Here is a 56,659-nt window from a genome sequence, read left to right as displayed (position 1 = left end):
AGGTCGAACTGATAAAGCAGATCGTTTTGCCGATACATCTGGCCCGCGGCGCCGCCGGGCATTTCTTCGGGCGCGAAATATTTTTGCAGATAAAGAAAATGACCGGTGCTGGCGTCCTCCACGCCGCCTTCGGGCAAGTCGTCGGGAAACCATGCCGACACACCGGGAAACCAACGTTGCTGTTGCCAGTTCAGCATCGTGTCGCTGTAAAGGGCCATGTGATCGTTGAGCTGATACGCAAGCTTCAACATGCCGTCCAGATTGCGCAGTTGATTGCTATACGTCGTATAGCCATTCAGATTGTTCGAACCGCAATAATTGCCAGGCGGATTGGGCATCTTGCTCGGTACCAGCATCGTGCTGCCGCCGAACAGTTGCGTCGCGCAGCCGTTCGGTGGCGAAAGATAGCCCTGCGGATTGCCGGTGAAGTTGGCGGCATCGCCAAAATCGACGATGGCCGCTTGCGTGTTCGGTTGCGATCCGATTGGATTCGGAGCGACATTCGCCGCTGATGGCCGCTGATAAAGCCAGATCGGCGACGCGTTGTCGAACTCCAGCGCACCGAGCACATTCCATTTTCCAAAATCGTTTCCGTACACACCGCTGATGCGTTGATTTGCGCCGCCGCCGTCGGAATAACCGCCGGCTTGCACGGTCATTTCGCTGCCATGCCAGTGCGACTTGGTCACGATATTGATCACGCCACCGATGGCCTGCGAACCGTAGATCGATGACGCGCCGCCCGGCATCACATCGATATGGTCGACGATGGCGATGGGGAAATTGGAAATGCTGGTGAAATTGATGGTGCCGTTGTACAGCCGCCCGAAATCGGCGATGGGCTTTCCATCCAGCAGAATCAAGGTGAATTGCGGGCTCAATCCGAACAGGCTGACGGTTTGCGCGCCTTGCGTGAAGGAGCCGGCTGCTTGCGGTCCTTGCACCGATCCGGTGGCAAGCACGGAGTTGCGCAAGACGTCGGCGAGATTGTCGAAGCCGCGCGCGCGGATATCGGCGGCGGTAATCGTGTAGGTCGGTGTTGCGGTCTGAATATCCGCGTTGCCGATCAATGAACCGCTGACGGTAACGCCACTAAGCGCCCTGGGTTTTTCGTCGATAACGATAGACGTCGACTTCGACGGCAGCGCGGGAAGATCGGTCGTACGCGCCAGCACAAACGTGGATGCATCGATCGCTTTCCACGTCAGCCCCGTCCCGACCAGCAACCGTTGCAACGCATCGGCGGGCGTAAATTGCCCGGACACGCCGAGCGTGGTTTTTCCTGCGACCAATTCAGGTGCGTAAACGATCTGGATATCGCGTTGCGCGGCGAAGATATCCAACGCATTGCGTAAATTGCCGGCGCCGATCGCATACGTGCGTGTGATGGCCGCCGGTTCATCGGCAAAGGCGCAAGGTGATGCGAAGACGGCGCTCGCTCCGTAAAGCCCGAGGCTCAACGGGAATGCTTGGACGACGGCGCAGCGAAGCAGCGATGCCGAAAACTCGGCATGCTTCACGATGCGCGGCCAACCGATCCGCCACATCCCTCTCCGGCCATTCCAGCGCATTCGTATCTTCAGCCTCCTCGTCCTATCCCCCTCAAGGACACACACCTGCTCGCATGCCAGCGAGCGATTCGATGATAGGGCAAGGCAGGCCAAACGTGCCGCCGAATCTTCATAACCAAAGAGCCTGTCCGCCATGGCGCGGACAGGCTCCCGGCCTCGCCACATGGCGAGGATCTGGTTCCATGGCACGCGTCCCTGCGCGCCGAAACCCGATTAGAACGTCAAGCTCCAGTTGTTGAGGGTGCCGTAGTCGCCGTAGTAGTACGGGTCGTTGTCGATCACCTTCAGCTTCCACGTACCGTTAGCGGTCACGGAGGATGCATTCACCGTCCAGGTGGTGTTGATGTTGCCGTCGTTGTTGTAGTCGGGGTTTTGCAGCACGGCGTAGGCGCCGTTCGGCGCGACGATCTCGATCGTCAGGTCGCCCGACCAGTTATGCGTGATGTTGGCGTGCACCTTCAGCGTCGCCGGCGCGTTGCCTGACTCGCCCGTCACCGCGATGCTGCTGGTGATGGTGGCGTTGTCGTTGATCACCACCTGCTTGTTGCTGGTGAACACGCCGCTGGTGCCGCCACCGCCACTGCTGCTCGCGACCGTCACCGAGCCCGTCTTGGTGTTGGTTGCGCCGGTGCTGTCGGTCACCGTGAGCGTCACGGTGTAGGTGCCTGCAGCGGTATACGTATGGCTCGGGCTGGCGGTGGTCGAGGTGGTGCTATCGCCAAAATTCCACGCGTACGACGTGATGGTCGCGCCGGTGTCGGTGGAGCTGTTGGTGAAGCTTGCCGTCAGTCCGCTCACGGTGTCGGTAAAGTTGGCGACCGGCGTGCCGGTGGTCGTGCCGCCGCCCGTGCCGGTGCCTCCCCAATACTTGGTGACGTACGCGTTGAACTTGGTGATATCCAAGCTACCCCAGCCGGTGGTGTTGTCGTAACCCGCCGCGGCGTTGTAACCGTAACCGTTGTAGCCGTTGTTGCCGGAGGTGACGTCGTGCAGTGGTGTCGCGTCCTTCGAGAAATACGTGTACATGTTCTGCGTCGGCAAACCGAGCGAGTTGTTGTTCGCCGATTCGATACGCGCCCAGATACCCACGAACAACGGCGACGCAAGACTGGTGCCGCCCACTTGTTGATTGGCCTGACCGTTGATCACGATCAACGCGCCCGAGCTTGACGCCGCATCGAACGCCACGTCGGGCAACTCGCGTTTGGTCACCGATGAACCCAGCACCGAGGTCTGCCAAGCCGGCGCAGCTTCGAACAAGCTGATGCCGCCGCCGGTCGCCCACAGGCGCTCGTTGTTGTCGCCAGCGCTCGGATTGACCGCGGCGAGGCCTTCGTTCCACACCGTTTCGCCGGACCACGTAGTGGTGCCGCTGGTGCTGAGCGCGGTGCCACCGACGGCGACAACGTTCGGCGACGTCGCCGGTTCGCTCACGCCGTAGTGACTGAGATCGATTTGCACCGTGCCGCTGGAATTGGCGATATAGCCCGGCGCGCCTTCGGTCGGATCGCTGGACCACTGATACACGCCCGCATCGCCCGCGGCGATGGAGAAGATCTGGCCTTGCGCCACGGCTTGCGCGAACACTTTGTCGTCCGCCGCCTGCGTGCCGGAGCTGTTCGCCGCGGTTTCGTCTTCGCCGAGCGACACGTTGATCACTTTTGCGATGTTGTCCGTGACGGCTTTGTTGTACGCCGCCGTGATGGACGCATCGGTCAGTTGGCTGTCGCTGCTATCGCCGTTGACGGCCGCGTAAAAGATCAGCTGCTTCACGCCGCCGGAAACGCCGACGATGTCCTGGCTGTCCAGATCCCATTCCGACGGATCGCCATCGTTCGCAAGCGTGCCGGTGCCGCCGGCCACGGTCTTCGTGCTGACTGTCGCCATGCCGGCGTTCTTGGTAAAGGTGTTCAAGTCGCTGATCGTCTGGGTCATGTCGCCCCAGGTGATGATGCCGACGGTGGTGTTGGACGCGGTCGGCGTGCTGCCGGCGTCGTAGATCGACGCAAAGTCGGTGGGGTTGTGGCCAACAGCGCCGGCCGTCGCCTGCGTCTTGATCGAATTGGTGCCCACGCGATGCGACATCACGTGCGGCTTCACGTAATCCTGCAAACCCAACACGCCGTCGACGATACCGCCGAGCGATTGCGGCACCGTCACGTCGGCGGCGTTCGCGAAATGTTGCTTGCCCTTGAAGCTGAAGGTCTTCATGTTGGCGCTGAACGCGGCATTCACGCTAGCGGTCGTGCCATCGGCGGACACCAGCAAATTGTTCGGCGCAACGCTGATGTTCTTGAAGCCGGAGGCTTGCAGATGCGCGACCACGGCTTGCACTTGCGCGGCGGTCGGCGCGTATTGCGCCTTGAACTGCGCCGGCGTCAGAAATTGATGGTAATTCGCGCTGCCGGGTTGATTCACCGACGCGAGAAATCCTTGCAGCTGATCGACATTGCGCAGGTTCAGGCTGACTTCCACATGCAGCGGCTTGCTCGCTTCCAGCGGCATGATCTGCGAGGCGTCAATCGATGGATGACCGGTCATCACCAGCGTGGAAAGCTTGGCGCCGTTGTTCTGAATACCGGCATGCGTGCGCGTCGTTGCGCGCGAGTCGGCGGCGTGCGCCGACACCGACATCATCGCCAGCGACAAGGCGGCCGGCAAAAGCAATGGACGAATCCCCGACAGTTTGAAACGTTGCGACATAAGTGAACTCCCAGAATTATTTGGCGCAGACGAACCCGATGCGGCTCGCAAGCCCCATGCAATAGTTGTCACCGCTCACCGCGGCGTATCGATTCACAAACGATGTCTGGCTGCGCCCGAAGCCCCTCGCTTCTCAGCGATCAACGTCCCCTACGTTCCCTGTACGTCGATCGTGCTGCAGCGTCGCCGATGATTAAGACGCGAGCGAACACAACAACCCTACCTGCGCGATGAGAGGAAAAAGTCGGGATTCAAAATTTGGTGTGCAACATCACGCTTCGATGACATGCGCATTCATCGACGTGAATGATGCGTGCAAGCGAGAAGCGCGATCAACGATCGCGCAGCAGCACGATTTGCGTATCGCTGACGCGGCGGGCGCGAATGGACCAGCCCTGTTGCAGCAGCAGCAAGAACGTTTGTTGATCGTTCGCGCGGAAAATACCGCTGATATGGATGTCTTGCAGCGCCGGATCGCCAATCGTCAACTGCGTGGTGCTGTAACGATTCATTTCAGCTAGCAATTGCGGCAGACGCCAGTCGTGCACGAACAACTTGCCTTGCGTCCAGCCCTGTGTCTTTTGCGCATCGAGCGCGTGCACGGGCGTGATATGCCCGCCCTGATCGAACGACAGGCTTTGTCCGCCCGTCAGCGACGCGTTTTGTGCATCGCCTTGCGACGACAGCGCGGTAATCGCGAGTTTGCCGTGCAGCAATGCGACGTCGGTGGTGTCGTCATTGAGTCGAATTTGGAACTCGGTACCGACCGCCGTCACCGTGCCGTGACCGGCATGCACGACGAACGGCCACTCGCGATTGCCGTGTACGGAAAACTGCGCTTGTCCGCGCAACAGATCGACACGACGCGTACGTGCGCTGTAGCGCACGACGACATCGGTATCGGTATCCAGCACGATGGACGAGCCGTCCGCAAGCTGCACGATTTTCTGTTCGCCGGGCGCGGTGACGTAGTCGGTGCCGACTGGATCGGTTTGCGTCGACAGCCAGCGGGGCAGGGCAACGATCGCCACCAGCGCGGCCAAACCTGCGGCCATGGCAGGGAACATCCAGCGCCGCGATGACTGCATCGACGATTCTTGACGCAATGCCCTCTGCGCCGCGGCTATGATCGCCGGATCGCGTGCGGCATTGGCGCTTCGCTTCCACAACTGTTCGACGTCGCGAAACGCGGCGGCGTGGCGCGGATCGGCGTCGCGCCAGCGTTCGAACGCGGCGCGTGCGTCGGCGGGGCAATCCTTGTCGAGCAGACGCGCAAACCAGTACTCGGCTTCGTCCGCCGAGCCCAGATGCGCTCCCCCAAGTGCATTCTGCCTGTCCATGCTCATTAAAACGTTTCCATGGGCGAATCGCCTACCTTGCGCCGTAGTTGCGCAAGCGCGGTCGCCAAATGTTTCTCGACCATCTTTACCGAGATATTGCAGCGTTTGGCGATATCCGCGTGACTCAAGCCATGCACGCGTTTAAGCAGGTACACGCGCTGACACTTGGGCGGCAGTTCCAGAATGGCCTTGGTCAGGCGCGCTACCTGCTGATCGTAAAGCGCGCGTTGCTCGGGCGAATGTTCGGAGGCGGCGATCTCCAAACCTTCCAGCGCCACGTGGTCTTTGCTGTGATGGCTTTGAGCGACGCGGTGCTGATCGTGCGCCACGTTCACCGCGATCCTGTACAGCAGCTGTTTCCAGACTGACGGCGGTTCGGACTCGCGGTAGCGCATCAGCTTGGCCATGCTTTCTTGCGCGGCGTCTTCGGCATCTTGTTCGGATGCCGTGCGCGCGCGCAGAAACTGCAGCAGCCCGCGAAACTGGCTGCGCAGAAAGGCTTCGAAACCTTGCGCATTGGCGCGCATGTCGATGGCCGGGGCCTCCGGTAGCGACCCCATCGACGCGCTATCCCGCTTGTTATTCATCCCCGAGTTCGTACCTACCCCACCCAGATTCGAGTCAATGTGGACCAAAACCGGCTTCCGTGCAAATCGCCGAGGAGCCGGTGAAATTCCTAGCCTGCGTCGTTCACTTGTCCGACAAAAAGTTGTCACGGTTGCCGAGGCAAGCTTGGGGTAAGCTGCCCCAAACCGGAGATTTTCCCCTGTGAATGCATCTGTCGAACTTCAAGCCAGCGATCTGGAAGGCCTGGAGAGGGTAGCCGTCGGTCGGGGCGCGAGCGTGCCCGGGCACGTAGCGGACCGACTGTGGGCGATGGGCCTGCTGCAGAAAATCCACGCCGTCGCCGGCACTGGCGCCGAGCTGCAACTGACGTCCAACGGGCTGTCGATCATTCGTTCCAGCGATCAATAAGCTTCAACGCATCGACACCTTCCCCGCCCATGGCGGGGAAGGTGTCGCATGTCGACGAGCGCGCTACTTCGCGATCAGCAACAACACCGATTGCCCGCATTGGTTGTACGTGACGCCGCCGCCGCCGATCAGCGCTTCGTTGCCCGGCGTCACCCAAGTGTTGGACCCGTCGTTCCAATTGCAGGTGTCGGTCACGCGATACCAGTTCGTGCCGGTGGGCGGCGCCGGCAAGGTAAAGGTGACCTGCCCGGACCACCCGTTGTACGCGATGTACATCGAGTTGCTGTCGCCGAAATCGGTACCGTTGACCGTGTACGCGATGGCGTAGTTGCTGGTGTTGTTCCAGTAACTGCTCGTCGCCTGCACGCCGCTCGGTTCCCACCATTCCACTTCGCTCGACGTGTACCAGTTCTGCGGACGCAACGCGGGATGTGCTTTGCGGAATGCGATGGCGCGCTGCGCGAAGTTGTAGAAGTTGGATTGATCGCTGGTCCACGAATAGGTGAGCCAGTTCGCGATGGAGTCGACGTTGTACGGATTGTTGTTGCAGTTCAAGGAACGCAGGTATTCGTCACCGCCGGCCATCATCGGCGTGCCGGCCGAGAGCATGGTGAAGGCCAGACCCGTGCGCGCGGCGCGACGCTGATCCGCCGCGGCGCCACCCTGATTCCAGCTGTAGTTGGTCTGGTTGCCGCCCGACGACGGACCGTAAGGCCAACCCTGATTGTTGTTGGTGCCGTTGCAGTAATACACGTCGAACAAGGTAAATCCGTCGTGCACGTCGATATAGTTGGTCGAGTTCCACGGAGAGCGACCGTTGCCCTGGAAGATACTCGACGAACCGGTAAAGTCCTGCGCGTCCTGACCGATGGAGATGGTCATGTTGCCGAGTTCGTTCTGCGCCTGGCGCAACGTGTTTTCGAACACGCCGTTCCATTCGGACCAACCCACCGGAAATTTGCCTTGCTCGTCGCCGCCGCTGGCGCTCCACGGTTCAGCGAACAGATCCAAACCGCTACCGCCGCCCGCCGGACGCACCGTCAAATTGGCGAGGATTTTGTTGACCGCTACGTTGGGATCGGACGCATCGAAGTTGAAGCCGCCGTTCGGACAATTAGGTGCGGCCGCTTCGTAGGATTGATTGAGACAATTGTTGCCGAGGATCGGGCCTTCGTCGAAGCGGAAGCCGTCCACGCCCATCGTCGTGCTCCAGTACGACAGCGAGTCGACGATCATTTGCGACGCGACCGGATTGTACGTATTGAAATTCGCGCCGATGCCGGTGTCGTCGTAGAAATACTGATTGCCCGTGGTCATTTCGTAATACGTGGCGTTGTCCAAACCGCGCCACGAGTTGAGCGTAGCGACGGTGGGATCGGTACTGCTCCACGTGCCGCCTTCGGACGTGTGGTTGTACACCACGTCCATATAAACCTTGATGCCGGCATTGTGGAATGCCTGCACCATCGCCTGAAATTCCGCGGTCGGGCCGCCGGGCGACTGGTTGTACGCGTAGCGACGATCGGGCGCGAAGAAGTCTTCGGTCATGTAGCCCCAATAATTCTGGTCTTGCGTCGAATTGGGGATGACGTCGTTCTCGTCGTTCTGCGTTTCCTGGATCGGCAGAAATTCCACCGCCGTGACGCCAAGGCTAGCGAGATAAGTGGCCTTGAGACCCGCGCCGTAATACGTGCCTTGATATTGCGAAGCGATGCTCGAATCTTGTTTGGTCAGGCCACGCACGTTCACTTCGTAAATCACGTCGTCCTTTTGCGCGCGTGTCTGTTTGGTGCCGGTGCTCTGCGTGCTCGGCAACAACACGATGCCCTTGGGCGCGTACGTGCCGCTGTCAATCAGGCGATACGCGACGCCGAAGTTGGCATCGACCGTGCCGCCCGATGCGAAAATATCGGCGTCCTGATTGTGCGCGTTGAGCGGATCCTGGCTGAGTTCGCGTGCATAGGGATCGGTTAGCAATTTGTTCGGATTGAAGCGGTTGCCGTTGCTATCCACGTCGGACACGTAGCCCACCGACGAACCTTTCGTCCAGCTCGAGCTGTACGTCCAGTTCGGTCCCCAGGCGCGATAGCCGTAGTACACCGAACCGCTAATACCGGCGGCTTTGATCGACGATACTGGCACCACCACCTGCCATACGCCGCTGCCGACGTTGGTGAGCGCATATGTCGCCGATTCCTGCACGCCGTACCCGGCGCTATACAGATACAGCACCATGTTGGTGGCGTTGGCGGAATACACGCGGAAGGTAATCTGCGTTTGCTGTGCGTTGTAACTGGCGCCCAAGGTATTGGGATTGATGGCAGCGTGCGCTGGCATCCATGGCGTTGCGGCCAGACTGGCGCAAACCAGTAAAGCAGCGAGAATTTTCGAACACTTCATCGGGGCATGCCTCCGTTCCTGCATCGTGGATGGACAGGTTCAACAGCCTTGCTTTGCGTTTCAGCGGCAAACAAATCCTCTAGGCGGTCGTGACCGGCACGACCACTCGTTACGTTTTGTTGGCGACTCGTAAATCCCTGAAGTGCATGCAGGCGCAATAACCTGCGTTGCCGCAGCGTGCCGTAGGCCGAATCGATCTCCCCATCGATTGCGTGTTGCAACGAACGCGAAGCATGGCGATGCGGACAGCTGGTGCGGCGATAGTAGGAAGCATCGCAATGCAGCAACCAGAGGATGCATACGTATTCATTGCAACGGCATTCGCGAAATTCACATGGAAAACACGACTTCGCGCACGGCGCGCGATTCGTGTGTGATCGGAGCGCGTCGCGCGTGTCATGCGCAATGACGACACCGAAAAAGAAACCGCCGCGATCTTGCGATCGCGGCGGCGGGTTTGAAACGGAGCGACTAGCGGCGCCTTACCAAGGCGCTGCCACGAGCGAGATCGGCTCCCAGAAAACCGGTGCCTTCGCCGCGTGCGAATCCACCGCCGTTAGCGCTTCCTGATGACGTGAGGGCGTCCAGTCGGAAGAGCGCAACACCGACAGCGCCACGGTCAGATTGCCGCGCAGCGCCGGAATAGCATCGTGCGCGAGATCTCTCAGCGCGACATCGGAAGAGGAGAGCTTCATCGCTTCGTACGCCGAGATGATTCGGCAATGGCTTTTCACCGAAGCACTGGCGAAAGTCTTATCGAAGGCGTCGCCGCTGAGCGCTTGCATACGCGCCAGCATGGACGTGGCGGCGGCGGGCTGATTGGCGCCTTCGTCGTGACCCGGCGTCAGTTGCGCCAGGCGAGTCTCCAGCGCGGTCCGTTCCTGGATGATCGAGTTGGCCAAGTCGATGACGCGTGGATTGGTGGATTTGCTCAGCGCCAGCTTCGCCATGGCGATCTGGCTGGCGTTGTCCGACCGGGCGCGGGCGAGGAACGCTTGTTCGTCGTTGGCCGGGGGCTGGTTGGCGTCGGCGGCCTGGACAAGTCCCGAAACCAGCAGCAACCACATCAGCACCAGCGACATGGGAACGAGCCGAGAAAAACTTCCACCGCGCATGACGATCGCCTTTTGGCTTGAGCAGATGCCCCTTACGCCTTCAATGTGAACTTAGAGAAGTTCAAAGATCGTTTAGAAATTGTCAGGCGATCATACGGAAGCGCTCAAGCACGAAACTTTTCTTCAGCAAGCTCAGTGCGGCGTTAGCGTGCACGCGCCGGGTGGCGATGGCGCGTTAACAGAAACCCCTGGAGGCGGGCGAAAGGTAAAGGTGGCGCCCGACTCAGCGCCACTCCTAGCGGACGTTGTCGACGACTGCGGTCAACTCGCCTCATTCCGGCGCCGAAAAAAAAGTGGAGGCCGTACGGCCTCCACGTCAGTTCATCGCTACTTACGAATTATGGAGCGTTGACCAAGGTTGTGATCAATCCCGCCTTCGGACTACCCCAGCCGGTCACCAGGTCGTAGCCCTTCACCGCCGTAAAGCTGCCGGACTTGCCGCTGAGAATGTCGTGGAAGTCGGTGGTGTAGGTGCTGGTGAGCACGCCGCCGGATTCGTTCTCCGGATAAACCGTCGCATTGAAGTTGCCGACGCGCGCTTTGTGATCCGCCACGCGCTGCTGGTTGATCAGCGCGACAAATCCCGCCCACATCGGCGCTGCGAAACTGGTGCCGCCGTATTCGTTCGCCGTGCACGTGGTTTGATCGGCGCAGACGTAGAACGTGAAGTTCGCATTGGCCGACACATCGGGGCCGTTGCGATACGTCTTGGAACCATGATTGGTGGTGTTGATCACGCCGGTGATTTTCTGCCACGACGGAATGGCGATCTTGTCGGGCGAAATACCGCCGCCGCTGTCGACCCATGCCGTTTCGGATTTCCACGGACCGGCCGCGCTGCTTGTGACCAGATCGGTGCCGCCGACCGAAATCACGTACGCATCATCGGCCGGCCACGCTTCGTTGCTGGCGGACCACGTCGAGCTGTCGCCGGATGCCGCGAAGAATGTCTGACCTTGCGCGGCCATCTTCTTGAAGTATGGATCGAGCGTCGACGGATCGGCCGGCGTCCAGCCCCACGAGCAACCGATGGTCGTCGGCAGCGGGCTGTGCGTGGTCATCTTGCTGATGATGGCGGTGTCGGTCGAACCGACGTACACGGTGAGGTTCGACAACTTCGGCGCCATGCCGAGCGCTTGCGTGATATCCAGCGTTTGCTCGGTGTCGTCGCAACCGGACGACGCCGTGCATGCGGTGCTGGTGCCGTCGGTCGAATACAGCGTGATCGGCACGGTATTGGTTTGATGCGCGTTCTTGTAATACGTGGTGACGTCGGCGAGATCGGTGCCGTAGTACTCAAGCAAGCCCAGATTCTGGCCAGCGCCCGTCAGCGCCGAGCCACCGTAGTAGGCGTGGCGCATGTCGCTGCCGAGGAACGATGCGGAGGGACCGGAGCCCGTCGTCGCATGCGACACCACGGAATCCGGGCTGACGCCGTGCGCAGCGGCGTAATCGCTCTTCTTTACATACAGCGGTTTTGGAATGGAGAAATTATCCAGACCCGACACATGCCACAGCGAAATCGCCAGCGACGTGGTTGGTTCGCGATCCGGGCTGTAGAACGTGCGGTTTTCGGTGGGATGCTTGTACGTGTGCATCGTGACGTTGAACGCCGCTTCCACCGCGGAAACCGGACCGACAATCTGAATGTCCATGCCGTCGCGGCTGCCGCCGGTTACTTGGAAGCCGTAACGCGTGAGGTACTGCACCACGGTGTCGTAGTCGTTTTGCGTCGGGCCAAAGCGCGCGGTGAATTCCTGCGGCGTCAGGTAGTGCTGATAATTCGCACTGGCGGGATTGGTGACGTCCGCGATAAAGGCATCAAGACCCGCCTGATCGCGCAGCGGCAGTACAACGTCCAAGCTCATCAATTGGTTCGCAGGGAGGCGACCCACTAATGTCGCTGCGTTACTGTGCACGGCATCGCGCACGTGATGCGTCTCAACCTGCGCGGCATGCGCGACAGTGTTGACGCCCAACGCCATCGCGATGGCGAGCGAGAGCCCGCACGCCTTGCGCGCGAAGCCGAAAAATCCATTTGAGACCTGTGTCCCTTTCGAATCGGTAGTCATGGATAGCTACTCCCTCAGTTAGTAGCAGTGACAGGTATCGAGGAAGCGATAACAACTCCCTCCCCAGGGATGCCGAACGGCCGCGGCAGCGTAGGTCCGCTGCCGTCGTTGTCGAGTGAAACGAATTTGATTTGCCACGATATAAATGTGCGATGCGATATCGCGTGCAAAATAAGTGAGTGCATGCGCGGCAAAAATTTCGACGGAAGAAAGAAGCGCCTTTTTGCCTGGTGTGCAATCGATATCGGAGTGTCGTTCGATGGGCCGGCGATCGAAGGCGCGCCACGCACGACGCATCGTTTCCTCAGCGTTGCGTCGCTAACGTGAATGATGCACTGGCGCTGCTATGGGGAAGTTATCGGACCGCGCGGTGCGCGCATCGCTTTGGCAATGACACAGCGATGTCTAAATCGCCTTAGCGTCATCCCAGCGAAAGCTGGGATCCAGCGTCTTTGACGCTTCCTAAAGTCACTGGATTCCAGCTTTCGCTGGAATGACGGTGAGGAAAATTGATACGCGTCAGCTAGCAGAGACTTGCGTGCACCATCACTCAACCCGCGCCAACAGCTGCTCCAAATTCCCCATAAACTTCTGCCATCCATACTGCGCACCGTGATACGCCTGCTGTTGATCCGGGCGGAAACCCATTTGCTCCATGCGCAAATGCGTGCCTTTGCCGGTTGGCGTAAGCGTCCACGTTACGGTGCTTTCCAAACCCATCGCATCCCACGTGTAAGACAGCGTTTTGTTCGGTTCGATCGCCGTGACTTCGCAATCGACCGAACCCCAGTCGCCGCGCAATTGAAAACGGTGGCCCATAGATGCGGCGAAGTCATTCTTCATCAACCACTCTTCGATCAAGTGCGGTTGCGTGAGCGCGCGCCAGATTTTTTCCGGCGGAAAAGGAACGTCCCGTTCGACAACGACAGAGAGCGTTTCGGTGGCGATGTTGTTCATTGATCCATCCTTTTGAGTAGGTCTTCGAGGTGGTCGAACCGGTCTTCCCAGAATCCGACCATGTGGGTGGTCCAATCGATCAGCGGTCCAAGCGCCTCACGCTGTGCGCTGTAATGAATCTGGCGGCCGTCCTGGCGATCGCGCACCAATCCGGCTTGCTTCAAAACGCCAAGATGTTTCGACACGGCCGGCTGCGAAACGCCGGCCTGCGCCGTCAACGCGCCGACGGTTTGCTCGCCTTCGCGGCACAGCCGCTCGAACAGGGCGCGGCGGGTCGGGTCGGCCAACGTTCTAAAGAGCATGTCTTCGGCATTGGGCATGATGATCTATAACCAGATGGTGATGGGTCATTTATAACTCGTGAGTTATATATGTGCAAGTCCCAGCTTGGCAAAGCGATCGTAGAGCGTGGGTCATGGCGATTTATTTCGTTTAATCAGTGGCTTAATTGGGAGACGTTGGTGTCTCTGTTTTGGTTCTTGAATTAATTCCATAATTTTGGAATTATCGAATCATGGACACCCAGACCGCTTTAACCGCGCTATCCGCCCTTAGTCACGAGCCCCGACTGGCCGCCTTCCGCGAGCTGGTTCAGGCCGGCTCCAAAGGACTTTCCGTCGGCGAGTTGCGCGAACGTCTCGATCTGCCGCCGGCAACGCTGACCGCGCATCTCAACGGATTGCGCGTCGCCGGATTGGTGGAAGACGAACGCGAAGGGCGCGTCATCCGCGTGCGCGCCAGCTATGCGCAGATGAATGCGTTGATCGCCTACCTCACCGAAAACTGCTGCGCCGGCGAAGCGTCGTGCGGACCACGTGCGATGTGCTCGCCGGCAACGAAAGACTGTCAGGCGTAAATCGCTTCCATCGCACTAAAAACTTCTCGATGACTTCGCCGCTTTATGAAACGTGTTCTTTTTGTTTGCATCGAAAACTCCAACCGCAGCCAGATGGCCGAAGCTTTTGCGCATATCTACGGTGGCGACAACGTTGAAGCGCTTAGCGCCGGCTCGGCGCCTTCCGGAAAGATCAATCCCAAAGCCATTCGTTTCATGTCAGAGGTCGGCTACGACTTGAATCAGCATGCATCCAAATCTCTCGACGAGATCGATGGCGAATTCGATGCGGTGGTGACGATGGGATGCGGGGACAGTTGTCCGTGGGTACCTGCAAAACGCCGCGAAGATTGGGCGCTCCCCGACCCCAAACACTTCGACGACGACGGCTACCGCGCCGTGCGCGACGACATCGCCACGCGTGTAAAAAATCTTTTGGAGAGCCTGTGACATCCCTCACCCGCCAGGCCCTGGCCGAATTTATCGGCACCTTGCTTTTGCTCGCCACCGTCGTGGGCTCGGGCATCATGGGCGTGAATTTATCTGCAGGAAACATGGGCATCGCTTTGCTCGCCAACGCGGCAGCGACAGCCGGCATGCTCTATGTGCTGATCGTGTTGTTCGCGCCGATCTCCGGCGCGCACTTCAATCCTGCGGTCACACTTGTGATACGTCTGCGCGGCGATATCGGCACGTCGCAAGCGTTGGTTTACATCGTCGTGCAAATCATCGCCGCCTGTGCCGGCGTTGTTCTCGCACACGCCATGTTTGCACTGCCGCTCATTCAACCCGGCGTGCATGTGCGCAGCGGCGGCGAGCAATGGTTGAGCGAAGGACTGGCGACGTTCGGTCTGCTGCTGACGATACTTATCGGCAGTCGCCATCGATCCGCCGCCATTCCCGCATTGGTTGCGAGCTACATCTTCGCAGCTTATTGGTTCACCGCCAGCACATCATTCGCCAATCCCGCCGTCACGATTGCGCGATCGCTAACCCAAACATTCGCAGGTATTCGCCAGATTGATGTCGCAGGTTTCGTGCTTGCGCAGATGGTTGGTGCGTTGCTCGCGTATGTCGTCGCGGATTTTCTAGTGTCGCGACGAGTGGTCCAATCGCGTCAGGTCGGTCAGGATCAGATTGAACTAGGCAAGCCTTAAAGCGCGGGCTTGGGAAGTCGCCACGCTGTGACAGCGGTACCTGCATGCAAAACGCAGAGCAGCACAAACGCCCATGCATACGCGCTGAGCGGCGAATCGTGTAGCGGCTCCGCCGCCAATCGCCAACCCAAAAACGTCGCGCAAAGCGTGGTGAAGGTGGGGCCACCGAGGCGCTGCACGATATTGAGCGATGTGGTCGCCATGGGCAGTTCCGTTCGCTTTACCGAGGCGTACGCAGCCGATATCGAAGGTACGCCGACCGCGCTCTGGCCCGCGCCGCGTATAAACAACGCAATGGCGAGAACCGATAACGCCAGCGTGTGAATGGCGAGATAGACGAGCGGCAACGTTCCGATCAACGCCAGCAATGCGCCGCCTGCTGCAACGTTTCGAATGCCGAAGCGGCTGGTCAACATGCCCATCATCGGATACGTGCACAACATGCCCAGGCCGAGCGGCGCCAGCAGCCAACCCATATCGCCGGGCGAACGGCCACAGTCTCGTATTAGATAGATCGGAATCAACATTTGTCCCGCAAACATCGCGCCGTTGGAGAGAAATTGCGTGACGGCGGAAACGGGAAAGACGCCGCCTTTGAAAAGTTGCAGGTCGACCAGCGCTTTGTCGCCTTTGCGATTGGCGCTCCAAAAAAACAGGCCGAGCAAAACGACGGATAATGTCATGGCGATCAAGCCCATTCGCTCGCCGATGCGGTCCGACGCGTAAAGGAACATCGCCAAGCCCGGCGAAAGCAACAACAAACCTATCCAGTCGAGTTCGCGCGGTCTTGCTTGCTCGCGATCGTGCGGAAGAAAAACGACGGCAAGCACCAGCGCCAATACGCCAACGGGAAAATTCACCAGGAACAACCAGCGCCATGATGCGTGCTGCAAAATCAGGCCCGCGATCACGGGCCCAAGAATCGGCGCAATCAATACGGGCACCGCGGCGTAGCCGATTACGCGCGCCATATGCTTGCCAGCGGAGCGCGCCATCATCATCTGCGCCATGGGCGCAAGAAGTCCGCCGCTGATGCCTTGAAAGACGCGAAATCCGATCAGCGATGTCGCCGACCACGCCAGTCCGCACAATGCAGAGGAAAAGGTGAACGCTGCGAAGCACCACACGTATACGGCTTTTGCGCCGAAGCGATCCACCAGCCAGCCGCTCATTGGCAACGCCAGCGTCAACGCCAACAGGTAACCGCTCGTCACCCACTGAATCGTCGAAAGACCCGTGTGCAATTCGATGGCGAGGCTGGAAAGCGACACATTGGCAACAGTCGCATCGAGCTGCGCAAGGAACGATCCCAGCACGACGACCGCGGTGATTTTCCAAATGGAAGGATGGAGGCGGTCGTGTGCTTCCGCGTGATGGGCGGCATCCGCACTCATGAGTGATCGGTGTGAAGATTGCCGCCGTGGAAGCGGCCAAAATGCCTTGCGGCGAACAAAGCGATCAGCAATGCGCCCAGACCAAGTGAGATCATCATTTGCGCGGCATGAATATCGAATTGGCCAACGCAAACAATCAACAAATACGCCAGGACGAAATTGGCGAAGCCCCAAAGTACGTTGACCGTCGACGACGAAAGACCTTCTCCGCGCGGTTTCGCAAATGGGGACTGAAACGGACGTCCCATCGTGCCGCTTACGAAATGCGGGATGGCGTTCGACAGAAAAATGCCGCCGAAAAAATAAGAGAGATCGTGCAGCCAGTTCATGAGATTGCCGTCCTGTTTAGAGCCAGCATGAGAGACGCGCTGACGGAAACGTCCAGCACGAGAAAACGTTCGGCGAGTTGGTCGCTACGACTCGCCCAAATGTTTGATCAACGGAATCGCATCGATGATGGTCTTGAGCTCTGTGGGCTCCAGCTTCGTCATCGCCGCAATCAACCATTCGCGCTTGGCGAGGCCGCGTTGGCGGCGCATCTGTGCACCCGCGGCGGTGAGCGCGAAAAGAATCTGTCGACCGTCGGTGGGATGCGGCTGTCGTTCCACCAAGCCTTCTTGTTCCAGGCTCGCGAGAATGGTGCCCATCGATTGCGGCTTCATCGACTCGGCGCGGGCCAGATCCGCGGTGGTCATCGCGCCGAATTGATCGAGTCGCGCGAGGGTGCCGAGCTGCGAGAGGTTGAGTTCGTTCGGATTGGCGTGCGTGCGCAGGCGCCGCAAAAGCTGGCTGACGGCCGCCGTGAGTTCGCTGACGGCGGTTTCAACGGACGCATTCGGTGCGGGGGCAGGAGACATGTGTCTACCCTACATATTAGAAGTCTATCTTGCAAGTTTATCTTGTGAATTGGGCGATCGAACGCCTGAGCTTGGCGTGGCAGCCGGGATCGTTAGACCACTGCCGGCCATAAAAAAGCCCGCAGGGGGAGGCCTGCGGGCTTTGGGTCATCCTTCTTTACGCTGCTTGGCGGGGAGGGGAGGCCCGGCTAAGCGGTGGGACTGATGTCTCTCGACATGGGATAACTATACCTCTCGGTACATTAATAAAGTGTAACTTGATGGAAGGCGTCGTGCGATTAAGCCGGTGCGTACGTCAGCCTGATCACGTCGTCGCCCATCACATCGCTGGCGACGAGGCGGAGCCGCGATCGCGGGCCGGCGAAAAAGGGTGTGCCGTGTCCAAGCACCACGGGCTGAATGTAGAGGCGATATTCATCGACCAGGCCAAGGTCGCCCAGGCTTCGCGCCAAGTCGGGTCCGCCGACTGCGATCTCCCCTGGCTGCTCGGCCTTCAGTTTTCGGACCTTCGCTTCCAGGTCATTGGCGACTAGGGTGGCTTGGGGGCCGACCGACGTCAGCGAGCTCGACACGACCCACTTCGGTTTGCTGCGCCATATCGCGGCGAAGTCGTGGTCTCCCGCGTCCCAGTCGGGCTGGTCTTCGTCCCAATAGCGCATGATCTCGTACATATTGCGACCGAACACCATGCCCGTCAGGCTACGTACGCGCTCAAGGAAGTGAAGCGCGAGCGCCGGGCTGGGCGGCCCCAATTGCATGTGGTCGACGTAGCCATCCAGCGACTGGTTCAATTCGAATACGAGCTTCGCCATGGAAATTCTCCAGGCCAGAGCTTCCACCATAGTCCGAGTCGCGGTCGTCCAGAAGTGCGATCGGACCTATTGGATAGAACGCCATCCTCGGAGCCTTTTAGAGTCCCGAGTTTGTACGTCTAGTGAGCCATCGACACAGAGTCGGCAATAAAAAATCCGGAAAAGCCCTCGTCCGATGTCACGTGTACTTCGGTCACTGCGCCTTCTTGAACAGGTCCTGGAAGACCAGTGGCCCCCAAGTCCCATCCCGCGCCTGCACGAGCTGACCGCCCTCCGCGATCTTGCCGAGATTGACCGGCGCATAGCCGAGTCGCTCGACCAGGTCGGCGACCGTTGCGGTCGCGCTTTCATCGTCGCTCGATAGAAAGACCACCCGTCGTCCATCGTTGACGGCCGGGTCTTGTGCAAGCACGCGGGCAGGTAGATGGTTAAACGCCTTCACCAACTGCGCACCGGGCAGGGCACGAGCTACGACCGCGGAGGAAGGGACGCCACCCAAATCATCCAGCGTGTTCATCACATCGATCACGATTTTGCCTTCCCAGCTTTCCCGTTCCTTTGCGACCTCCGGGTGCTGCTCGTACCGGACAGCCAGTAGAACGATGTCGGCGTCGAGCGCATCCTTCAACATCTTGGGAACGATCGTCGAACCGATCGCGTTTGCCTGCGGCGCTAGCGCTTCAGGCGGATGCCTGCTTGCGACTGTCACTTCGATGCCTTTGCGAGCGAACATACGTGCTAGCGCCTGACCAACCGCGCCGAAACCTACGATTGCGTAATTCATGTTGACGTTCCGATTCGTGTTGAGGTTGGTGCCACGAACGATCCAGTTGCGACCGCGTCTTCCCGGAGTGCGAGGCACCACGCGCGTTTGGGCGCGACGTCAGATAGCCGAGAAGCCGCCGTCGACAGACAAGTCCACTCCATTCACGAAGCTCGAATCGTCTGAAGCGAGAAACAGCGCGGCCGTCGCAATTTCCTCAGGACGTCCCATCGTTCCCCGCGGGATCAAGGACTCGAACATCCGTTTCGCCTCCTCGGTGAGAACTTGGTCTTGCATCGGCGTGGCAATCGGCCCCGGGCTCAGCACGTTCACCCGGATATTCCTGCCCTTTAGTTCGTTGAGCCATGTGCGTGCGAATGAGCGCAACGCCGCCTTGCTCGCCGCATACACGCCGTAACCGGGAAAACCTTTTACCGAAGCAACCGAGCCGGTCATGAAGATCGATCCGCCATCGTTGAACAGCGGCAAAGCCTTTTGAACCGTAAACACCGTGCCGCGCGTATTCAGGCCGAATGTCGCATCGAAGTGCTGCTCGGTGATCTCGCCCAGTGGGATGGCTTCGCCGGTGCCAGCGCTCGCGTATAGGACGTCGATCTTGCCCTTTTCCCGTTTGACGGTATCGAACAGGCGGTCGAGGTCGTCGAGGTTGGCTGCATCGCCGCGCACGGCGGTTACGTTCCGGCCGATCAGTTTGACGGCCTCATCGAGCGCGTCCTGCCTCCGACCCGTGATGAAAACGTACGCGCCTTCTTCTACGAATCGCTTGGCGCTCGCCAGCGCCATGCCGCTCGATCCGCCCGTGATGACTGCAACCTTACCTTCAAGCTTTCCCATGACTTTTCACCTTACGTCGTGTCGGACAGCGTCTCTGTTTCCATCGATACAAGGGCGCTGTATCTTGTGGATCACCGATCCAGATACTGATTTGCAGCATCCGGATCACTGATCCAAATATATGGATCAGTGATCCGTTTGTCAAGGCAGCCTATGAGAGCCGACGCCAGAAAAAATTACAGCCACCTACTTGCCATCGCCCGCGACGTTGTCACCGAGGATGGTGTCGATGCGTCCATGCGGGATATCGCTCGCCGGGCGGACGTTGGGTTGGCCACGCTGCTTCGCCATTTCCCGACGCGAGAGGCTTTGTTCGAAGCGTTGCTGCGCACGAATCTTGACGCGCTGACACAGAGAGCAGAGGAACTCGAAGCGTCGAATCCACCCGACGAAGCGCTCATATCCTGGCTTCGCGAAGAGGTGGCATTCGTGCATACCTACCGCGGCGTGGTCGACTTGATGGCGAGTGCTCACATGGATCCGGACTCTGCACTTCACGCGTCATGCGCAGCAGTGCACGCAGCAGGCGCGCGACTTCTGCGCCGTGCTCAAGCCGAAGGAACGGCGCGTGCAGATATCGATGGGGAGGACCTGTTTGCCATGATGTCAGCGTTCGGTTGGCTAGCCGGCCAACCCGCATTTGCGCCGCGGGCTGATCATCTCTTTCACGTTATCGCGAGCGCGATCCTGACAAATCTGTCGAGCAACGACAAAAAGAAGGCAACGGGTTGATCGGGCCGGCGATCGGATGAAGTCGCGAACGTTGCGCGACTCAGCGACATTGTTTGTTCGGTCATCCAGCTCTGCCGGAGTCTTTGGCTATTTGTAGGACGCGGGGTTCGGCAGGTAATCGTCCGGCTTGAACTCCCTTCGCATTCGCTGCGTGGCGAAATCGACAAAGGCGCGAAGTTTTGGCAGTGACTGACTTCGGCTTGGATAGTAAAGGGAAAGACCGGGAACCTCTTCATAATAAGGTTCGAGCACAGTCTCAAGATCTCCACGTTCAAGATGCGACATCACGAGCGAATGCGGCAGCTGAAAGAGCCCAACGCCCCTCAGTGCTGAGCGAATGCACGCCTCGATGTCGTTGATGATAAGGGGCCCCTCGACACCCACCGTGATGCGCTTACCGTCGACGATAAATTGCCAATGATCGAGGACTCGCACGGACTGACGGAGCAGGATGCAACGGAAGTTCTGCAGATCATTCGGCGACGCTGGCCGGCCATACTTTTGAAATAGCGCCGGGGAGCCGACGACAACGAAGCGCTCGGGTGGTGTCAGCCACATCGCGACCATGTCGATCTGCACGAAATTTCCAAGACGTATGCCTGCATCGAAACCTTCTTCGACGATGTCGATCGGTCGATCCTCGCCCACCAATTCGAGTTCGACGTTTGGGTGGGCGTCGAGAAAGTCGGGCAGCAAACGATTCACCAGCAGTGGCAACGTTGGCCGGGGCACATTGATGCGCAGTCGGCCGGTGATCTGGCCACCCAAATTGCTCGCGGCGTCCAGCCCTGCCGTGAGCATGTCGACGGCGGGGCGAGCATGGGCCAGCAGACGTTCGCCCGCTTCGGTCAGCCTGACGCTTCGGGTCGTACGGGAAAAGAGTGGCGCGCCTACGCGTTCCTCAAGGCTGCGTATCCCCTGGCTGACTGCGGACGGTGTGATGCCGAGGTGCCGTGCCGCCGCTCGGAAGCCTTGGCGCTCCGCCACGGTCAGAAACATAACAAGCCCATCCAGATGGGTGCGAGCGATTGTTAAGTTCATCTATACGGCCCGTTCCGAATGTACCTCGTAGTCGAATAATAGTGCAGGGGCTACCGTGAGCCTTCGAACTAACGAAGGCAAACGCTCATGTTTTTGGTGATGGGAATTACGGGAAAAGTTGGCGGTGCGACCGCAACTCATTTGCTGGCGCAAGGCAAGAAGGTACGCGCTCTGGTCCGTGACCGCGCGAAGGCGGCAAGCTGGGCTGACCAAGGCGCCGAACTGGTTGAAGGCGACTGGAACGACGCGGCCTCCATCAAGCGGGCGCTTACGGGCGTCGATGGCGCATTTGTCATGTTGCCTCCCATCTGGGCCCCCTCGCCGGATTTCAGGGAAGCCAAGGGCGTCATCGCGAACTATGTCGAGGCGCTCACCCACGTGTCGGTGCCGCGGGTCGTCGCGCTTTCGTCGATGGGCGCGAACAGAGCCAGCGGGATGGGATTGATCACGGCGCTGTCGCTTATGGAGCAGAGTTTTCGCGACCTGAACTTGCCGATCGCCTATGTGCGCGCCGGCGGGTTTTTCGAAAACTTCCTTTATGGCCTGCACGCCGGTCAGGGCGGCACGTTGCCCGTCTTCTACAACCCGACAGATCGGAAATCGACCATGGTCGCGACCGACGACATCGGCGCCGAAATCGCAACACTTCTAAGCGGACCGGCTTGGGATGGGCATCGCACCATCGAACTCGGCTCCATGGTCAGCGCAGATGACGTCGCGGCACAGTTAAGTGAAGTGATGAAGCTCGACGTTAAAGCCGTTGCGATTCCGCGGGCTGGTTGGCCGGGAGCGTTTGAGCAGTTCGGCGTTCCGAGCGGCCTATCTGGTCCTGCCGAAACCATGTATGACGCCGTGAACGCCGGAGCCATGGACATCGGGGTTGAGGACACGGAGCACGTCTCGGGCGCAACGTCGGCTCGCGATGTTTTCGCAGCGGCCCAAATGGCCGGTGTCGCGTAGGTCTGCGGATCGATATCAGACTCATCATCCGAGGTTAGACCTATGTCCAAAATATCTTGGCGCCAAGCCCTGCCTTTTGCTCTTGCCACATTCTTCGTCGTGGGTTCACTCAGCAACGTCGTCGCCCCGGGTTCCATCTACGAGGAATACCTGAAATGGGGTTACCCGCGTTGGTTCCATTTCGTGACGGGCGCGCTGGAGTTCACGGCTGCTGTTTTGCTTTTCCGAGTCCCGAGTCGTCTGTTAGGTTCGGCGCTCGGCTGCACTGTCATGCTTGCCGCACTCGCGACCGTCATCGTCCACGGCGAATACGCGCATGCAGTGCCGCCACTTGTCGCAGCGGCGTTGTCACTTGTGGTCGGCAGGATGAGTTGGCGCAAGCGGATAGCGTTACCGTCCCATTAGGTCGTTGTGATTTACGACCTGACTCCCGAGCTGGGGGATTTGGTCATGCTCTGCGCGCCGACATCATGACCAATTTGGGGGTCCATCCGCCGAAACCGGCCGGGAGCAGACCTAAGGTAACTGCTCTCCAAACCTGGTCATGGCACTCACTACATCAGCGGGATTGGACAGGAACACAAAGTGATGGCCGTGCGGTATCCGCACGATCTTTGCTGATGGTTGTTGACGCTGAAGCGTAGCGATCTCTTGCTCCTGCACTCGAGTGTGCATCGCATCCGCCGCCTGGCGCTTCGCCGCATCACTGCCGACCGGAAGATCTGACGCACGTGGGACGGGGACGATGGAGAGTATGGGCACGTCGGGCGCGTGGAAGCGCTCTTCGCCTTCAAGGATGGCGTTGTAAACGAACGCCGGTGCTTTCTGCTTTCCGACGCCACCCGTGACGCTTGCCGCAAACGTCTGACGTATCTCATCTTCAGGAATCACTCCCCCGAGTTGCGCAGAGACGAAACAACGAAACGCGGGAAAACTGGCCAGATCTTCGGGCGTAGGTCCAGACGGCCCAGCCCCGGCTGTGCTTGCGTCATCCGTGGCTATCGCCGCAAGTTCGCTTCCAAGACTTCGTTGCAGCGCAGAGACTTCATTCAACAGCTTAGTCATCTGCGACTTGTCTGTCGGATCATCGTGTATGCGCGATATCTGCGTGGCCAGATGACTCAAGTCAGGAAGATAGGCTCCGCGTTCCTGATCGTAGATCGCATATTCGTGCGCGGCATCAAGGTAGATCAATCCAGCAATTTTGTCTTGATAATGTGCCCCTATCGCGCTTAATTCCTCGCCGGCGATTGAATGACCGGCGAGGATGGGGCGATGAATGTCGAGTGCTTTGACGACGGCCATGACGTCATCGGCCAACCGGTTCGCGCCATAGCCGCTCTTGGGCACGGACGATGCTCCGAAACCGCGTCTGGTGATGCCATAAACGTGAAAATGGTGCGCAAGTTCCGGAGCGATCGAATCGAACACATGCGCCGTATTGCCAAGTCCCGACAAGAGCACCAGTGGCCGCCCGGTTCCGCCCCAATCGAGCACTTCCAGCCGCACGCCATCTGCCACTGGAACAAATTGCCGGTGGTAGCTGATGCTTTCCGCCTGGAAAGTCGAGCCGGTAGCCGAACAAGCTGTGGCCCCTGAAGCCGCATGCATGGAGGCCACGCCAAGGATGACTGCTACCCACGCCCTGCATATTGTCGACATCGCTCACTCCGTGACTACACGTGTAGTCACGCTAACTCGTAACTACGCGTGTAGTCAATAATAGGCAGACCCTGTTCGGCTCTATTGCCTTCTGGCAATTTGCACCAACCCGGCGCATTGTCCATTATTGGTGCAATGAGCGACCTGCAGTCCAAAAGCTGGGCGGAACAGATGTCGACCGGTTTGGCGGTGGTCGACGAGGGCTTGCGCGTCCAGTGGATCAATCCGGCGCTGGCGGAATTGTTGGGGCTGGGTTTGCGCCATGCGCAAGGTCAGCCGTTGATCGCGGTGCTGCAGGACGTCGAAGTCGCCGAGCAGGCGGCACGGAGTTTGGCGGAGCAGCGATCGGTGCAATGTCGCGCAGTGTTGTTGCCCGGCGGACAAGGCAATCAACGTGTGGATGTGTCGTTGCAGCCGCTCGAAGCCGGCACGTTGTTGGTGGAAGTGCATGCGCTGGCGGAAACGCCTTTGGCCGTGTCGCCGTTGTCGGCGACGTTGCGTGGTTTTGCGCACGAGGTCAAAAATCCGCTCGCGGGTTTGCGTGGTGCGGCGCAATTGCTGCAGCGTCGGTTGGACGATGCGGATATGCAGGCGCTCGCCGGCATGGTGATCGCAGAGGCGGATCGACTCGCCGATCTGGCGAATCGTTTGCTGCATCACGATGGCGCGCCGCGCTTGGGCCCGGTGAACTTGCATCAATTGTTCGATCGGCTCGGCGAATTGATTCGTGCCGAACCTTCGTCACCACGCTTGCGTCACGACTACGATCCCAGCTTGCCGGACATCGAAGGCGATGCTGATCGTCTGCAGCAGGTGATGCTCAACCTTGCACGCAACGCGATTGAAGCGGGCGCGAAAACATTGACGTTACGCAGCCGCGTCGAACACGGCGTGCGTTTGGGCGAGCGCATGTTTCGTAGCGCGTTGCGCCTGGATGTGATCGACGACGGTCCGGGCGTTCCCGCCGCGTTGCGCGAAACCTTGTTCGAGCCGCTGGTGTCGGGACGTGCGGATGGCACCGGACTGGGCTTGGCGTTGTCGCGGGAAATCGCGCACGAGCATGGCGGCGAATTGCGCTACGTCAGTCGTCCTGGCGAAACCGTGTTTTCTCTCTATTTACCCTTGCCGCCGCGCACCGGCGTCGCGGCAACGACGGGGCGTGCTCATGGCTAAATCGAATGATCGAGCCGGCATCTGGATTATCGACGACGATCGCGGCGTGCGCTTTGTATTGGCCGAAGCATTACGCGATGCCGATTTGGACGTGCGCGAATTCGAAGATGCCGCCAGTGCGCGCAAAGCATTGCGCGATACGACGCCGGCGCTAGTGATTACCGATGTACGCATGCCTGGCGAAGGTGGCTTGGCGCTGCTCGACGAATTGCGCGCGCAAAACATCGGTCCCGTGATCGTGATGAGCGCCTATACCGATGTGGCGACCACCGCCGCCGCGTATCGCGCCGGCGCGGTGGATTATCTTGCCAAGCCGTTCGATCTGGATCAGGCGCTCGCTTCTGTGCAGCGTGCGTTGGCGGATGCGCCGCATGCGGAGATTGCGCCTGCCGTCGCCGCCACGGCAGCGCACGCGCTGCTTGGCGAAAGCGTGCAGATGCGCGAGGTGTTTCGGCTGATCGGTCGCGTGGCCGCCAGTGACCTCAACGCGCTGGTCACCGGCGAAACCGGCACCGGCAAAGAATTAGTGGCGCGCGCGCTGCATGAAGAAAGCGCGCGGCGCGGCAAACCTTTTGTTGCATTGAATACCGCGGCGATTCCGAGCGAATTGCTGGAAAGCGAATTGTTCGGCCATGAAGCCGGCGCGTTCACGGGTGCGACGCGGCGTGTTTCGGGCCGCTTCGAGCAGGCGGAAGGCGGCACGCTGTTTCTCGACGAAATCGGCGATATGCCGCTAATTCTGCAGACACGTCTGCTGCGTGTATTGGCTGGCGGCGAATTCTATCGCGTCGGCGGGCGCGAGTTGATTCGCTGCAACGTGCGCATCATCGCGGCCACGCACCAGGATTTGGATGCGCGCGTGGCGGCGGGGCAGTTTCGCGCCGACCTGAAGCATCGTCTCGACGTGGTGCGGATCGAACTGCCGCCATTGCGGCAACGACGCAGCGATATTCCGCAACTGGCGCAACACTTTCTCGCCAGCGCCGTGCAAGAACTCAAGCTTCCGCCCAAGCGTTTTTCCAAGGCGGCGCTCAAGGCGATTTTGCAGCGCGATTTTCCGGGCAACGTGCGCGAGCTGGAAAATCTCTGTCGACGTCTGTCGGTGATCGCTGCCGGTTCGGAAATTCTGCCGACCGATCTGGGTAAATCCATCGATACGCAGCGCGGCGATTGGACGGATGCGCTGCGCGACTGGGCCGATCGCGCGCTGGAGCATGGCGAGGCGGATATCCACACGCGCGCACGCGAGGCGTTGGATCGCGTATTAATGGAGGCGGCGTTGGCTGCCAACGATGGTCATCGTCAGCATGCCGCGGCGGCACTGGGCGTCGGACGCAATACGCTTACTCGCAAGCTGGGCGCCTCGCGCGCGCGGCGCAAAACTTGAAATGAGGTTCGAAGCGTGTCGACATTGAACGTACGCCCTGCGCAGCGCGGGGATATTGCCATCGTGGCCGAGTGGAACGCCGCGATGGCGTGGGAAACCGAGCAAAAGCGGCTCGATCCGCAGGTGTTGTTGCGCGGTGTCACCGCCGTGATGGACGAGCCGCGCCGCGGCTTCTATTTGGTGGCGGAGCTTGACGGACGCGCGGCCGGTTGCTTGATGGTGACGTACGAATGGAGCGATTGGCGCAACGGCGATTTCTGGTGGATCCAGAGCGTGTACGTGGCGCCCGAAGCGCGCCGCAGCGGTGTGTTTCGTGCGATGTATCGCGATGTATCACAGCGCGCGAAGCAAGCAGGCGCAGTGGGTTTACGGTTGTATGTGGAAACCGAGAACGTGCGCGCGCAGAACACGTATCGAGATCTCGGCATGGAGCAGTGCCACTATTTTATGTATGAGCAGATGCTCTGAATGCGATTCCCGCTCAGAGCACGCCTTGCACGCCCGCGCCAAACGCCGTGATCAACCGTGTGTAAATCAGCTTCGGTGAAATGGCGACATCCGGGAAATCGCCCACGGGCGCATAGCAGCGCGTGAAATCCGGATTGGACGGCTGCATCGGCGGGCAATCGGGCTTGAGTTCGTAACTGGTGGCGTAGCGGAACGGCCAGATGTCGAACAACGGAAGCTTGTCGGAGACGGCGCTGATGACTTGGCTGATTTGGCCGAGTATCGGAATGGTCGGCTTGCGCGGCGCGATGGTCCACGCATTTTGCGGTTGCGTCGCTTCAAGAATGGAATCGCGCAGTTCCGACGCAAAGCCGTGGTCGTAGACGATCACGCCCGCTTCGGTGTTGTAGTGATCGGAGCGCGGATCGAAGTTGTGCGAACCGACCATCGCCAAGTCGTCGTCCACCACCAGCGATTTGGCGTGAAGGCCGAAGCGGCGACCGGGGCTGATCAGCGGGGCGGGGCGATTGCGGCGGCCCATGCTGCCGAAAAAGCCGGGACGGCGATCGGTGCCCGGGAATCGTTTATGCGATTTTCCGGTGCTGCCGGCGGTGCTCGGTGGCCCTTGTTCTTCATCGTCGACGTTGGCTTGCAGATAGGCGTCGTTCGCAAACTCGGCGCGCGGTTTCATTTCGTAGATATCGAAACCGAACTTCGTCAGATAGGTTCTGCGGCGCTTATAGGAAAGCGCGTAAACCGCAAACGCGTCGGTGGACGCCAACGAGTTGGTAGAAACGACGATTTGCGGCGAAGGGTTGTCGCGATGCAGTTGCTTGAAGATCTTTTCCGCACGACGACTCATCACCAGATACGGCGTTTGCAGAATCACCTCTTTCTTGGCGTTGTCTACCAGGTGCATCAGATGCGCGGTGAATTCGCGCGATTCGCGTCGCGAAGGCTCTTCGGTCTTGGCGGGAAGGTCGCTGAAAAACTCCACCTTGCTGACGGACATGCTGTCGTCGAGCAGATGCTCGGTGAGCCAATCGTTGTCTTCCGCTTCTTGCTGCGTAACGGCGACTCGCGCGGGATAGACATAGTGCGGACCGGGCCAAGCCTGCGGTGGAGGATCGCGCACGATCAGTCGATTCACGTCGCGCAGATGCGTCAACGGCACGGCGCGTTTGTGATTCCAGAACAGGTTGAAACTTGTCGCCATATCGTTTGCAACGGGGCCGCCGACCATTACGTCGCGGTCGACGTAATCGAAATCGTTATCCCAGTTGAAGTAGCGATCCTGGTAATTGCGCCCGCCCGTGATGCCGATGGCGTCGTCCACCAGCAACAGTTTGTTGTGCATGCGCTGGTTGAATTTCATAAAGCAGCACACGATGCCGGCGGCAAATTCGAGCGGCGGTGTTTGCGAATTGTGGAACGTGGGGTTGTACAACCGAATCTGTAGATTCGGACTGACTAATGCCAACTGCGCGAGCAGGTTGGGATCTTCGAACGAAAAAAGCTGGTCGGCGAGAATGCGTACTTGCACGCCACGTCGCGCGGCGCCAATCAGTTCGCTGAGCGCCAGCTCGCCGATGTCGTCCTGGTCCCAGATGTAGGTCTGCACATCGATCGACTTTTTCGCGGCGCGAATCAGATTGATGCGCGCCACCATGGCTGCTTGGCTGTCGTCGAGCAAGGTGACGACGTGTTCGGGTTTATCGGGCGTGGAATCGGCCAGCGCTTTGTCCGCTGCGTCGAGCAAGGGCGAAGGCGTGGCGCAATGGTCGTCGCGGTCGCATGTCGTGTCGCGATCCATGCGTGCGGTGACGACGGTATCGGCTCGCTTGATTTGCGCGTGCGTCAACGTGCAGCCCTGCAGCAGGACGCTCGACAACAACAGAATCAACAGGGGGCGGCAGCGCATGAGCATGCGGGATGTCGCTCAATGCATACGCGATCGTTGCCCGCGCGAACTACGCGGAGACGGACGATGGATCGCTGCCATGGGCCGCTCATCTCGCCACATACATTTCACATTCCCGGTTGGCACGCCGACGTTTCCTGCATGGAAGCGAGTATCAAGCGAACCCATCATAGCTGCGCTTCAGCGCGTTTCGCGTTGCAGCGTGATGCTCAGGTTCAGGTCGACGTTGTCGGAGATCGCCAGGCGGTCGCTGGTCATGCCGAACGTGCTGCGTTGAAGGATGCCGCGCAGTACGATTTTGCAGGACGTTATCGCCGACGGCTCGCATTGCTCGGGGTCGACGGTGAACGCGATCGGTGCGGTGATGCCGCGCAGCGTGATGAATCCGGTCAAGGTGCCGCCGCGCTCCAAATCGCTTTGTGCAACGGGATTGGATACGAAGTGAATGGTCGGGTGATGCCCGGCGTCGAAGAACGCCGGCGCGAGTACCCATTGACGCATGCGTCGCGTTGGCATCGACACGCTTTCCACGGGAACGGTGGCGTCCACTACCAGGCTGCCGGGACGCGGGCCCGGCGAGACATCGCCGTCGACGTGCGTGAAATGTCCGTTGACGTTATCGAACCAGAACAAGCGCACGCGGAATACGGCTACGGATGTATCGGGATCGATGCGGTAATCGGTGCCCTTCGCAGCGGCGAGTAGCGGCAACGATAGAAGTAACAATGATGCAGTGCGCCTCCATGGCTGTTTACGCAAAATGCGCAAACAACGCATCATGGCGACCAGAACGCATCCAGTCGTGCGTTGCCCGGTTCCAGCGGGCCATCCAGGTGAAGCACGGCCAATCCGGCCGGCGGCATGCCACGAAATTCGTCCGAACGCCCTTCGACCAACAAGGCGACCAGCCGCTCGATACCGGGGTTGTGGCCCACCAGCATGACGGTGTGCGCATCGCCATGCTGATCGAGCAGCGCCAGCAATTCGCCGGGCGTCGCGTTGTAGATTTCCGACGCCGTTTGCGGCGAAGGGCTGCGGTCGATGGCAGACAGCGCCAGCGTGGCCGTGGCGCAGGTGCGCTCGGACGGTGAGCAAAGCACGCGATCGGGCCGCTTGCCGTGCGCCTTCAGCCACGCGCCGGCGGCGCGCGCTTCCTGTTCGCCACGACCGCTGAGTCGACGCACCGTATCTTCACCGCCGGGCGAGGCGGGTTGGGCTTCGGCGTGTCGTAGCAGAATCAGTTCGTGCATGGTCGTGAGTTCTCCTGAAGAGTGTTCTGGTTCATGGATGCTGAACACCTTCATTGGTGCCTCTTGATCCAACGAAGCAGTGGCGTCCAATCCTGTTGATGTCCGCGTACTTGCTCGGACCCGTAATCGAAAATGCCCTTGCCGAGCGACGTTAGCAGCACGTACGCCTGGGTGTCGCGCAACTGCGCCACCACCGGGAACGGCGCCTCTTCGGCTAGTTGCGCGACGGCTTCCTGGCTGGCGTGCGTCCACGGTTTGAGGCGATTGCCAACCAAGGCCACGGGCAACTTGCCGCGCTTGATGCGGCTAATGCTACGCAGGTGAGTGAGAAAACCGAGTGTGGCGTGCAGATCGAAGGACGAAGGAAGCACCGGCACCAGGATGACGTCGGCCTTCTCCAGATACGGTTCGAGCTCTTTTTCGTGCGAGCCGGCCGCGGTGTCGATCAGCACGCGTTCCGTGTCTTCGGGCAGTTTGTCCAACGCCCGGCGACCGCCTTCGACCGCCAGCACGCCTGGCACGTTGTCCGGACGCAAGGTCGCCCAGCGATAGCTGGAGCCCTGCGGATCGCTATCGACGATAGCGGTGCGTTTTCCGTCCTGCGCCCAATGTGAGGCGAGCTGCGTCACTAGCGTGCTCTTGCCGCAACCGCCTTTGCTGCTTGCTACCAACACCGTAAGCATCGGGTACCCCTTATGGCCCTGAGGTGGGGTCAAGGTTAGCGGGGGAATGGGGATTTAGGGAACAGGGTAAAAAAAGGGGCCATCGGCCCCTTTTCGATCATTCGGCTTTCTGCGGCTGCCAATCGGCCGGGGCATCGGTCGGAATGCCAGTGTCATGCAGCGCCGCCAGCACCAGGCTCATTTGCGTGCCGCCGCTGCGCGCGAGCGCCAGCAGGTGTTGCGATTGCGCTTTGTCGTTCTGAGCGCGCAAGGAAAGCTGGGCGAAGTTCTGCACCTGCCACACCAGGTTGCGGCGCGCGTTTTGCGCATCTTGCTGCTGGGACGCGTCGCCGTTGAGCACTTCGCGCAGATGCAAGCCGAGCGAACGGGCCAACGGACTGGAGCCCCATTCCAAAACTTTGCCGAGTTTCAGGCAGTCGTCTTTGACCGAGGCATCGTTGGGCGCCTGCTGTTCGCAGTAGGTGGCGGCGTCGCGTAAGGCCGGCTGCGGCATGGAAACGGCCGAACTGAACACGATCAGCGTCTGCACGCCATTCACGCCCGCGTTGGAATTCGGATCGAGCGTGGCGCTGGGCGGCGGCAGCATGGTGGCCGCATTGGCCAGTACTTTGAGTGCGATACCGCTGTAGTCGTCATACAGCTGGGCGGATGCGGCTTTGGCCAGATCCTGCCGGGCGTCGTCCTTCTTTAAGGTGTTCACGTCCTGGCTGAGTTTGACCAGCCAGACCGCGGCGTTGTCCGGCGCTTGCTGCACCAATTGGTCCAGCGCGGCGCTGTTGGGACAGCTGTGGGCGTTCGCATCGCAATCGGCCAGACGCGCCCAGCTCACGGCGGGGCCGGCGCCGTCCACATGCGCGGCGCGTTCGATCAGGGTGTGAAAGTTATTCAGCTTGCCCGGATTCGGAAGCGGACGCGCCATCAGGGCCGCAGCCAGCAGGCGATCGGCATCGCCGCTCGGAGCGAGCACGTTGATCAGGTCGGTTTGAAAGCTGATTAGCGCTTTTTGGCGTGCCTGCGCCGCTTTGATATCGTTTTTGGGGGTGTCTGCCTGAGCCTGGGCAGCGGCCGCGGTTGCGCTCAGCGCACAGGCCAGGGTGAAAGCTAAGACGCGCCAACCACGCATGGAGGGAACTCCGACCATCATAAAGCCGCCAGCATAACGGGGCGGAATGGTGGGGTTCTGAACGACGATTCAGGCACTTTCGAAGAAGTTCCAGCATGGTCACGCCGGGCCAAGCTCCTGTAGCATGCAGGACCGCCCGCCCACCTTGTACGCAGGAGACCGCTGTGGAGCAGTTTTCGAATTTGGCTCAGGGGGCCGCCCCATGGTTTGCCGGATGGGGCACGCTAGCCTTGATCAATGCCGGTCTGGCGCAAGGCAAGAATCGCAACGGTCTGGTGTGGTTCCTGCTCTCGCTGGTGTTCGGCCCACTCGCCACCCTCGCCATCGTGGTGATGCCGAAGGTGCGCTCTCGGATTTTCTAATGCGCCGTCCGACTCGACGAGTCGGACGCAGGCTTTAGTCGCCCAACGCTTCGCGCATGAATTCCGGCGTCGCCAGTGCGCCCTTATGGGTGTCCGCGTTGTAGTAGCGCGTGGGGAAGTTCTTGCTGATCGCGCCACGCTCGCGGAAGCCGGCCAGATCGCCGCCCTTGCGCGCCATCGTGCAGCTCCACCAGCCCGTGGGATAGCACGGCTGCGGGAACGGCAGGGTTTTCACGGCGCTGAAACCGGCGGTGCGCATGGCGGAGCGCATCGACTTGATCAACTCAAGATGCGCGATCGGCGATTCGCTCTGCTGCACCAGAATGCCGCCGTGACGCAGCGCCTTGAAGCAGCTGGTGTAGAACGCGGCATTGAACAGGCCTTCGGCCGGACCGACCGGATCGGTCGAATCCACGATCACTAGATCCAGCGATTCCGGCTCCGCTTCGGCCATGTATTTGATGCCGTCGATAAAGAGCAGCTCCGCGCGCGGATCGTTATTGGATTCGCACAGCTCGGGGAAGTACTGCTCGGCCAGACGCGTCACGCGCTCGTCGATTTCCACCTGAGCGGCGTGCTCGACCTCTTCATGCTTGAGCACTTCGCGCAGCGTGCCGCAATCGCCGCCGCCGATGATCACCACGCGCTTGGCGCGCGCATGGGTGAACAGCGCCGGGTGGGTCATCATCTCGTGATAGAGGAAATTGTCGCGGCTGGTGAGCATCACGCAGCCGTCGATCACCATCAGGTTGCCCCAGTCGGTGGTCTGGTAGATCTCGATCGTCTGGAACGGGGTTTTCTCGGCATGCAGCAGCTTTTCAACGCGATAACCGATGGAGGAACCGGAAGCCTGATGGGCTTCGGTGAACCAGGAGAGCTGCGACATGACCGGAGAATCCTGCGGGACGTGAATAAAGAGACGCAATTGTAGCGGCAACGACCCATGCCGTGCCGTTAGCGAGGGCACGGAATCGCCCCGCGCGCTCGGATGACCTCAAATTGTCGCAGCTGCCCGTTACAATATGCGTTCGGGCTGTCGATTTGGCGGCCCCCAAGCTCCTCCGGCCCCGCGGCGTGCAAGGCTTCCGGCCGGCGAGCCAGGGATGTTCTGATCCATTTTGCGCATGCATCACCGGCAATGTCCGTCCGCAGGCCTTTGGCCCAACGTCTCGACAGACCGCCAGTCTGCCTTCGCCGTTGGTCCTGTGTCCTGCAAACGGACATTGCCGGTGACACGTACGCAAAATGGATCAGAGCATCCCAAGTGTTCGTCAAGGCTCGCCGCTGCGACGACGTCATCCCCCTGAGGTCTTGCCGACCCATACAAGGAGATTCCGTCACATGGCGAACGCCTGGAATATTGATGCCGCCCGACATACCTATGCCGTGCCCTATTGGGGCGACGGTTATGTCGATATCAACGACGCCGGTCATATCGTGATCCGCCCGCACGGGCCGAGCGGCCCGGGTTTTTCTCTGCCAGACATCGTGGAGCGCGCGCGCGGCGAAGGTTTGCGCTTGCCGTTGTTGGTGCGCTTTCCGGACATCCTCGCCGATCGTCTCGCGCGCTTGCAGGGCGCGTTCGCCAAAGCGATCGGCGCATGGAATTACGGCGGCGGCTACACGGCCGTCTATCCGATCAAAGTGAATCAGCAGCGCGGCGTGGTCGCCGAGTTGGTAGCGGCAGGCGCGCATGGTTTTGGCCTCGAAGCCGGCTCCAAGCCGGAGTTGATGGCGGTGCTGGCGATGGCGCGGCCCGAATCCATCGTCATCTGCAACGGCTATAAGGATCGCGAGTACATCCGTCTTGCGCTGATCGGACGCAAGCTGGGTCTGCGCATTCATATCGTGATCGAAAAATTGTCCGAGCTCGATCATGTGATCGCCGAAGCAAAAGCGCTCGGCGTGGAACCTCTGCTCGGCGTGCGCGTGCGCTTGGCGTCGATCGGCGCAGGCAAATGGCAGAACACCGGCGGCGACAAAGGCAAATTCGGTTTGTCGCCGGCGCAGGTGCTGACCTTGGTCGAGCGTCTGGATCAAGCGGGCTTGAAGCACACGCTGAAATTACAGCACTTCCATATGGGTTCGCAGATTTCCAACGTGCGCGACATCGCCAACGGCATGCGCGAAGCGACGCGTTACTTCGTCGAACTCAGGCATTTGGGTGTTCCGTTGGACATCGTCGACGTCGGCGGCGGCCTGGGTGTGGACTACGAAGGCTCGCGTTCGCGCAGCCACAATTCGATCAACTACTCGATCGACCAATACGCCGCCACCATCGTGCAATCGCTGGCCGAAGCCGTGGAGGCGGAAGGTTTGAAAGCGCCGCACATCATCACCGAAGCGGGGCGCGCGATGACCGCGCATCACGCGGTGATGGTGGTGAATGTGAGCGAAGTGGAATCGGTGCCGGCCGGTAGCTTGCCGCCTGTCGAAAGCGACGAGCCCGCTGTGCTGCGTCATCTGCGCGAAGTGCACGACGAACTGGATACGCGCCCGCCGCTGGAACTGTTCCACGAAGCGCAACATCACTTGAGCGAAGGTCAGGCGCTTTACGCGTTGGGTCAGCTGTCGCTGGCGGACCGTGCGCGTCTGGACGAGTTGTATTACGCCATCGTCAACGCCGTGCGTGCGCGCTTGCTGCCGGCCGAGCGTGCGCATCGTCATGCATTGGACGAGCTCGACGAAAAATTGGTCGACAAATACTTTGTCAATTTCTCGGTGTTCGAATCGATACCGGATGTGTGGGCGATCGATCAGATATTCCCCATTGCGCCGATCGCGCGTTTGAACGAACTGCCGGCGCGGCGCGGCGTGCTGGTGGATCTCACCTGCGATTCCGACGGCCGCATCGATCATTACGTGGATGCCGAAGGCGTCGACGTGAGTCTACCGTTGCACGCGTTGAACGAAGGCGAGGCGTATCGCCTGGGCATCTTTATGGTCGGCGCGTATCAGGAGACGCTCGGCGATATCCACAATCTATTCGGCGATACCGATGCCGTGAACGTGCGTGTGGATGGCGGCAACTATCTGTTCGCGCACAAGCGCCGTGGCGATACCACCGATCTGATGCTGGACTACGTCGGCTACGACCTGGAAGCGCTACGCCGTAGTTATCGTGAACGGATTTCGGCAGCCGGTATAGACGGCGATCAAGCCGAGAGCCTGTTTGTAACATTGAATGAAGGGCTGACCGGCTATACCTACCTCTCCGAGGGCGTGCGTTAGCGACATGGCCTAGGCCTGTTTCGACCGCGCGTCGAAACAGGCTGTGGCGAACCGATGTGCTGCCCCGGCGTTCCCCTTACCCCATCGCAGGAGTGGCACATGGCAAGTCTCGACGGCAAGGTTGCACTGATCACAGGCGCGGCAAGCGGCCTGGGTAAAGCTATCGCGGAGCTTTACGCAAAGAACGGCGCGGCGGTGGCGATCGCCGATATCAATCAGCAGGCCGCCGACGCTGCCGCGGCGGAAATCAACGCCGCCGGCGGCAAAGCCATCGGCATCGAGATGGATGTCACCAACGAAGACGCCGTGAACGCCGGCACCGACAAAGTCGCGGCGGCTTTCGGCGGCGTGGACATTTTGATCTCCAACGCCGGCGTGCAGATCATCAATCCGATCGATCAATTCGCCTTCGCCGATTGGAAAAAGATGCTGGCGATCCATCTGGATGGCGGCTTTCTCACCACCAAGGCTGCGCTCAAGTACATGTACAAAGACAACCGTGGCGGCACGGTGATTTACATGGGTTCGGTGCATTCGCACGAAGCGTCCAAGTTGAAATCGGCCTACGTTACGGCGAAACACGGTCTGCTCGGTTTGGCGCGCACGCTGGCGAAAGAAGGCGCGGCGCATAACGTGCGTTCGCATGTGATCTGCCCCGGTTTCGTGCGTACGCCGCTGGTGGAAAAACAGATTCCCGAGCAAGCCAAGGAGCTTGGCATCAGCGAAGCGGACGTTATCAAGAACGTGATGCTGAAAGACACGGTCGACGGCGTGTTCACTACGGTGGAAGACATCGCGCAGACGGCGCTGTTCCTCGCCGCGTTCCCGAGTGCGGCGTTGACCGGTCAAAGCGTCGTCGTCAGCCACGGCTGGTACATGCAGTAAATCCTCGCGCGCTCCCTCTTTGCAAACGCGAGAGGGAGCGGATGACGATGTGCCGTATTCGGTGTCACGCAGAACTTTCAAAAGGACGCGTCCATGAACATCGCTGACGTCAAGGCGAACGCTTTCGCCATGCCGCTGACGAGCCCCGCGTTTCCCAAGGGGCCGTATCGTTTCGTCAATCGGGAATTTCTGGTTATCACCTATCGTACGGATATGGACGCCTTGCGCGCCGTCGTGCCCGAACCGCTCGAAGTCACCGAGCCGCTGGTGAAGTACGAATTCATTCGCATGCCCGACTCGACCGGTTTCGGCGATTACACCGAATCGGGCCAGGTGATTCCGGTTACGTTTCGCGGCGAGCCTGGCGGCTACGTGCATGCGATGTATCTCAACGATCACCCGCCGATTGCCGGCGGACGCGAGCTGTGGGGTTTTCCCAAAAAACTTGCGACGCCGATTCTGGAAACGGAAATCGATACGCTGGTGGGCACGCTCGACTACGGCAAAGTGCGCGTCGCCAAAGCAACTATGGGCTTCAAGCATCGCGAAGCGGATCGCCAGGCGATACTCGCGGGTCTGGCGGCGCCCAGTTATCTGTTGAAGATCATTCCGCACGTCGACGGCACGCCGCGCATCTGCGAGCTGGTGCGTTACTACACGACGCATGTCACGCTGAAGGGCGCATGGACCGGGCCGGCATCGCTGGAGCTGCATCCGCACGCGCTGGCGCCGGTCGCCGATTTGCCGGTGTTGAAAGTGGAATCGGCGCTGCACTACATCACCGATCTCACGCTCGATCTGGGCACGGTGGTTTACGACTATCTCGACGAGAAGAACGACTAGGAGCCGCTATGGCTGCGAACAAATCATCGGCCCACGCTGCGCAACATCCGGTGCAAAGCGCTTACAAAATCACCGCGCTCGTGTTGCAAGGCGGTGGCGCGCTCGGCGCGTATCAGGCCGGCGTGTACGAAGCGCTGGCGGAAGCCGGATTGCATCCGAACTGGATCGCCGGCATTTCGATTGGTGCGTTGAACGCAGCTATCATCGCGGGCAATGCGCCCGAACATCGCGTCGAACGACTGACCGAGTTTTGGGAAACCATCTGCAAATCGGCCATGTGGCCGGGTCGTCCCGGTTTTGCGTGGCCCGACGGCATGGCGTTGCCGCAGATCTTTCGCGACGGCATGAACACGCTGGCGGCATGGCGCGCGATGACGGAAGGGCAGTGGGGATTTTTCCAGCCGCGCATGCCGCCGCCGATTCTGCAATGGCATGGCACGCCCGATACCGCGAGCTGGTACGACACCGCGCCGTTGCGCGAAACCTTGATGCGCCTGGCCGATTTCGACCGCATCAATCATCCCAGTTGCGTGCGCGTATCGGTCGGCGCGGTAAATGTGCGCACCGGCAATTTTGCGTATTTCGACAATCGCAGCGACACGTTGCGCCCGGAGCATTTCATGGCGTCCGGCGCGTTGCCGCCCGGCTTTCCCGCCGTCGAGATCGATGGCGAGTACTACTGGGATGGCGGCATGGTGTCCAATACGCCGCTGTACAAAGTGCTGAGCGAGCGCCCGCATCATGATTCGCTGATATTCCAGGTCGATCTATGGAGCGCCGTCGGTGCGCTGCCGCGCGACATGGGCACGGTGGCCGAACGCGCGAAAGACATTCAATACTCAAGCCGCACGCGCCTGGTCACCGAATACATGCATCAAACGCGCGAACAGCAACGCTTGCTGCACGAGCTGATGGCGCTGGTGCCGGAAGACAAACGCGATAATCCGGCGTTTCATCGCGCCGAGCGTTATGCCAACGGGGCGCTTACCAACTTGATCCATCTCATTTATCGTGACAAGCCCTACGAAGGGCATTACAAAGATTACGAATTCAGCGCGGAAACCATGCACGAGCATTGGCAAAGCGGATTGACCGACATGCGTCATACGCTAAGCCGCCCGCACTGGCTCGATCCACCGACACCGGACAAACCGTTCGTGACGCACGACGTGCATCGTGTGCTCAGCACGGAATCCTGATTTTTGAAGGACCCAGCATGACACTCAAGGCAGCATTCATCGGCCTCGGCGCCATGGGCGAACCCATGGCGGGACATTTGAAGCAACACGGTTTGCTGCATGCCGTCGCGAACCGCACCCATGCCAAAGCCGAAGCTGTCGCTCGCACGCTTGGCGTCGACGCGCCGGCGACGCTAGCTGAGCTTGCTGCGCAATGCGATGTGATCGCGCTGTGCGTCACCGCCGATGCGGATGTGCTGAGCACGGTCGATGCGCTTGCGCCGCATCTGAAACCCGCTGCGATCGTGATCGATCATTCCACCGTCGCTCCCGATACCGCTAAACAGGCGGCTGCACGACTTCAAAAGGTCGGCGCATATTTTCTCGATGCGCCTGTTTCGGGCGGCGTGGAAGGCGCGAAGAACGGCAAGCTTTCCGTGATGGTGGGCGGCGATGCCACCGTGCTCGAACGCGCGCGTCCGGTGTTGGAAGCGTATGCGTTGCGCATCACGCATCTGGGCGACGTCGGTGCGGGGCAGGCGACCAAGGCGGTGAATCAGGTGCTGGTCGCGGGCATCGCGCAGGCGGTGTGCGAAGGTCTTGCGCTGGGCGAAGCGCTCGGTCTCGATCCGGAACGTCTTATTCCAACCTTGAGCGCTGGCGCCGCTGGAAATTGGTTTCTGGAAAAACGCGGCGCGACCATGTTAAACAATCAGTTCAGCGTCGGCTTCAAGCTGGCGCTGTTGCATAAAGATCTAGGCATCGTGCGCGGCATCGCCGAAGGCGTCGGCACCGATCGCACGGTGATCGAACGTTCGCTCGCCGATTACGCCGAGCTGATGCGCCAAGGGCATGGTGATGACGACATCTCCGGGTTGATTCGCCTCAAGCGCAAACATTGAAACCCACGAAACGAGAAACAGGCGGCCATGATGAGCCGCCTGTTTTCGTTGCGATCGTCACTTCTCGGGTGCGGTGTAAGTCAGATCCGCGTTGTAGCTGTCGACATGCGCGGTCACTTCCTTGATGTCGTCGTTGATCGCCTTGCGAATCGCCGTTGCTTCGGTTTTTCCGTACACGCCTTCGATCATTTTCCAAACGTCCGGATCAGGATCGGCGCCGAATTCCGCCCAGCTCTTGGACGTCGATATCAAGATGAAGTCCGGTGCGCCGTCACCGGCATCGATGACGCGCGCCATCTGAAAGTAATACGGCCATTTCGATTTATCGGCGGCTGCGGCGATTTTTTTCGCATTCGCAGCGAACGACTCAGACGCTTCGTGACCGGGTCTGAGCCGGAAGAACGTCACTTCCATCAGCTTGGGCGGCGGGTCTGCGACGTTGGCGACATGACTCATATCGGGCGAAGTCTGCAGGAACGCGCTCGTTTCGCTTTTCAGGTGCGGATTCACGTCCGAGCGCAACGTCGCATCGCAGGCTTTGCCTGCCGCATCCATATCGTCGAAGCCGCTCCACGGCATTGGGGCGGACGTATACGAATAGCTGTATGTATCACCCGTTTCGTGCGACCACGCGGTCCAGGTGTATTTGAAACCGTGTTTTTGCAGGCATTGGTTGAAGCTTTTGACGCCCGCTTCGTAAGCCTGCTGATCTGCCGGTGCGACGATATCGTTGTAAACGCGTGCGACCTTCGTGGCCGGTTTATCCGCCGCCTGTGCGGCTGAGCCCAAAATCAGGGCCAGCGCGAGCCATGCCGTGACGTTCTTCATAAGAACCTCTCTTGAGGGCAATACCCTAGGAGTGAGTGGGTTCCCCTGGTGCTTCCGACACGGGCGGCTCGCGCATTATGCGCGCAATGGGGGCGATGGGAATTCCATCGCCTAAAAAACCAAGGGCGCCTCAGGCGCCCTTCGCTTTTGATCAGGTGCCCGCTTTCAGTGCGATCGCGGGGAAGCCGGCCGATGAGAGCCGCTGCTTGGTCGACTCCAGATCGGTGGCCGAATGGAACGGCCCCAGGCGCACGCGGTGGTAGGTCTGGCCGCCGACGCTGACCGATTGCACGTTGGCGACAAAGCCTTGCAGCGCGAGCTTGGCCTTGAGCGTTTCCGCATCCGACGCGCTCGGGAACGCGCCGACCTGCAACAGATAGCCGGTCTGCGCCGGGCCTGCGGCGGGCGGTGGCGCCACGGCCGACGGCGGCGCGGCGGTGATGTTCTGCGTTTCGGCACGCGGTGCGTTCGCCGGCAACGGTGGCGCGGGCTGCGCCGCTTGCTGCTTCTGTTGCGCGGACTGCTGTTGTTCCGCCTTGGCCTGCGCGTTGATTTCCGAATCCGGAATGCGCACTTCCTTCTCCGACAGCACGGAGTAGAAGTCGTACTGCGGTTTCTTCGGCGCGGTGTTGGTGGTGGCCGGCGCAAGGCCTTCGTCGCTGCCCGGTTGCGGGGTGGCTGCGGGGTTGGGTTGCGGACCCTTGGGGGCCATCGGCACGAGCGAATGGCGCATCAGCACCACCACCACCAGCGCGCCGATCATGATGCCGACGAGGATGCCGGCCCAGGCTGGAAACCCGCCGCTTTTGTTGCGAACGGCCTGCCGGCCTTTGCCTTTGCGTGTCGCCATTTACATCTTCTCCGGGGCGCTGAGTCCCAGTAAATCCAAACCGTTTCGTATCACCTGACGCGTGACGAGGGCGAGCGTGATGCGTGCATGGCGCAGCTCGGCATCGTCCACGATCCATTTGTGCTCGTGATAGTAGCTGTGAAGCGCGCCGGCCAGTTCGCGCAGATATTGCGCGATCAGGTGCGGTTCCAGATTGCTGGCCGCGGCCTCGACCACTTCGGGGTAGCGCGAGAGTTCCGTGAGCAGAATCTGCTCGGGCTCCGAATCGAGCCGGGTCATCTGCACGATGCCCTTCTGCGTGTCGACTGGCGGCAGACCGCGCTCGGCCAATTCTTCCAGGACGCGGCACACACGCGCATGAGCGTACTGAATGTAATAGACCGGGTTGTCGTTGCTTTGTGAGCGGGCGAGGTCGATGTCGAACACCAGTTGCGAGTCGGCTTTGCGCGCGATCAGGAAGTAGCGCGTGGCGTCGCGGCCGGCTTCGTCGATCAGATCGCGCAAGGTGAGGTAGCTGCCCGCGCGTTTGGAGAGCTTTACCTCTTCGCCGCCGCGCATCACCGTCACCATCTGGTACAGCACGTAGTTCGGATAGCCCTTGGGGATGCCCACGTCCAACGCTTGCAGGCCGGCTTTTACGCGCGCCAGCGAGCCGTGGTGGTCGGAGCCGAGCACGGTCACGGCATCGACATAGCCGCGCTGCCACTTGCTTAGGTGATAGGCGACGTCCGGCACGAAATACGTGTAGGTGCCGTCGGACTTGCGCATCACGCGGTCCTTGTCGTCGCCGAAATCGGTGGAGCGCAACCAGAGCGCGCCGCCTTCCTCGTAGGTGTGACCGTGGGCGACGAGTTCGCGTACGGTCTCTTCAACCTTGTGGTCGCCGTAGAGCGAGGATTCGAGGTAGTACACGTCGAAGCCGACGCCGAAAGCTTTGAGGTCGAGGTCCTGCTCGCGGCGCAAATAGGCCACGGCGAAATGGCGGATGGCTTCCAGGTCGTCGACGTTCTTCGCGCCGGTCACCACGTGACCTTCGACTTCCACGCTGTCGCCGTTCAAGTAGGCCTGCGCCACGTCGGCGATGTAGTCGCCGCGATAGCCGTCTTCCGGCCAGCCGGCGTCATTCGGCGTGATGCCGCGCGCCCGGGCCTGCGTCGAGATCGCCAGGTTGTGGATCTGCACGCCGGCGTCGTTGTAGTAGAACTCGCGCTTCACGTTCCAACCGGTGGCGCCGAGCAAACGCGCGATGCAATCGCCCAGCACAGCGTTGCGGCCGTGACCCACATGCAGCGGGCCGGTCGGGTTGGCCGAGACGAATTCCACGCCAGCCGTCACGCCGTTGCCGCTGGCGTTGCGGCCGTAGGCTTCGCCATCCGACAAAATCCGGCCGGCTTCAGCGTGGTAGGCCGCCGGCGCCAGGAAGAAATTGATGAACCCGGGGCCGGCGATTTCCACCTTGGCCACCAACGCATTGGCGGGCAGGGCGGCGACCAGCTTTTCGGCCAGGTCGCGTGGCTTGGCGCGCGCCGGCTTGGCCATCAGCATCGCCGCGTTGGTGGCGAAATCGCCATGTTCGCGGCTACGCGCCCGCTCCATCACGAAGCTCGGCAGTTCCATGTCGGCGGGCAGGACGCCCTCGCCCTGAAGGGTCCGGATCGCCTGGAGGACCAGTTCGCGCAGCGCTTGTTTCACAGGAGGGGTTCAATCGGGATGGAACCGCGCATCGTAACAGACAGTCGCGTCCGAGCCGTGTTTTCCAGGCGCGCTATCGATGTCGTCGATCGGCGCCTCAGGGGGCTGCTGCGGTGCAGTGGATCGAGCTGTGGATAAGTCTGTGGGGAAAGTAAAGGGGGGAAAGGCGGCGCAGCGTAAAAAGCTGGCGGAAATCACTTTGTCATGCAGCTAACCGTTTTAAATCAATTATTTAAAATGTGAAGTTGATGTGCTTTTCAGCGATATGCCCCTAAGTGGCCTTTGGGGCGCTGTGTGCATAAGTCTTGCCAGCGGCGCTCAACCTCGATTTGTGACCGAGGTGGCCAACGATGTCATACGCGCGTCATGACGCATCGCGACAATAATCAGGTATCCCCGACGTCTCCCCCGTTGGATCGATACGGGACTGCCGCATCCCTCTATACCCTCCCCTCATGCGGCTCCCGGCGCGTCCTCCCGGTCGCGCCGTTTTTTTATCTGGACCCTTCAGAGCAAGCCGCGCGCCGCCATCGACACCGGTTCGGCGTGACCGATCACCAGGTGATCCAGCACCCGCACGCCGACCAGTCGCAGCGCCTGGCCCAGTTCACGAGTGATCGCCTGGTCGGCCGAACTGGGCTCCGCCACGCCACTGGGATGGTTATGGGCAAAAATTACCGCAGCGGCGTTGTGCTTCAGGCAGGCGCGCACCACCTCGCGCGGATGGACGCTGGCGCCGTCCACCGTTCCTCGAAATAACTCTTCGAACGCCAACACTCGGTTTCGATTGTCCAGATAAAGACAGGCGAACACTTCATACGGGAGATGACGCAGCCGAGCGCTGAGGTAATCGCCGCTTTCAGTCGGATTGCTCAGCGACGGCCGATCGGCAAGTTGCTCGCCCAAGCTGCGGCGCGCCAATTCGAGCGCCGCCACGATGCGTGCCCTCTTGGCCGGCCCCAAGCCGACGGCGCGGATATCCCGATCCTGACGACCGAGCAGCGCGTTGAGGCTGCCGGCCTGGATCAGCAGTTCGCGCCCGAGCGCGATGGCGTCTTTGCCGCGCACGCCGCTGCCGAGCAACACGGCCAGCAGCTCCGCGTCGGAGAGCGCGCCGCTGCCATGGGCAAGCAATTTTTCTCGGGGTCGTTCGCCTTCCGGCCATTCTCGAATGCTCATGTGACCAGCATCCCGTTCCAAGGGTCTGCCCGGACAGCAGTTGGCGTACATGAATCCGGTAAGCTACTCATCTGTTTACACGTCGGACCTCGCTTACGTCATGAGTCTTGCCCAACGCCGGATTGTGCTGGGAGTGTCGGGCGGCATCGCCGCCTACAAGTCGTGCGAGCTGGTGCGCAGACTGCGTGACCTGGGCGCGCTGGTGCGGGTGGTGATGACCGAGAACGCCACGCGTTTTGTCACCCCGACCACGTTTCAGGCCCTGTCCGGCGAACCGGTGCGCGTGAGCTTGTGGGACGAATCGGCAGAGGCGGCGATGGGACACATCGAGCTCGCGCGTTGGGCCGAGCGCGTGTTGATCGCGCCGGCGAGCGCCGATGTGATGGCGCGTCTCGCGCACGGTCATGCCGACGATTTGCTGACCACGTTGTGCCTCGCGACGGCGGCGCCTGTCTATCTTGCCCCGGCGATGAATCAGCAGATGTGGGCGCACGCAGCCGTGCAGGCGAACCTCGCCACATTGCGCGCGCGCGGCGTGCAGATCCTGGGACCGGCAGCAGGCGATCAAGCGTGTGGCGAAGTCGGTTCCGGTCGCATGCTGGAACCGCATGAATTGCGCGCGGCGATCGTCGCCTCGTTCGGCAGTCAGGTTTTGCTCGGCAAAAAAGTCGTCGTTAGTGCAGGCCCGACGTACGAAGACATCGATCCGGTGCGCTTTATTGGCAACCGCAGCTCCGGACGCATGGGTTTTGCCGTCGCCGAAGCGGCGGCGCAAGCAGGCGCGCAAGTGATCTTGGTGGCGGGACCGGTCACCCTCGCTACGCCGCAAGGCATCGCCAAGCGCGTCGACGTGCGCAGCGCCGCACAGATGCATGCGGCGGTGACTGACGCAGCAGCCGGCGCCGATATCTACATCGGTTCGGCGGCGGTGGGCGATTACCGTCCGAACGCGGCGGCAGCGCACAAACTCAAGAAACACGATGGCGCCGATCTCACGCTGCAGCTGGCGGAAAATCCGGACATTCTGGCCAGCCTCTCGGCCAAACCGTCGCATCCGTTCCTGGTGGGTTTTGCCGCCGAAACGCAGAACGTGGAGACCTATGCGCGCGACAAACTGCAACGCAAAGGCTTGGACATGATCGCCGCCAATCAGGTTGGCGAAGGTCTTGGCTTCGAAACCGCCGACAACGCCATCACGCTGTACTGGGCCGACGGCGCGTTGGAATTGCCGCGCACGGATAAGACCGCGTTGGCGCGTCAGCTGATCGAGTGCATCGCCAGCCGTTACAAGACGGTGCGCGGATGATCGACGTCGAACTGAAGATTCTCGATCCGCGCCTGGGCGACAGCATTCCGCTGCCCCAAGCCGCAACAGCTGGCAGCGCGGGCATGGATTTGCGCGCCGCCGTGCAAGAGCCACTCACGTTGGCGCCGGGCGAAAGCGCTTTGGTGCCCAGCGGTATGGCCATCCATATCGGCGATCCGGGCTGGTGCGCGTTGATCGTGCCGCGCTCGGGGCTCGGCCATAAGCACGGGCTGGTCATGGGCAATCTGGTCGGGGTGATCGATGCCGACTATCAGGGCCCGCTGATGATCTCCTGCTGGAATCGCGGCACGCAGCCGTACACCATTGCCGTCGGCGAGCGCGTCGCGCAGTTGTTGCTGGTGCCGGTGGGGCAGGCGCGGTTGCGGGTTGTCGACGATTTCGTGCCTTCGGAACGGGGTGAGGGCGGTTTCGGTTCCACGGGAAAACACTAATTCGGGGAAATGGGGCATGGCGAAGAGCGTGCACGTCCAATGGGGGCGACTGCTGATACTGGCTTGCGGCACCCTGTTGCTGGCTGCTGCCGCATTTTGCGCATGGCAGACATGGTTGATCGCCGATCAGGGCAGCGCTGTGGAACGGTTGCATACGGCGCAAGACCAAGCCGTGCAGACGCTTGCCGCCGAAATCGCCAAAGAGCGCGATCAGGTGAACCAGGCGGTTAGCGGCATCGATGCCAGCGGACTGCCGCAGACGTCCCCGCAGGTGTTGGCGACGCTGAAGCAACGATTGCCGCAAGCCCAGAACATCGAGCTTTACACCGGCGGGTTGGATGAAGTGCTGCACGCCAACTACCGCGAATTCGGTTATGCGAAGGCGGCGCAATTGATGTCCGCACCGGACGCCGAAGGTGCGCTTCCTTTTGAAGAAGAGCTCAAGGGTGTGGGCGATCGTCGCCTGACCGTGGTGGCGCCGCTGGGTTCGCGGCAGAAGCCGCTTGCCTGGGCGTGGATCGAGTTGCCCTTCGCGCCTATCGCGCAACGCTTCAACGAACTGTCGGTCAGCGATGGGCGGCTGCTGTTTTATCAAAGCAGCGATCGTGGCGGGAACCTTCAGTTGATGTCGCAAGGCAGTTCGAGCGCGGTGGATGCCGAACCGACGGGCAAACCCGTCGCCGGCACCAATTTCAACATCACGGCGGTCTTGCCGGGCGCGTACATCGTGCTTCCGCCCATCTGGCCGTTCGTGGCTTTGATAACGCTGGTCTGCCTGGGTGGCGGTATCGGCCTGTTCTGGTTGTTTATGCGCCTGTCCAAACCTGGCGCAGAACCTGTTGAGGAAAAAACGTTGTCGGATTTAGCACAGTCCCAGCCCGCCCCTGAGCCGGTGAAACCGGCGGCTCGTCCGGCGGCGGTAGCCATATCCAAGCCCGAGCCAGTCACGGTCGATCCGGCGATTTTTCGCGCGTACGACATACGCGGCGTCGTGGGTAAGAGCCTGACGCCGGAGTTTGCCAAGCTGCTCGGGCAGTCGATCGGCACCGTGATGCGCGAGAAAGGGTTGCGCGAAATGGTCGTTGGGCGCGATGGCCGCCTGTCCGGTCCTGAATTGGCGGGTGCGCTGGCCGATGGCCTGCGTGTCGCCGGTATCGATGTGATCGACATCGGCGCTGTGCCGACTCCTGTTGTGTATTACGCGGCGTACCGTTTCAACACCGGTTGCGGCGTCGCGGTAACCGGCAGCCACAACCCGCCGGACTACAACGGCTTCAAGATCGTCGTGGGTGGCGAAACGCTGTCGGAGGGCGCGATCCAGGATCTCTACAAGCGCATCGTCAGCGGTGAACTCGAATCCGATGGCGGCGGCAGCTTCCGCTCGATCGATGTAGTGCCCGACTACATCGAGCGCATTACATCGGATGTACAAACCGAGCGTCGCCTGAAGATCGTCGTCGACTGCGGCAACGGCATTCCCGGCGCGGTGGCGCCACAGGTGCTGGAAGGCATCGGCTGCGATGTGATTCCGTTGTATTGCGATGTGGACGGCAATTTCCCCAATCACCATCCCGATCCGTCCGATCCGCACAATCTGGAAGATCTGATTCTCTCCGTGAAGCAGACGGGCGCGGATCTCGGCGTCGCCTTCGACGGCGATGGCGATCGTCTGGGCGTGGTCACGCGCAGCGGCGAAATCATCTTCCCCGATCGCACGCTCATGTTGTTCGCGCGCGATGTGCTTTCGCGTCAGCCGGGTGCGACGATCATCTACGACGTCAAATGCACCGGCCATCTGAAAGGCCAGATTCTCGACGCCGGCGGCAGTCCGCTGATGTGGCGCACCGGTCACTCGCTGATCAAGGCCAAGATGCGCGAGACCGGCGCCGAGTTGGCGGGCGAGATGAGCGGCCACTTCTTCTTCAAAGAACGCTGGTACGGCTTTGACGATGGCATTTATGCCGGCGCGCGCCTGTTGGAAATTTTGGCGGGCGATTTGGAAGACCGCACGCCGGAAGAGATCTTCGACACCTGCCCGAAAGGCGTTTCCACGCCCGAACTCAAGGTGGAAATGGCCGAAGGCGAGCACTATCGCTTTATCGAAAAATTCCGCGAGACCGCGCGGTTCGACGATGCCACGCTGGTCACCATCGATGGCGTGCGCGCCGATTGGCCGGACGGCTGGGGTCTCGTGCGTCCGTCCAACACCACGCCGATCCTGGTGCTGCGCTTCGATGCGGACAACGAGGAAGCGCTCGCGCGCATCAAGCAAACGTTCCGTAAGCAGTTGCTGGCGGTCGACCCCAGCTTGAAGTTGCCGTTCTAAGCAGAGCGAACAACGAAACGAAGCGCTCGACGTAGGCCGAACGCTTCGAATTCGAAAGCGACGATGCAGTGCCGCGCGTTACGCGCGGCACCGTCGATCCCAAGGCGATCAATACCCGCGATTGTCCTTTTCGGACGCTTTCAATTCGCGGAAATGCTGCAGCTCCTGCGCTTGCTGCTGCACCAATTCATCGCGATGCGTCTTTTGATGCTCAAGCAAGGCGCGCTCGTTCGCGACCACGTTACGCTGCGTAGCGATCTGGTCGGTTAGATATTTCGGAACCGGCTTCTTCGCGCGTTCTTCGTCGGCGGCGCGGTTGAGCAAATCAGTCAGCGCGGCGTCCTGGCTGTGCAGGTTGACGCGCGTGGTGTTCATCTGCGAATCCAGATTTTCCAAGACTTGCTGCTGCTCGATTTTGAGCGAGTCTTCGTCGGGATAGGTATTGAGAAGCTCGATGTCGTGGCGCTTCTTTTCCTCGATCGCGTGCTGCCGGGCGGCTTCGTCGGCGGCTTGCTTGTCGGCAGCGGCGCGTTCCGTCGGCGACAACTGGCGTTGCACATGCGACACGACCATGCCATTGGCATTGATGACGTCGTAGCCGTATTTCACGGCGTCCTGAGTCAAACTGTCGCTAAAGTGCGGCAAGCCGCTACCGTCCACCCAGCGGTAATGCATGGCGCTCGGGGTGGTTTGAGCCGTCACCAGACCCGCAAGACTCAACGACAAAATACTGAACACGATTCGACGCATGACTCCCTCCTCGGTTCAGTATAGCCGCGGGTTTCCAAAGACTGGCTTACAAGAACGCGCCCGCGTGACTGAATTCACGACTGCGACAGCACTCAGAGGCACGCTCAATGGCTAACGCCGTAGCGCTCTCGATAGGCCAGCATGCGCTGATGCTCCGCGGCCAGGTCCGGGCGCTCGCCGGCATACGCCAGCACATCGCCGAAACTGGTGATGGCGACGACCGGGATGCCGTAGTCGCGGTTTACTTCCTGCGCCGCCGACAATTCGCTCTGACCGCGCTCCTGGCGGTCGAGGGCGATCAACACGCCTGCCGCGGTGGCGCCGTGCGCCTGGATCAATGCGAGGGACTCGCGCACGGCGGTACCGGCGGTCATCACATCGTCCACGATCAGCACGCGGCCTTTGAGCGGGGCGCCGACCAGCACGCCGCCTTCGCCGTGATCCTTCGCTTCTTTGCGGTTATAGGCCCACGGCAAATCACGATCGTGCTGCTCGGCGAGCGCGATGGCGGTGGCGGCCGCAAGCGCGATGCCTTTGTAAGCGGGGCCGAACAACATGTCGACCTCTAGACCGGAATTCACCACAGCCGCCGCATACGCGCGCCCGAGCCGCGCAAGCGCCGCGCCGGAATCGATGCGCCCCATGTTGAAGAAATAAGGACTGATGCGACCCGACTTGAGCGTGAATTCGCCAAAGCGCAGGACGTCGCGTTGCAGGGTGAGTTCGATGAAGTCGCGCTGATAGTCGTGCATGACCGGATCTGCAAGGGACAAGATGGGCCATGGTACCGCGTCCCTCGCTTCTTGCTCACCGTTGTTATCATGGTCCATCCCACAAGGAACGCCCATGCGCATCATCAGCCTGAACGCCAACGGCATCCGCTCCGCCGCGAACAAAGGGGTTTTCGATTGGTTGCGCAAGCAGCGCGCCGACGTGGTCTGCCTGCAAGAGACCAAGGCGCAGGAAGATCAGCTGGCCGATCCCATGTTTCGTCCCGATGGTCACCACTGTTTTTATCGCGACGCCAGCAGCAAGAAGGGCTACAGCGGCGTGGCGATTTACGCCAAGCAAGAACCGGACAAAGTGCTGACCGAATTGGGCTGGGATGAGTTCGACAATGAAGGCCGCTACGTCGAAGCGCGTTTCGGCAATCTCAGTGTGGTGTCGTTGTACGTGCCGTCCGGTTCCTCCGGCGAGGAACGCCAGGCCTTCAAGTTCAAGGCGATGGAGTGGCTGACGCCGATCTTCAACAAGTGGCTGAAAAGCGGCCGCGACTACGTGATCTGCGGCGATTGGAACATCGTGCGCAGCGAGTTGGACATCAAGAACTGGCGCTCCAACCAAAAGAATTCCGGTTGTCTGCCGGAAGAGCGCGACTGGCTCAACGACATGATCGACAAGCGCGGCTGGGTGGACAGTTTCCGCGCCATCAAGCCGGAGGCGGTGGAATACACCTGGTGGTCCAATCGCGGAAACGCGCGCGAGAACAATGTGGGGTGGCGTATCGATTATCAGATCGTGACGCCGTCGCTGGGCAAGCGCTTGAAGCATTGCTCGATCTATCGCGACGAACGCTTCTCCGATCACGCGCCTTACACGGTCGACTATGCCGACTGAGGTACGCGTTCCGGCAACCGGCAAATCGTCCATCTGGCAGGCGTTCTCACAGCCTTCCGCATGGACGATGTGTCTGTTGGGATTTTCCTCGGGCCTGCCGTTTTTGTTGGTGTCCTACACCTTGTCGTTTTGGTTGAAGCAAAACGACATCGTGCTGAAGGACATCACGATGATCGCCAGCGCCGGCATGACGTACGCGTTCAAGTTCGTGTGGGCGCCACTGCTGGATCATGGGCGCCTGCCGTTGTTCATGCGTCTGGGGCGCCGTCGCGGATGGTTGCTGTTTGCGCAGCTCGGCGTGTTGGTCGGACTGATCGGCATGGCGATAGTTACGCCACGCCAGCTGTCGACGTTCGTGATGGTGACGCTGTGGGTGGCGTTTATGGGCGCCACGCAAGACATCGCCATCGATGCGTATCGCATCGAAATTGCGCCGCCTTCTGCGCAGGGCGCCTTGGTCGCCACGTATTCGCTGGGTTATCGACTGGGCTTACTCGTATCTGGCGCCTTGGCGCTGATCATGGCCGATCACATCCGCTGGTCGCAGATTTATGTGTTGATGGCCGTGGCGATGATTATTCCTATGATCACCACGTTGAAGATGCGCGAACCGGATGTGCTGCGTTTGTCGGCATCGTCGTGGCGGGAGGCGATGCGTGAAAGCGTGATCGATCCGTTCACCGATTTTTTTCGTCGGTACGGTTGGGCCATCGCTTTGCTCACCTTGCTGTTCATCCTGATCTTCAAGATCCCCGAGCAAGCCATCATCGGCGGCATCATGGGGCCGTTCTATCGCGACATGGGTTTCAGCAATACGGAAATCGGCGCGGTCACTAAGATTTACGGCATCTGGATCGGCATTATCGGCGCGTTCGCCGGCGGCGCGGCGGTGGCGCGCTGGGGCGCATGGCGATCACTGGGTGTATGCATCGTGCTCGGTGCGATCAGCAACTTGCTGTACTTGTTGCTGCTTGCTCATCCCGGGCATTTGTCGATGCTGACCCTGGCGATTTCCGGGCAAAATTTCTTTGAAGCCATGCTCGGTCCGCCGACCGTGGCGTTTCTCTCGCTGCTGGTCAATCGCCAACACACCGCTACGCAATATGCGTTGTTGAGTTCACTGGTGAACGTGTCGGGCAAAGTGCTCGGTTTTTTTGCGGGCGGCATCGTGATGGCGCTTGGCTACGGTGGATATTTCGTGATTACGGTTTTCTCAGTGCTGCCTGCGATGCTGCTTTTCGTGGCTTTGTGGCGACGTTTCAGCAACGAATCACCGACATCGTCAGCGTCTTGATCTCGGCTTTTTTTGTCGACGCAAACGCGTTCACACCCCGAGTGCGAACTGATCCACGGAACGCAACGATGACGATTGTCAGCGGCGCCACGGTTGGCGAGGATTCGCTCACAGGGGCTACGTGGCACGGAGCGAACGCCATATGCCGGATATCGTCATTCGTCACATCGATCGACTCATGGCCGAGCGCATCAAGTCGTTGGCCAAAGAACGTCAATGGTCGATCAACGACGTCGTGCTGCAGGCGCTGCGGTACGGTTTGGGCGTGACCGAAGCCGGTGGCGTTCAGGCCGAAAGCGAAGTCGAGGCGCTCGATCTTGCTTCAGAAGGCGGGCATTGGGATGCCAGCGAACGCGCTGCGTTTCAGGAGGCCATGCAAGCGCTCTCCGTGGCGCGTGCGGAGCAACTTGCTCCAGCCAACAAGTCCGGCGAACTGCGGGCTGATCAATCTTCCGCGCGCGGCGCGGGATAGAGCGCGCCGAGTACGCGATATCCCTTCGCGCCCGTGACGGCCGGCAAATTGCCTGGCAACCCAAGCAAGCGCTGTCGCGCAAGCCACGCAAACGCGGTGGCTTCTAAATGGTCAGGATCGACGCCGTAACTGGCCGTGCTGCGCACGTCGCGCGCATGCATCAGCGCCTGCAAGCGCCTAACCAACACAGGGTTATGTACGCCGCCGCCGCAGAGAAGAACGTCGGCCGCGTCGTTGGCATGCGTGTGGATCGCCTCGGCGATGCTGCGCGCCGTCAACTCCAGCAAAGTGGCTTGTACATCGGCGGTCGACGCCAGTGCCGATGGCAATCGCGCATCCAGCCAGCCAAGATGGAAATGTTCGCGCCCCGTGCTCTTGGGTGGCGGCAGCGCGAAGTAGGCGTCGCTCAGCAACGTGGCGAGTAGTGCGTCGTTGACGCGACCGCTAGCCGCAAACGCACCGTCGCGATCGAACGCTTCGCCGCGATGACGAAGACACCATGCATCCATCAAGCCGTTCGCGGGGCCGGTGTCGAATCCGAAAACCTGCCCGTTCGCCGATAGCACCGTGATATTGGCGATGCCACCAAGATTGAGCACCACGCGTGTTTGACCGGGCGCATGCAGCAGCATCGCGTGCACGGCAGGCAGTAGCGGCGCGCCTTGCCCACCGGCGGCGACATCGGCGCTGCGGAAATCCGCAACGACATCGATGCCCGTGTTCTCCGCAATCACGCTCGCGTTACCGATTTGCAGCGTGAACGGATGTTCCCCGAACGGGCGATGGCGAATCGTTTGACCGTGAGAGCCCACAGCGCTAACCGACGAAGCAGACGCACCGCTTTGCGCGAGCAGCGCATGGACAGCGTGGGCGAACGTTTGACCGACGGCGGTATCTAGGCGCCCGTAAGCGTCGAGATCAAGCTTCTCTTCGTCTTGCGCCACACGCAGGATCTGCCTGCGCAACGCTTCTGGCCATGCGTGCGTCAACGCGTGGACCAATTGCGGTTTGTCTTGTTCGAACCGCACCAGCGCGGCGTCGATGCCGTCTGCGCTGGTGCCGGAAATCAGGCCGATATAAAGCGCCGAAGCGTCATCCGCACGCCGCTGTTCAGTCATCGCTGCGCTTGGTGGACTGGGCGCGCGCGAGCTTGTAGTTGCTATCGATTTCCGCGATGCGCGCCAACTGCGGGTTCACCACCGAGTTCTTGAACAACGCCATCTGCGCGCCGGGCAGAGGCTCCGGTTTGGGCAGCGTGACGGTTTGCGGATTACGCTGCACGCCGTCGACGCGGAATTCGTAATGCAGGTGGGGGCCGGTAGCCAATCCCGTCATGCCGACATAACCGATGACATCGCCCTGATGCACGTGTTGGCCCACGCGTTCCGTGGCGAAACGCGACATATGGCCATACGCCGTGCTGATTTGCGAGTTGTGCTGGATGATCACGAAATTGCCGTAACCGTTCATCCAGCCGCGGAATTTGATGACGCCATCGCCCGCGGCATGAATCGGAGTGCCGGTGGGCGCCGCATAGTCGACGCCTTTGTGTGCGCGCATCAAACCGAGAATCGGATGCATGCGCGCAGCGCTGAACGGCGACGAGATGCGCGTGAAATCGACCGGAATGCGCAAGAAGGATTTTTGGATCGGACGACCATCTTCGCTGAACCAGCCGATGCTGCCGTCCGCGCGCTTGAAGCGATATGCCGTGTAACGATGACCTTGGTTGACGAATTCGGCAGCGACGATATCGCCTTCGTGCAAATAGCCGCCGTCGCGATACACCGTGTCGTAGATCACCGTGAAGCTGTCGCCTTCGCGCAGGTCCTGCACGAAGTCGATGTCGTATTTGAACAAGTCGGCGAGCTTGATCACCATCGCGTTGCTCAGGCCCGCTTTGTTGGCGGCGGCGAAGAGCGAATCGTCGATCACGCCATGCGCGATTTGTTCGCGCGTTTCCACCGAGCGCGCGACGGTGCTCATGCTCGGCGCAGCGTTATCGAGGCGAATGATGGCGCGCGTGGATTCGTCTTTGTCGAAGCGAATGCCTTCGAGACTTCCATTGCGACCGATCAGAAAATCGAACTCCTGACCGGGATGAATATGATGCAGCGCTGCCTTGGCATCGCCCGCATTGTCGACCACGTGTTGCACGTCGGTAAGGCTCAATCCTTGATCTTGGAAAATATCGGAGAGCGTTTGACCGGGACGTACTTGCACCACGCGCCAATCTTCCACTGCAGGCGCCTTGAGCGTGGGGGCTTCGATCTTCGGCAATGCAAGCGGTAACAAGGTGTGCGCTTCGGGTTGCACGGCGACGGGCTTCATCGCCGTGGCCCATGCGGGAATCAGAAAACCGGAAAGCACGGTGATCAGCAACGCCGTGGCGGCGAGCATCCAACGTTCGCGATACCAATGCATCGGCGGCTGCTCGCCACCCGTCGCACGATTGAACGACCAGTGGGCGCAGCGTTGATAGAAGTGCGAGTGTCGGCGTTGTGCCTTACGGCGGATGGCCAGTTTGCGTGCGATGCGCGGGTCTTGCTTATTCTGGGCCATCGCTAAAAAGCCTTCTTCTTATTATTCATTACGAACCGCGCCCCCCGCGGTACAAAGTATCAATTGCCGCGTACCATAACGACCTTGTGCAAAGTGCGTCAATGCCTTTTCGATCAAGGGTTTGCGCGAGATTTTCAGTTAACGCACAATTAACGCCATTCACGGCGGTCATCACTTTATTGGCTGCCTAGGCAATCACATTCGAAGAGGATCACATGAACGAGCTTGAGCAGGCGTTAGCCACCATTGCGCGCGGCGCCGACGAAATCATCAAGCAAGAAGAGTTGGCCGAGCGGCTCAAACTCGGACGACCGCTGCGCATCAAGGCGGGCTTCGACCCCACCGCGCCGGATCTGCATGTGGGCCACACCGTACTGCTCAACAAGATGCGCCAGTTCCAGGGTCTGGGGCATACCGTGATCTTCTTGATCGGCGATTTCACCGGCATGATCGGCGATCCCACGGGCAAGAACGTCACGCGCAAGCCGTTGAGCCGCGAGGATGTGCTGGCGAACGCCGAAACGTACGCCGAGCAAGTTTTCAAGGTGCTGGATCGCGAAAAGACCGAATTGCGCTTCAATTCCGAGTGGTTCGGCAAAATGACCGCGGCCGATATGATCAAGCTCGCCGCGCAGCACACAGTCGCGCGCATGCTCGAGCGCGACGATTTCGCCAAGCGCTACGCCTCGCAGCAGCCGATCGCGATCCACGAGTTCTTATATCCGCTCGTGCAGGGCTACGACTCCGTCGCGCTCAGGTGCGATGTGGAGCTGGGCGGCACCGATCAGAAGTTCAACCTGCTGATGGGTCGCGCCTTGCAGGAGCATCACGGCCAACCGCCGCAGATCGTGCTGACCATGCCGCTGCTCGAAGGCCTCGATGGCGTCAACAAGATGTCCAAGTCGCTGGGCAACTACATCGGCATCAACGAGCCGGCTATCGACATTGTCACCAAGACGCTGAAGATCGGCGACGAACTGATGTGGCGCTGGTTCGAATTGTTGAGCTTCGATGTATCGCTGGACGAACTCGCGCAGATGAAACGCGATGTGGCGAGCGGCGCGCTCAATCCGCGCGACGCCAAGCTGCGTCTTGCGCGAGAGCTTGCTACGCGTTTCCACGACGCGGCGGCGGCGGAGCAGGCCATTGCAGGTTGGCACGCGGTTGTGCGCGGCGAAGGCGATACGAGTTTGCTGCCGCTCACCGAAATTGCAGTGCCTGCGGAAGGACTGCGTCTGCCAGCGTTGCTCACGGCGGCGGGACTCACGTCCAGCAATTCGGAAGCGAATCGCAAACTCAAGGAACGCGCTGTGCGCATCGACGCCGAAGTTGTGGAAGATGCGCAGCGCATTTTCTCGCCGGGTTTCGAAGCAGTGCTGCAAGTGGGCAAGCGCAACTTCGCGCGTGTGTTGTTGACGAGCGCATAAGTCGCACGCGATTGCGCTGTCGCTACATCGTTGTCGCGACAGCGCAAAACGCTTCGCTGCGAAAAAATTTTCAGAAAGCGCTTGCCAAAACGGTAGGCACTCCCTAGTATTCGCCACCCCGCCGCTGCTCCCCTTTTGCACGGCAATTTCCCGAAGCAAAATTCATCGCTGAGGGTGTTGACGGAAGCACGAAGGGATGTAGAATGGGCGGCTCACCCGGGACGAAACGTCGACGGGGCGACTGAAGAAACGGTCGCAAGTGATTGATCTTTGACAGTGTGCGCAGGTGACTTGTGTGGGCGCCTTGCGGTGGACGGC

At 60.5% G+C, this 56,659-nt stretch carries 54 protein-coding genes (1 of these 54 cut by a window edge); 23 read left to right on the top strand and 31 right to left on the bottom strand.

Translation table 11 applies throughout. The features are described from left to right. The 4 genes from L0U79_RS01725 to L0U79_RS01705 form a co-directional block, all read right to left on the bottom strand. Positions 1–1,547 carry the 5' portion of a TonB-dependent receptor gene (locus L0U79_RS01725; RefSeq protein ID WP_233840166.1) on the bottom strand. The gene continues 1,582 nt to the left of window position 1, outside the view, so only the first 1,547 of its 3,129 coding nucleotides appear in the window; its start codon is at positions 1,545–1,547; the stop codon falls past the left edge of the window. 237 nt (positions 1,548–1,784) lie between these two features. Continuing rightward, positions 1,785–4,274 carry a protease pro-enzyme activation domain-containing protein gene (locus L0U79_RS01715; RefSeq protein WP_304488643.1) on the bottom strand — a complete coding sequence of 830 codons (2,490 nt, stop codon included), beginning with the start codon at positions 4,272–4,274 and terminating at the stop codon, positions 1,785–1,787. Positions 4,275–4,606: 332 nt separating this feature from the next. Continuing rightward, positions 4,607–5,620: a FecR family protein gene (locus L0U79_RS01710; protein ID WP_233840165.1), complete on the bottom strand. Its 1,014-nt coding sequence runs from the start codon at positions 5,618–5,620 to the stop codon at positions 4,607–4,609. Next, complete coding sequence (locus tag L0U79_RS01705; RefSeq protein ID WP_233840164.1) at positions 5,620–6,201, bottom strand: RNA polymerase sigma factor; 582 nt, start codon at positions 6,199–6,201, stop codon at positions 5,620–5,622. The genes L0U79_RS01710 and L0U79_RS01705 overlap by 1 nt, the downstream gene beginning before the upstream one ends. A 181-nt stretch (positions 6,202–6,382) precedes the next feature. Here L0U79_RS01705 and L0U79_RS01700 point away from each other — a divergent pair, with 181 nt between their 5' ends. After that, complete coding sequence (locus L0U79_RS01700) at positions 6,383–6,589, top strand: hypothetical protein (protein ID WP_233840163.1); 207 nt, start codon at positions 6,383–6,385, stop codon at positions 6,587–6,589. A 63-nt stretch (positions 6,590–6,652) separates the two neighbouring features. Here L0U79_RS01700 and L0U79_RS01695 read toward each other — a convergent pair whose 3' ends face one another. The 5 genes from L0U79_RS01695 to L0U79_RS01675 form a co-directional block, all read right to left on the bottom strand. Then, positions 6,653–8,989 (bottom strand): alpha-amylase family glycosyl hydrolase, encoded by a 2,337-nt coding sequence (locus tag L0U79_RS01695; RefSeq protein ID WP_233840162.1) that lies wholly within the window; start codon positions 8,987–8,989, stop codon positions 6,653–6,655. A gap of 482 nt (positions 8,990–9,471) precedes the next feature. Next, positions 9,472–10,104 (bottom strand): DUF4142 domain-containing protein, encoded by a 633-nt coding sequence (locus L0U79_RS01690; protein WP_233840161.1) that lies wholly within the window; start codon positions 10,102–10,104, stop codon positions 9,472–9,474. A 338-nt stretch (positions 10,105–10,442) separates the two neighbouring features. Then, the gene (locus L0U79_RS01685; RefSeq protein ID WP_233840160.1) at positions 10,443–12,176 is read right to left on the bottom strand and encodes a S53 family serine peptidase; all 1,734 of its coding nucleotides are present in this window, start codon (positions 12,174–12,176) and stop codon (positions 10,443–10,445) included. Between the two features lie 546 nt (positions 12,177–12,722). After that, on the bottom strand, positions 12,723–13,133 hold the full coding sequence (locus tag L0U79_RS01680; RefSeq protein WP_233840159.1) for an SRPBCC domain-containing protein: 411 nt from the start codon (positions 13,131–13,133) through the stop codon (positions 12,723–12,725). Next, positions 13,130–13,453 carry a metalloregulator ArsR/SmtB family transcription factor gene (locus tag L0U79_RS01675; RefSeq protein ID WP_233840158.1) on the bottom strand — a complete coding sequence of 108 codons (324 nt, stop codon included), beginning with the start codon at positions 13,451–13,453 and terminating at the stop codon, positions 13,130–13,132. The genes L0U79_RS01680 and L0U79_RS01675 overlap by 4 nt, the downstream gene beginning before the upstream one ends. Before the next feature lie 194 nt (positions 13,454–13,647). Between L0U79_RS01675 and L0U79_RS01670 the strand changes: the two genes are divergently transcribed. The 3 genes from L0U79_RS01670 to L0U79_RS01660 are packed head-to-tail and all read left to right on the top strand — an operon-like array spanning position 13,648 to position 15,125. Continuing rightward, positions 13,648–13,989, top strand: coding sequence for a metalloregulator ArsR/SmtB family transcription factor (locus L0U79_RS01670; RefSeq protein WP_233840157.1), 342 nt, complete (start codon positions 13,648–13,650; stop codon positions 13,987–13,989). Between the two features lie 45 nt (positions 13,990–14,034). Beyond that, entirely contained in the window at positions 14,035–14,418 is a 384-nt protein-coding gene (locus tag L0U79_RS01665) for an arsenate reductase ArsC (protein WP_233840156.1), read from the top strand. Beyond that, complete coding sequence (locus L0U79_RS01660) at positions 14,415–15,125, top strand: MIP/aquaporin family protein (protein ID WP_233840155.1); 711 nt, start codon at positions 14,415–14,417, stop codon at positions 15,123–15,125. Before L0U79_RS01665 ends, L0U79_RS01660 begins: the two co-directional genes overlap by 4 nt. On the opposite strand, the gene L0U79_RS01655 is transcribed toward L0U79_RS01660, so the two are convergent. The 6 genes from L0U79_RS01655 to L0U79_RS01630 all read right to left on the bottom strand — a co-directional run bounded on the left by L0U79_RS01655 (position 15,122) and on the right by L0U79_RS01630 (position 19,806). Beyond that, on the bottom strand, positions 15,122–16,519 hold the full coding sequence (locus L0U79_RS01655; protein WP_233840154.1) for a DHA2 family efflux MFS transporter permease subunit: 1,398 nt from the start codon (positions 16,517–16,519) through the stop codon (positions 15,122–15,124). The genes L0U79_RS01660 and L0U79_RS01655 overlap by 4 nt on opposite strands. Further along, positions 16,516–16,848 (bottom strand): hypothetical protein, encoded by a 333-nt coding sequence (locus tag L0U79_RS01650; RefSeq protein ID WP_233840153.1) that lies wholly within the window; start codon positions 16,846–16,848, stop codon positions 16,516–16,518. The genes L0U79_RS01655 and L0U79_RS01650 overlap by 4 nt, the downstream gene beginning before the upstream one ends. Positions 16,849–16,932: 84 nt before the next feature. Beyond that, positions 16,933–17,376, bottom strand: coding sequence for a MarR family transcriptional regulator (locus tag L0U79_RS01645; RefSeq protein ID WP_233840152.1), 444 nt, complete (start codon positions 17,374–17,376; stop codon positions 16,933–16,935). 278 nt (positions 17,377–17,654) lie between these two features. Then, entirely contained in the window at positions 17,655–18,188 is a 534-nt protein-coding gene (locus L0U79_RS01640) for a dihydrofolate reductase family protein (protein WP_233840151.1), read from the bottom strand. Positions 18,189–18,381: 193 nt separating this feature from the next. Continuing rightward, positions 18,382–19,050, bottom strand: coding sequence for an NADPH-dependent F420 reductase (locus tag L0U79_RS01635; RefSeq protein ID WP_345778447.1), 669 nt, complete (start codon positions 19,048–19,050; stop codon positions 18,382–18,384). Positions 19,051–19,071: 21 nt separating this feature from the next. Continuing rightward, positions 19,072–19,806 (bottom strand): SDR family oxidoreductase, encoded by a 735-nt coding sequence (locus L0U79_RS01630; RefSeq protein WP_233840149.1) that lies wholly within the window; start codon positions 19,804–19,806, stop codon positions 19,072–19,074. A 153-nt stretch (positions 19,807–19,959) separates the two neighbouring features. Here L0U79_RS01630 and L0U79_RS01625 point away from each other — a divergent pair, with 153 nt between their 5' ends. Beyond that, positions 19,960–20,538 carry a TetR/AcrR family transcriptional regulator gene (locus L0U79_RS01625; RefSeq protein ID WP_233840148.1) on the top strand — a complete coding sequence of 193 codons (579 nt, stop codon included), beginning with the start codon at positions 19,960–19,962 and terminating at the stop codon, positions 20,536–20,538. A gap of 87 nt (positions 20,539–20,625) precedes the next feature. Here L0U79_RS01625 and L0U79_RS01620 read toward each other — a convergent pair whose 3' ends face one another. Beyond that, positions 20,626–21,537: a LysR substrate-binding domain-containing protein gene (locus tag L0U79_RS01620; RefSeq protein WP_233840147.1), complete on the bottom strand. Its 912-nt coding sequence runs from the start codon at positions 21,535–21,537 to the stop codon at positions 20,626–20,628. Positions 21,538–21,666: 129 nt separating this feature from the next. On the opposite strand from L0U79_RS01620, the gene L0U79_RS01615 reads away from it, so the two are divergent. After that, positions 21,667–22,539, top strand: a complete 873-nt coding sequence (locus tag L0U79_RS01615) for an NmrA family NAD(P)-binding protein (protein WP_233840146.1) — start codon at positions 21,667–21,669, stop codon at positions 22,537–22,539. A gap of 42 nt (positions 22,540–22,581) precedes the next feature. After that, positions 22,582–22,944, top strand: a complete 363-nt coding sequence (locus tag L0U79_RS01610; RefSeq protein ID WP_233840145.1) for a DoxX family protein — start codon at positions 22,582–22,584, stop codon at positions 22,942–22,944. A gap of 111 nt (positions 22,945–23,055) precedes the next feature. Here L0U79_RS01610 and L0U79_RS01605 read toward each other — a convergent pair whose 3' ends face one another. After that, a complete protein-coding gene (locus tag L0U79_RS01605; protein WP_233840144.1) occupies positions 23,056–24,201 on the bottom strand; it encodes an alpha/beta hydrolase in 1,146 nt (381 codons plus the stop codon). A 135-nt stretch (positions 24,202–24,336) separates the two neighbouring features. Between L0U79_RS01605 and L0U79_RS01600 the strand changes: the two genes are divergently transcribed. The 3 genes from L0U79_RS01600 to L0U79_RS01590 are packed head-to-tail and all read left to right on the top strand — an operon-like array spanning position 24,337 to position 27,229. Beyond that, the gene (locus L0U79_RS01600) at positions 24,337–25,374 is read left to right on the top strand and encodes an ATP-binding protein (RefSeq protein ID WP_233840143.1); all 1,038 of its coding nucleotides are present in this window, start codon (positions 24,337–24,339) and stop codon (positions 25,372–25,374) included. After that, the gene (gene ntrC / locus L0U79_RS01595) at positions 25,367–26,761 is read left to right on the top strand and encodes a nitrogen regulation protein NR(I) (protein ID WP_233840142.1); all 1,395 of its coding nucleotides are present in this window, start codon (positions 25,367–25,369) and stop codon (positions 26,759–26,761) included. Before L0U79_RS01600 ends, ntrC begins: the two co-directional genes overlap by 8 nt. Positions 26,762–26,776: 15 nt before the next feature. Further along, entirely contained in the window at positions 26,777–27,229 is a 453-nt protein-coding gene (locus tag L0U79_RS01590) for a GNAT family N-acetyltransferase (protein WP_233840141.1), read from the top strand. Between the two features lie 13 nt (positions 27,230–27,242). On the opposite strand, the gene L0U79_RS01585 is transcribed toward L0U79_RS01590, so the two are convergent. The 5 genes from L0U79_RS01585 to L0U79_RS01565 all read right to left on the bottom strand — a co-directional run bounded on the left by L0U79_RS01585 (position 27,243) and on the right by L0U79_RS01565 (position 32,185). After that, a complete protein-coding gene (locus tag L0U79_RS01585) occupies positions 27,243–29,135 on the bottom strand; it encodes a phospholipase D family protein (protein ID WP_233840140.1) in 1,893 nt (630 codons plus the stop codon). A 174-nt stretch (positions 29,136–29,309) separates the two neighbouring features. Then, positions 29,310–29,855 carry a YceI family protein gene (locus L0U79_RS01580; protein WP_233840139.1) on the bottom strand — a complete coding sequence of 182 codons (546 nt, stop codon included), beginning with the start codon at positions 29,853–29,855 and terminating at the stop codon, positions 29,310–29,312. 50 nt (positions 29,856–29,905) lie between these two features. Continuing rightward, positions 29,906–30,379, bottom strand: a complete 474-nt coding sequence (locus tag L0U79_RS01575; protein ID WP_233840138.1) for a histidine phosphatase family protein — start codon at positions 30,377–30,379, stop codon at positions 29,906–29,908. Between the two features lie 50 nt (positions 30,380–30,429). Beyond that, positions 30,430–31,062, bottom strand: a complete 633-nt coding sequence (locus tag L0U79_RS01570) for an AAA family ATPase (RefSeq protein WP_233840137.1) — start codon at positions 31,060–31,062, stop codon at positions 30,430–30,432. A 97-nt stretch (positions 31,063–31,159) separates the two neighbouring features. Continuing rightward, positions 31,160–32,185, bottom strand: coding sequence for a hypothetical protein (locus tag L0U79_RS01565; RefSeq protein WP_233840136.1), 1,026 nt, complete (start codon positions 32,183–32,185; stop codon positions 31,160–31,162). A gap of 164 nt (positions 32,186–32,349) precedes the next feature. Here L0U79_RS01565 and L0U79_RS01560 point away from each other — a divergent pair, with 164 nt between their 5' ends. Then, the gene (locus L0U79_RS01560; RefSeq protein ID WP_233840135.1) at positions 32,350–32,547 is read left to right on the top strand and encodes an antitermination protein NusB; all 198 of its coding nucleotides are present in this window, start codon (positions 32,350–32,352) and stop codon (positions 32,545–32,547) included. 34 nt (positions 32,548–32,581) lie between these two features. Here the strand turns inward: L0U79_RS01560 and speE are convergent, their stop codons facing one another. Continuing rightward, positions 32,582–33,433, bottom strand: a complete 852-nt coding sequence (gene speE, locus L0U79_RS01555) for a polyamine aminopropyltransferase (RefSeq protein WP_233840134.1) — start codon at positions 33,431–33,433, stop codon at positions 32,582–32,584. A 455-nt stretch (positions 33,434–33,888) separates the two neighbouring features. Here speE and speA point away from each other — a divergent pair, with 455 nt between their 5' ends. The 5 genes from speA (at position 33,889) to L0U79_RS01530 (ending at position 39,586) form a co-directional block, all read left to right on the top strand. Further along, positions 33,889–35,778, top strand: coding sequence for an arginine decarboxylase (speA, locus tag L0U79_RS01550; RefSeq protein ID WP_233840133.1), 1,890 nt, complete (start codon positions 33,889–33,891; stop codon positions 35,776–35,778). Positions 35,779–35,877: 99 nt separating this feature from the next. After that, entirely contained in the window at positions 35,878–36,663 is a 786-nt protein-coding gene (locus L0U79_RS01545) for a 3-hydroxybutyrate dehydrogenase (protein WP_233840132.1), read from the top strand. A gap of 93 nt (positions 36,664–36,756) precedes the next feature. Beyond that, positions 36,757–37,506, top strand: a complete 750-nt coding sequence (locus L0U79_RS01540) for an acetoacetate decarboxylase (protein WP_233840131.1) — start codon at positions 36,757–36,759, stop codon at positions 37,504–37,506. An 8-nt stretch (positions 37,507–37,514) separates the two neighbouring features. Further along, on the top strand, positions 37,515–38,705 hold the full coding sequence (locus L0U79_RS01535; RefSeq protein WP_233840130.1) for a patatin-like phospholipase family protein: 1,191 nt from the start codon (positions 37,515–37,517) through the stop codon (positions 38,703–38,705). Positions 38,706–38,722: 17 nt separating this feature from the next. Further along, positions 38,723–39,586 (top strand): NAD(P)-dependent oxidoreductase, encoded by an 864-nt coding sequence (locus L0U79_RS01530; protein ID WP_233840129.1) that lies wholly within the window; start codon positions 38,723–38,725, stop codon positions 39,584–39,586. A 57-nt stretch (positions 39,587–39,643) separates the two neighbouring features. On the opposite strand, the gene L0U79_RS01525 is transcribed toward L0U79_RS01530, so the two are convergent. From L0U79_RS01525 to radC, 4 genes are all read right to left on the bottom strand, one after another. After that, on the bottom strand, positions 39,644–40,414 hold the full coding sequence (locus L0U79_RS01525; RefSeq protein WP_233840128.1) for a hypothetical protein: 771 nt from the start codon (positions 40,412–40,414) through the stop codon (positions 39,644–39,646). 151 nt (positions 40,415–40,565) lie between these two features. After that, positions 40,566–41,264, bottom strand: coding sequence for an SPOR domain-containing protein (locus L0U79_RS01520; RefSeq protein WP_233840127.1), 699 nt, complete (start codon positions 41,262–41,264; stop codon positions 40,566–40,568). Further along, the gene (gene argS / locus L0U79_RS01515; RefSeq protein ID WP_233840126.1) at positions 41,265–42,956 is read right to left on the bottom strand and encodes an arginine--tRNA ligase; all 1,692 of its coding nucleotides are present in this window, start codon (positions 42,954–42,956) and stop codon (positions 41,265–41,267) included. A gap of 507 nt (positions 42,957–43,463) precedes the next feature. Then, entirely contained in the window at positions 43,464–44,135 is a 672-nt protein-coding gene (radC, locus tag L0U79_RS01510) for a DNA repair protein RadC (protein ID WP_233840125.1), read from the bottom strand. A gap of 100 nt (positions 44,136–44,235) precedes the next feature. On the opposite strand from radC, the gene coaBC reads away from it, so the two are divergent. The 3 genes from coaBC to L0U79_RS01495 are packed head-to-tail and all read left to right on the top strand — an operon-like array spanning position 44,236 to position 48,219. Next, positions 44,236–45,441, top strand: a complete 1,206-nt coding sequence (gene coaBC / locus L0U79_RS01505; protein WP_233840124.1) for a bifunctional phosphopantothenoylcysteine decarboxylase/phosphopantothenate--cysteine ligase CoaBC — start codon at positions 44,236–44,238, stop codon at positions 45,439–45,441. Then, entirely contained in the window at positions 45,438–45,893 is a 456-nt protein-coding gene (gene dut, locus L0U79_RS01500) for a dUTP diphosphatase (RefSeq protein WP_233840123.1), read from the top strand. The genes coaBC and dut overlap by 4 nt, the downstream gene beginning before the upstream one ends. A gap of 16 nt (positions 45,894–45,909) precedes the next feature. After that, positions 45,910–48,219: a phosphomannomutase/phosphoglucomutase gene (locus L0U79_RS01495; protein ID WP_233840122.1), complete on the top strand. Its 2,310-nt coding sequence runs from the start codon at positions 45,910–45,912 to the stop codon at positions 48,217–48,219. Between the two features lie 108 nt (positions 48,220–48,327). On the opposite strand, the gene L0U79_RS01490 is transcribed toward L0U79_RS01495, so the two are convergent. Then, a complete protein-coding gene (locus tag L0U79_RS01490) occupies positions 48,328–48,969 on the bottom strand; it encodes a DUF4124 domain-containing protein (RefSeq protein WP_233840121.1) in 642 nt (213 codons plus the stop codon). Positions 48,970–49,073: 104 nt separating this feature from the next. Continuing rightward, positions 49,074–49,721: an orotate phosphoribosyltransferase gene (pyrE, locus tag L0U79_RS01485; RefSeq protein WP_233840120.1), complete on the bottom strand. Its 648-nt coding sequence runs from the start codon at positions 49,719–49,721 to the stop codon at positions 49,074–49,076. 94 nt (positions 49,722–49,815) lie between these two features. On the opposite strand from pyrE, the gene L0U79_RS01480 reads away from it, so the two are divergent. The 3 genes from L0U79_RS01480 (at position 49,816) to L0U79_RS01470 (ending at position 52,352) form a co-directional block, all read left to right on the top strand. After that, a complete protein-coding gene (locus L0U79_RS01480; protein WP_233840119.1) occupies positions 49,816–50,586 on the top strand; it encodes an exodeoxyribonuclease III in 771 nt (256 codons plus the stop codon). Beyond that, entirely contained in the window at positions 50,576–51,880 is a 1,305-nt protein-coding gene (locus L0U79_RS01475) for an MFS transporter (protein WP_233840118.1), read from the top strand. The genes L0U79_RS01480 and L0U79_RS01475 overlap by 11 nt, the downstream gene beginning before the upstream one ends. Positions 51,881–52,001: 121 nt before the next feature. Further along, entirely contained in the window at positions 52,002–52,352 is a 351-nt protein-coding gene (locus L0U79_RS01470; protein ID WP_233840117.1) for a hypothetical protein, read from the top strand. On the opposite strand, the gene L0U79_RS01465 is transcribed toward L0U79_RS01470, so the two are convergent. Together L0U79_RS01465 and L0U79_RS01460 are read right to left on the bottom strand one after the other, a co-directional pair. Beyond that, positions 52,325–53,470 carry an anhydro-N-acetylmuramic acid kinase gene (locus L0U79_RS01465; RefSeq protein WP_233840116.1) on the bottom strand — a complete coding sequence of 382 codons (1,146 nt, stop codon included), beginning with the start codon at positions 53,468–53,470 and terminating at the stop codon, positions 52,325–52,327. The two genes, L0U79_RS01470 and L0U79_RS01465, sit on opposite strands and share 28 nt — an antisense overlap. Beyond that, positions 53,463–54,914, bottom strand: coding sequence for a M23 family metallopeptidase (locus tag L0U79_RS01460; protein ID WP_233840115.1), 1,452 nt, complete (start codon positions 54,912–54,914; stop codon positions 53,463–53,465). Before L0U79_RS01460 ends, L0U79_RS01465 begins: the two co-directional genes overlap by 8 nt. 215 nt (positions 54,915–55,129) lie before the next feature. Here L0U79_RS01460 and tyrS point away from each other — a divergent pair, with 215 nt between their 5' ends. Further along, positions 55,130–56,341: a tyrosine--tRNA ligase gene (tyrS, locus tag L0U79_RS01455; protein WP_233840114.1), complete on the top strand. Its 1,212-nt coding sequence runs from the start codon at positions 55,130–55,132 to the stop codon at positions 56,339–56,341. The last annotated feature ends 318 nt before the right edge of the window (positions 56,342–56,659 follow it).

Origin of the sequence: Dyella sp. 2HG41-7, from assembly GCF_021390675.1 — a bacterium.
Lineage (GTDB): Bacteria > Pseudomonadota > Gammaproteobacteria > Xanthomonadales > Rhodanobacteraceae > Dyella_B.
Note: the sequence above shows the minus strand (reverse complement) of the source record. Positions and strands in the feature narration are given on the sequence as shown.

Bases quoted from the DNA above. Each gene is read 5' to 3' on its own strand.
- L0U79_RS01520 (WP_233840127.1), bottom strand. From the start codon at position 41,264: ATGGCGACACGCAAAGGCAAAGGCCGGCAGGCCGTTCGCAACAAAAGC.
- ntrC (WP_233840142.1), top strand. From the start codon at position 25,367: ATGGCTAAATCGAATGATCGAGCCGGCATCTGGATTATCGACGACGAT.
- L0U79_RS01585 (WP_233840140.1), bottom strand. From the start codon at position 29,135: ATGCTCATGCGCTGCCGCCCCCTGTTGATTCTGTTGTTGTCGAGCGTC.
- L0U79_RS01650 (WP_233840153.1), bottom strand. From the start codon at position 16,848: ATGAACTGGCTGCACGATCTCTCTTATTTTTTCGGCGGCATTTTTCTG.
- L0U79_RS01630 (WP_233840149.1), bottom strand. From the start codon at position 19,806: ATGGGAAAGCTTGAAGGTAAGGTTGCAGTCATCACGGGCGGATCGAGC.
- L0U79_RS01670 (WP_233840157.1), top strand. From the start codon at position 13,648: ATGGACACCCAGACCGCTTTAACCGCGCTATCCGCCCTTAGTCACGAG.
- L0U79_RS01645 (WP_233840152.1), bottom strand. From the start codon at position 17,376: ATGTCTCCTGCCCCCGCACCGAATGCGTCCGTTGAAACCGCCGTCAGC.
- L0U79_RS01625 (WP_233840148.1), top strand. From the start codon at position 19,960: ATGAGAGCCGACGCCAGAAAAAATTACAGCCACCTACTTGCCATCGCC.
- L0U79_RS01705 (WP_233840164.1), bottom strand. From the start codon at position 6,201: ATGAATAACAAGCGGGATAGCGCGTCGATGGGGTCGCTACCGGAGGCC.
- L0U79_RS01710 (WP_233840165.1), bottom strand. From the start codon at position 5,620: ATGAGCATGGACAGGCAGAATGCACTTGGGGGAGCGCATCTGGGCTCG.
- L0U79_RS01615 (WP_233840146.1), top strand. From the start codon at position 21,667: ATGTTTTTGGTGATGGGAATTACGGGAAAAGTTGGCGGTGCGACCGCA.
- L0U79_RS01465 (WP_233840116.1), bottom strand. From the start codon at position 53,470: ATGACTGAACAGCGGCGTGCGGATGACGCTTCGGCGCTTTATATCGGC.
- L0U79_RS01460 (WP_233840115.1), bottom strand. From the start codon at position 54,914: ATGGCCCAGAATAAGCAAGACCCGCGCATCGCACGCAAACTGGCCATC.
- L0U79_RS01680 (WP_233840159.1), bottom strand. From the start codon at position 13,133: ATGAACAACATCGCCACCGAAACGCTCTCTGTCGTTGTCGAACGGGAC.
- L0U79_RS01565 (WP_233840136.1), bottom strand. From the start codon at position 32,185: ATGCGTGGTTGGCGCGTCTTAGCTTTCACCCTGGCCTGTGCGCTGAGC.
- L0U79_RS01690 (WP_233840161.1), bottom strand. From the start codon at position 10,104: ATGCGCGGTGGAAGTTTTTCTCGGCTCGTTCCCATGTCGCTGGTGCTG.
- pyrE (WP_233840120.1), bottom strand. From the start codon at position 49,721: ATGCACGACTATCAGCGCGACTTCATCGAACTCACCCTGCAACGCGAC.
- L0U79_RS01695 (WP_233840162.1), bottom strand. From the start codon at position 8,989: ATGAAGTGTTCGAAAATTCTCGCTGCTTTACTGGTTTGCGCCAGTCTG.
- L0U79_RS01530 (WP_233840129.1), top strand. From the start codon at position 38,723: ATGACACTCAAGGCAGCATTCATCGGCCTCGGCGCCATGGGCGAACCC.
- coaBC (WP_233840124.1), top strand. From the start codon at position 44,236: ATGAGTCTTGCCCAACGCCGGATTGTGCTGGGAGTGTCGGGCGGCATC.
- L0U79_RS01655 (WP_233840154.1), bottom strand. From the start codon at position 16,519: ATGAGTGCGGATGCCGCCCATCACGCGGAAGCACACGACCGCCTCCAT.
- L0U79_RS01480 (WP_233840119.1), top strand. From the start codon at position 49,816: ATGCGCATCATCAGCCTGAACGCCAACGGCATCCGCTCCGCCGCGAAC.
- L0U79_RS01600 (WP_233840143.1), top strand. From the start codon at position 24,337: ATGAGCGACCTGCAGTCCAAAAGCTGGGCGGAACAGATGTCGACCGGT.
- L0U79_RS01665 (WP_233840156.1), top strand. From the start codon at position 14,035: ATGAAACGTGTTCTTTTTGTTTGCATCGAAAACTCCAACCGCAGCCAG.
- L0U79_RS01545 (WP_233840132.1), top strand. From the start codon at position 35,878: ATGGCAAGTCTCGACGGCAAGGTTGCACTGATCACAGGCGCGGCAAGC.
- tyrS (WP_233840114.1), top strand. From the start codon at position 55,130: ATGAACGAGCTTGAGCAGGCGTTAGCCACCATTGCGCGCGGCGCCGAC.
- L0U79_RS01675 (WP_233840158.1), bottom strand. From the start codon at position 13,453: ATGCCCAATGCCGAAGACATGCTCTTTAGAACGTTGGCCGACCCGACC.
- L0U79_RS01490 (WP_233840121.1), bottom strand. From the start codon at position 48,969: ATGCGTCGAATCGTGTTCAGTATTTTGTCGTTGAGTCTTGCGGGTCTG.
- L0U79_RS01715 (WP_304488643.1), bottom strand. From the start codon at position 4,274: ATGTCGCAACGTTTCAAACTGTCGGGGATTCGTCCATTGCTTTTGCCG.
- L0U79_RS01540 (WP_233840131.1), top strand. From the start codon at position 36,757: ATGAACATCGCTGACGTCAAGGCGAACGCTTTCGCCATGCCGCTGACG.
- radC (WP_233840125.1), bottom strand. From the start codon at position 44,135: ATGAGCATTCGAGAATGGCCGGAAGGCGAACGACCCCGAGAAAAATTG.
- L0U79_RS01495 (WP_233840122.1), top strand. From the start codon at position 45,910: ATGGCGAAGAGCGTGCACGTCCAATGGGGGCGACTGCTGATACTGGCT.
- L0U79_RS01620 (WP_233840147.1), bottom strand. From the start codon at position 21,537: ATGTTTCTGACCGTGGCGGAGCGCCAAGGCTTCCGAGCGGCGGCACGG.
- speE (WP_233840134.1), bottom strand. From the start codon at position 33,433: ATGTCGCAGCTCTCCTGGTTCACCGAAGCCCATCAGGCTTCCGGTTCC.
- L0U79_RS01535 (WP_233840130.1), top strand. From the start codon at position 37,515: ATGGCTGCGAACAAATCATCGGCCCACGCTGCGCAACATCCGGTGCAA.
- L0U79_RS01570 (WP_233840137.1), bottom strand. From the start codon at position 31,062: ATGCTTACGGTGTTGGTAGCAAGCAGCAAAGGCGGTTGCGGCAAGAGC.
- L0U79_RS01525 (WP_233840128.1), bottom strand. From the start codon at position 40,414: ATGAAGAACGTCACGGCATGGCTCGCGCTGGCCCTGATTTTGGGCTCA.
- L0U79_RS01610 (WP_233840145.1), top strand. From the start codon at position 22,582: ATGTCCAAAATATCTTGGCGCCAAGCCCTGCCTTTTGCTCTTGCCACA.
- dut (WP_233840123.1), top strand. From the start codon at position 45,438: ATGATCGACGTCGAACTGAAGATTCTCGATCCGCGCCTGGGCGACAGC.
- L0U79_RS01575 (WP_233840138.1), bottom strand. From the start codon at position 30,379: ATGCACGAACTGATTCTGCTACGACACGCCGAAGCCCAACCCGCCTCG.
- L0U79_RS01475 (WP_233840118.1), top strand. From the start codon at position 50,576: ATGCCGACTGAGGTACGCGTTCCGGCAACCGGCAAATCGTCCATCTGG.
- L0U79_RS01640 (WP_233840151.1), bottom strand. From the start codon at position 18,188: ATGGCGAAGCTCGTATTCGAATTGAACCAGTCGCTGGATGGCTACGTC.
- speA (WP_233840133.1), top strand. From the start codon at position 33,889: ATGGCGAACGCCTGGAATATTGATGCCGCCCGACATACCTATGCCGTG.
- L0U79_RS01685 (WP_233840160.1), bottom strand. From the start codon at position 12,176: ATGACTACCGATTCGAAAGGGACACAGGTCTCAAATGGATTTTTCGGC.
- L0U79_RS01605 (WP_233840144.1), bottom strand. From the start codon at position 24,201: ATGTCGACAATATGCAGGGCGTGGGTAGCAGTCATCCTTGGCGTGGCC.